The organism is Flavihumibacter sp. CACIAM 22H1, from assembly GCF_001601815.1.
Lineage (GTDB): Bacteria > Bacteroidota > Bacteroidia > Chitinophagales > Chitinophagaceae > Flavihumibacter.
Genome location: NZ_LUKG01000001.1, coordinates 56,239 through 113,909 on the forward strand (window position 1 = coordinate 56,239; position 57,671 = coordinate 113,909).

Annotated in this window: 42 protein-coding genes and 1 pseudogene; 12 read left to right on the forward strand and 31 right to left on the reverse strand. The window is 43.3% G+C overall.

Features of this window, described 5'->3' with window-relative positions; all coding sequences use genetic code 11:
- Both A1D16_RS00230 and A1D16_RS00235 read right to left on the reverse strand, forming a co-directional pair.
- A pseudogene (locus A1D16_RS00230) lies at positions 1–274 on the reverse strand (hypothetical protein); the annotation flags it as partial.
- A 63-nt stretch (positions 275–337) separates the two neighbouring features.
- On the reverse strand, positions 338–928 hold the full coding sequence (locus A1D16_RS00235) for a sigma-70 family RNA polymerase sigma factor (RefSeq protein ID WP_290706544.1): 591 nt from the start codon (positions 926–928) through the stop codon (positions 338–340).
- Positions 929–1,072: 144 nt separating this feature from the next.
- Here A1D16_RS00235 and A1D16_RS00240 point away from each other — a divergent pair, with 144 nt between their 5' ends.
- The gene (locus A1D16_RS00240; RefSeq protein ID WP_290706546.1) at positions 1,073–2,536 is read left to right on the forward strand and encodes an arylsulfatase; all 1,464 of its coding nucleotides are present in this window, start codon (positions 1,073–1,075) and stop codon (positions 2,534–2,536) included.
- 42 nt (positions 2,537–2,578) lie between these two features.
- Here A1D16_RS00240 and A1D16_RS00245 read toward each other — a convergent pair whose 3' ends face one another.
- A complete protein-coding gene (locus A1D16_RS00245) occupies positions 2,579–3,802 on the reverse strand; it encodes an FAD-dependent oxidoreductase (RefSeq protein WP_290706548.1) in 1,224 nt (407 codons plus the stop codon).
- Positions 3,803–3,961: 159 nt separating this feature from the next.
- On the opposite strand from A1D16_RS00245, the gene A1D16_RS00250 reads away from it, so the two are divergent.
- On the forward strand, positions 3,962–4,525 hold the full coding sequence (locus A1D16_RS00250; protein WP_290706550.1) for a Crp/Fnr family transcriptional regulator: 564 nt from the start codon (positions 3,962–3,964) through the stop codon (positions 4,523–4,525).
- A 153-nt stretch (positions 4,526–4,678) separates the two neighbouring features.
- Positions 4,679–5,875, forward strand: coding sequence for an MFS transporter (locus A1D16_RS00255; RefSeq protein ID WP_290706552.1), 1,197 nt, complete (start codon positions 4,679–4,681; stop codon positions 5,873–5,875).
- On the opposite strand, the gene A1D16_RS00260 is transcribed toward A1D16_RS00255, so the two are convergent.
- On the reverse strand, positions 5,865–8,237 hold the full coding sequence (locus tag A1D16_RS00260) for a glycoside hydrolase family 3 N-terminal domain-containing protein (protein WP_290706554.1): 2,373 nt from the start codon (positions 8,235–8,237) through the stop codon (positions 5,865–5,867). The genes A1D16_RS00255 and A1D16_RS00260 overlap by 11 nt on opposite strands.
- A gap of 91 nt (positions 8,238–8,328) precedes the next feature.
- Between A1D16_RS00260 and A1D16_RS00265 the strand changes: the two genes are divergently transcribed.
- Positions 8,329–10,296 (forward strand): glycoside hydrolase family 172 protein, encoded by a 1,968-nt coding sequence (locus A1D16_RS00265; protein ID WP_290706557.1) that lies wholly within the window; start codon positions 8,329–8,331, stop codon positions 10,294–10,296.
- 45 nt (positions 10,297–10,341) lie between these two features.
- On the opposite strand, the gene A1D16_RS00270 is transcribed toward A1D16_RS00265, so the two are convergent.
- The 8 genes from A1D16_RS00270 to rbsK are packed head-to-tail and all read right to left on the reverse strand — an operon-like array spanning position 10,342 to position 22,243.
- Positions 10,342–11,355 (reverse strand): nucleoside hydrolase, encoded by a 1,014-nt coding sequence (locus tag A1D16_RS00270; RefSeq protein WP_290706560.1) that lies wholly within the window; start codon positions 11,353–11,355, stop codon positions 10,342–10,344.
- A 6-nt stretch (positions 11,356–11,361) separates the two neighbouring features.
- Positions 11,362–13,014 carry a DUF4832 domain-containing protein gene (locus tag A1D16_RS00275; RefSeq protein WP_290706562.1) on the reverse strand — a complete coding sequence of 551 codons (1,653 nt, stop codon included), beginning with the start codon at positions 13,012–13,014 and terminating at the stop codon, positions 11,362–11,364.
- Positions 13,011–14,642: a DUF4832 domain-containing protein gene (locus A1D16_RS00280; protein WP_290706564.1), complete on the reverse strand. Its 1,632-nt coding sequence runs from the start codon at positions 14,640–14,642 to the stop codon at positions 13,011–13,013. The genes A1D16_RS00275 and A1D16_RS00280 overlap by 4 nt, the downstream gene beginning before the upstream one ends.
- A gap of 18 nt (positions 14,643–14,660) precedes the next feature.
- Positions 14,661–16,076, reverse strand: coding sequence for a RagB/SusD family nutrient uptake outer membrane protein (locus A1D16_RS00285; protein WP_290706565.1), 1,416 nt, complete (start codon positions 16,074–16,076; stop codon positions 14,661–14,663).
- Positions 16,077–16,086: 10 nt separating this feature from the next.
- The gene (locus tag A1D16_RS00290) at positions 16,087–19,032 is read right to left on the reverse strand and encodes a TonB-dependent receptor (protein WP_290706567.1); all 2,946 of its coding nucleotides are present in this window, start codon (positions 19,030–19,032) and stop codon (positions 16,087–16,089) included.
- 27 nt (positions 19,033–19,059) lie between these two features.
- A complete protein-coding gene (locus A1D16_RS00295) occupies positions 19,060–20,217 on the reverse strand; it encodes a hypothetical protein (RefSeq protein WP_290706569.1) in 1,158 nt (385 codons plus the stop codon).
- Positions 20,218–20,264: 47 nt separating this feature from the next.
- Positions 20,265–21,266 carry a GRP family sugar transporter gene (locus tag A1D16_RS00300; RefSeq protein ID WP_290706571.1) on the reverse strand — a complete coding sequence of 334 codons (1,002 nt, stop codon included), beginning with the start codon at positions 21,264–21,266 and terminating at the stop codon, positions 20,265–20,267.
- 44 nt (positions 21,267–21,310) lie between these two features.
- Positions 21,311–22,243 (reverse strand): ribokinase, encoded by a 933-nt coding sequence (gene rbsK, locus A1D16_RS00305; RefSeq protein ID WP_290706573.1) that lies wholly within the window; start codon positions 22,241–22,243, stop codon positions 21,311–21,313.
- A 197-nt stretch (positions 22,244–22,440) separates the two neighbouring features.
- On the opposite strand from rbsK, the gene A1D16_RS00310 reads away from it, so the two are divergent.
- A complete protein-coding gene (locus A1D16_RS00310; protein ID WP_290706575.1) occupies positions 22,441–23,934 on the forward strand; it encodes a hypothetical protein in 1,494 nt (497 codons plus the stop codon).
- Positions 23,935–24,121: 187 nt separating this feature from the next.
- On the forward strand, positions 24,122–25,000 hold the full coding sequence (locus A1D16_RS00315; protein ID WP_290706577.1) for an AraC family transcriptional regulator: 879 nt from the start codon (positions 24,122–24,124) through the stop codon (positions 24,998–25,000).
- Between the two features lie 33 nt (positions 25,001–25,033).
- On the opposite strand, the gene A1D16_RS00320 is transcribed toward A1D16_RS00315, so the two are convergent.
- From A1D16_RS00320 to A1D16_RS21650, 12 genes are all read right to left on the reverse strand, one after another.
- A complete protein-coding gene (locus A1D16_RS00320; protein ID WP_290706580.1) occupies positions 25,034–27,598 on the reverse strand; it encodes a GH116 family glycosyl-hydrolase in 2,565 nt (854 codons plus the stop codon).
- A gap of 5 nt (positions 27,599–27,603) precedes the next feature.
- A complete protein-coding gene (locus tag A1D16_RS00325) occupies positions 27,604–28,809 on the reverse strand; it encodes a DUF6786 family protein (RefSeq protein ID WP_290706582.1) in 1,206 nt (401 codons plus the stop codon).
- Positions 28,810–28,834: 25 nt separating this feature from the next.
- A complete protein-coding gene (locus tag A1D16_RS00330) occupies positions 28,835–29,230 on the reverse strand; it encodes a hypothetical protein (protein ID WP_290706584.1) in 396 nt (131 codons plus the stop codon).
- Position 29,231: 1 nt separating this feature from the next.
- Positions 29,232–30,308 carry a GTP-binding protein gene (locus tag A1D16_RS00335; RefSeq protein ID WP_290706586.1) on the reverse strand — a complete coding sequence of 359 codons (1,077 nt, stop codon included), beginning with the start codon at positions 30,306–30,308 and terminating at the stop codon, positions 29,232–29,234.
- A gap of 47 nt (positions 30,309–30,355) precedes the next feature.
- Positions 30,356–32,770, reverse strand: coding sequence for a hypothetical protein (locus A1D16_RS00340; RefSeq protein WP_290706587.1), 2,415 nt, complete (start codon positions 32,768–32,770; stop codon positions 30,356–30,358).
- Positions 32,771–32,963: 193 nt separating this feature from the next.
- On the reverse strand, positions 32,964–35,519 hold the full coding sequence (locus tag A1D16_RS00345) for a GH116 family glycosyl-hydrolase (protein WP_290706589.1): 2,556 nt from the start codon (positions 35,517–35,519) through the stop codon (positions 32,964–32,966).
- 10 nt (positions 35,520–35,529) lie between these two features.
- A complete protein-coding gene (gene ppsA / locus A1D16_RS00350; RefSeq protein ID WP_290706591.1) occupies positions 35,530–37,974 on the reverse strand; it encodes a phosphoenolpyruvate synthase in 2,445 nt (814 codons plus the stop codon).
- A 70-nt stretch (positions 37,975–38,044) separates the two neighbouring features.
- Complete coding sequence (locus tag A1D16_RS00355) at positions 38,045–39,739, reverse strand: RagB/SusD family nutrient uptake outer membrane protein (RefSeq protein ID WP_290706593.1); 1,695 nt, start codon at positions 39,737–39,739, stop codon at positions 38,045–38,047.
- A 10-nt stretch (positions 39,740–39,749) separates the two neighbouring features.
- Positions 39,750–43,217, reverse strand: a complete 3,468-nt coding sequence (locus A1D16_RS00360) for a TonB-dependent receptor (RefSeq protein WP_290706596.1) — start codon at positions 43,215–43,217, stop codon at positions 39,750–39,752.
- 96 nt (positions 43,218–43,313) lie between these two features.
- A complete protein-coding gene (locus A1D16_RS00365) occupies positions 43,314–44,465 on the reverse strand; it encodes a FecR family protein (RefSeq protein ID WP_290706598.1) in 1,152 nt (383 codons plus the stop codon).
- Positions 44,466–44,529: 64 nt separating this feature from the next.
- Entirely contained in the window at positions 44,530–45,114 is a 585-nt protein-coding gene (locus tag A1D16_RS00370; RefSeq protein WP_290706600.1) for a sigma-70 family RNA polymerase sigma factor, read from the reverse strand.
- Between the two features lie 361 nt (positions 45,115–45,475).
- The gene (locus A1D16_RS21650; protein ID WP_366206314.1) at positions 45,476–45,778 is read right to left on the reverse strand and encodes a helix-turn-helix transcriptional regulator; all 303 of its coding nucleotides are present in this window, start codon (positions 45,776–45,778) and stop codon (positions 45,476–45,478) included.
- A gap of 514 nt (positions 45,779–46,292) precedes the next feature.
- Between A1D16_RS21650 and A1D16_RS21655 the strand changes: the two genes are divergently transcribed.
- The 4 genes from A1D16_RS21655 (at position 46,293) to A1D16_RS00385 (ending at position 48,787) form a co-directional block, all read left to right on the forward strand.
- Positions 46,293–46,460, forward strand: coding sequence for a chitobiase/beta-hexosaminidase C-terminal domain-containing protein (locus A1D16_RS21655; RefSeq protein ID WP_366206313.1), 168 nt, complete (start codon positions 46,293–46,295; stop codon positions 46,458–46,460).
- A gap of 29 nt (positions 46,461–46,489) precedes the next feature.
- On the forward strand, positions 46,490–46,924 hold the full coding sequence (locus A1D16_RS00375; RefSeq protein ID WP_290706603.1) for a hypothetical protein: 435 nt from the start codon (positions 46,490–46,492) through the stop codon (positions 46,922–46,924).
- Positions 46,925–47,413: 489 nt separating this feature from the next.
- Entirely contained in the window at positions 47,414–48,037 is a 624-nt protein-coding gene (locus A1D16_RS00380) for a response regulator transcription factor (protein WP_290706606.1), read from the forward strand.
- 27 nt (positions 48,038–48,064) lie between these two features.
- Positions 48,065–48,787 (forward strand): hypothetical protein, encoded by a 723-nt coding sequence (locus A1D16_RS00385; RefSeq protein ID WP_290706608.1) that lies wholly within the window; start codon positions 48,065–48,067, stop codon positions 48,785–48,787.
- A gap of 246 nt (positions 48,788–49,033) precedes the next feature.
- On the opposite strand, the gene A1D16_RS00390 is transcribed toward A1D16_RS00385, so the two are convergent.
- The 7 genes from A1D16_RS00390 to A1D16_RS00420 form a co-directional block, all read right to left on the reverse strand.
- Complete coding sequence (locus tag A1D16_RS00390; protein WP_290706610.1) at positions 49,034–49,969, reverse strand: transporter; 936 nt, start codon at positions 49,967–49,969, stop codon at positions 49,034–49,036.
- Positions 49,966–50,586 (reverse strand): DUF2911 domain-containing protein, encoded by a 621-nt coding sequence (locus A1D16_RS00395; protein ID WP_290706612.1) that lies wholly within the window; start codon positions 50,584–50,586, stop codon positions 49,966–49,968. Before A1D16_RS00395 ends, A1D16_RS00390 begins: the two co-directional genes overlap by 4 nt.
- Positions 50,586–51,614 carry a cytochrome c peroxidase gene (locus A1D16_RS00400; RefSeq protein ID WP_290706614.1) on the reverse strand — a complete coding sequence of 343 codons (1,029 nt, stop codon included), beginning with the start codon at positions 51,612–51,614 and terminating at the stop codon, positions 50,586–50,588. Before A1D16_RS00400 ends, A1D16_RS00395 begins: the two co-directional genes overlap by 1 nt.
- A gap of 12 nt (positions 51,615–51,626) precedes the next feature.
- Positions 51,627–52,436, reverse strand: coding sequence for an MbnP family protein (locus A1D16_RS00405; protein WP_290706616.1), 810 nt, complete (start codon positions 52,434–52,436; stop codon positions 51,627–51,629).
- A 5-nt stretch (positions 52,437–52,441) separates the two neighbouring features.
- On the reverse strand, positions 52,442–53,518 hold the full coding sequence (locus A1D16_RS00410; RefSeq protein ID WP_290706618.1) for a cytochrome c peroxidase: 1,077 nt from the start codon (positions 53,516–53,518) through the stop codon (positions 52,442–52,444).
- Between the two features lie 5 nt (positions 53,519–53,523).
- The gene (locus tag A1D16_RS00415; RefSeq protein ID WP_290706620.1) at positions 53,524–54,303 is read right to left on the reverse strand and encodes an MbnP family protein; all 780 of its coding nucleotides are present in this window, start codon (positions 54,301–54,303) and stop codon (positions 53,524–53,526) included.
- Positions 54,304–54,443: 140 nt separating this feature from the next.
- A complete protein-coding gene (locus A1D16_RS00420; protein ID WP_290706622.1) occupies positions 54,444–54,653 on the reverse strand; it encodes a hypothetical protein in 210 nt (69 codons plus the stop codon).
- Between the two features lie 221 nt (positions 54,654–54,874).
- Here A1D16_RS00420 and A1D16_RS00425 point away from each other — a divergent pair, with 221 nt between their 5' ends.
- Entirely contained in the window at positions 54,875–55,654 is a 780-nt protein-coding gene (locus tag A1D16_RS00425) for an MbnP family protein (RefSeq protein WP_290706624.1), read from the forward strand.
- A 965-nt stretch (positions 55,655–56,619) separates the two neighbouring features.
- Positions 56,620–56,883, forward strand: coding sequence for a Fic family protein (locus A1D16_RS00430; RefSeq protein WP_290706739.1), 264 nt, complete (start codon positions 56,620–56,622; stop codon positions 56,881–56,883).
- The last annotated feature ends 788 nt before the right edge of the window (positions 56,884–57,671 follow it).

The following is a 57,671-nucleotide window of genomic DNA, read 5'->3' on the forward strand; positions in this document are numbered from 1 at the left end:
CGGGTGGGCCGGACGATGTTTCGTTGGAAACAGTGGAAGCGGTTCCTTCAATTGCCCGTTTCAGGCGATCCAGTTCCTGGCCCCGCTCTTCTGCCTGCAGGATACCAAACAAAGCCAGCAAAAAGGTTTTGGCTTCTTCAAGTTTGCCGTATTCATCCGGATAAGCAGCAAGATAGTTTGCCCAGTAAGCCTTATCAGCTTCCGTTGGGCGAGTGCAGAAGCGGATAAAATCAGCATCTTCCAGTAATTCCTGCCTGGTCTTTTTTTCCATCATACGGGTGACTTGTACCTGTATGACGGAGTACCCCTGAAAATCTACCTGCTTTTTTTAGAAAAATTACAGTTGCAGTAAAAAGAACTGCAGCAGCAGCAGGGAAATGCCTCCTTTGGCCAGTTGGGGATATTGCTCCAGTGATGCTTTCAGCTGTTTCAGGCCGATCGACAAATAATTGTAAGTACTTTGTGCCGACCAGCCTGTTTCCTGTTGTATAGCAGTGGCTGACAGGCCCTTATAGTACTTTAGAAAAAGAGCTTTTTTGCAACGATCCGGAAGTTGCTGATAGGCTTTCTGCAATAGATCACGGATTTCATTCATCTGTTCTTTATCGATCAGGTTGGATTCTGGTGAGGGCATTAAGGTAAGCGGATGGTTCATCCAGTTATCGTGTAGCGAAAACCGGGCAGACTCCCGATAGAAATCAATAATTTTTCGTTTGTAGGAGGTAACGATGTAGGAGATGGGATTGGTGACCTTATCGAGCGCAATCTTCTTTTCATAAAAGGAAAGAAACAGTTCGTGGATCAGGTCTTTCTGAATGGCTTCATCGAGGCGGCGCATTCTACCTATTCCGAGTAGCTGATCATAGATCTCTTCGAAAATCCGGTAAAGTGGTTCGCAATCGTAGGGTGGCCTGAAATCCTCGTTCATGGCAGTTATTTTTGGTGTCCATCGGGTTATTAGCAGTAACCGTTCTTTGAATATATCAAGAACCTTTTAAAAAGCTTTATGCAATCGTTTGATCTAAAAACTATTGAATTAATCCTTCATTTTAGTAACCGATAAGCTCAGCCAATGAAACCATTTTTGTTTGCCGTAGTATGGCCGGTTGTATTTTTTTCTATGCAGGCCTGTACCACATCCGCCAGCCGGCGTCCGGAGCAGAAGAAGCAGCCATTGCCCAATATTATTTATATCTATGCCGATGATCTGGGCTATGGAGAACTGGGTTGTTATGGCCAGACAAAAATTAAAACGCCGCATCTCGACCAGATGGCAGCTGAAGGCATGCGTTTTACCCAACATTATACATCTACGCCGGTATGCGCTCCTGCGCGGGCCATGTTGTTGACAGGGTTACATGGGGGGCATTCCACCATTCGGGGAAATGTTGAATTAGGTGGATTTCCGGATTCAGCGGAACGCGGACAGGCGCCTTTGCATTCGAAGGCAGTAACGATCGCAGACCTGCTAAAGAAAAAAGGATACGGAACCGGAATTATCGGCAAATGGGGATTGGGTATGGCAAATACGGAGGGCTCGCCCAATTTGCATGGATTCGATTACAGTTATGGCTATCTCGACCAAAAGCAGGCACATAATTACTATCCCACGCATTTGTGGGAAAATGGAAGATGGGATAGTTTGCACCAGCCTTTTATTGATGTGCATCGCAGGCTTGATCCGGCAACGGCAACTGCCGCCGATTTCGATTATTTCAAAGGAACGACATATGCACCGGATAAAATGACGGAGAAAGCGGAGCAGTTTATCCGCAACCGGAAAGAGCAACCCTTTTTTTTATACCTGCCGTATACCATTCCGCATGCTTCCCTGCAGGTTCCGGATGCCTGGGTGGATATGTACCGGGGCCAGTTCAATGAGCAACCCTATTATGGCCAACAGGGCTATGCGGCCAGCAGGTATCCTTTGTCGACGTATGCGGGTATGATTAGTTACCTGGATGCACAGGTGGGAAAGATCATGGCCTTACTAAAGGAACTGGGTCTGGATGAAAACACTCTTTTATTTTTCAGCAGCGATAATGGTGCAACATTTAATGGCGGTGTGGATGCTGCTTTTTTCAATAGTGCGGCCGGTTTAAGGGGATTAAAAATGGATTTATACGAGGGAGGGATCCGGATGCCTTTTCTTGCCCGTTGGCCTGGTAAGATAAAAGCGGGTGAGGTCAGCGGATTGGTATCAGCGCAGTATGACCTAATGGCTACGCTGGCTGAATTGACGGGGGTGGAAGCACCTCCGAATGACGGGGTATCTTTTTTGCCAACCTTACTGGGAAAACCGGAGCGGCAGCCGACACGGGATTTTCTATATTTTGAATATCCGGAAAAAGGCGGGCAGCGGGCGATTCGGATGGGTAACTGGAAGGCGGTTAAAACTGGTTTGAAGAAGGATCCTTCTGCTCCCTGGCAATTATACGATTTATCGGAGGATCCTTATGAGACCAGGGATCTGTCTTTGCGGCACCCGGAAATACTCCGGCAGTTGGATGGAATAGTGGCGAAGGAATTGCGTTAGGTGGTTAGGTGTCAGACAGGTGTTAGAACATGTATCTGACACCTAACCGCTTTTCTTTTTTGACCGGGCTGCCGCGCATTGTTGCAGCCAGCTTTCAGCACCGGCGTCTAATGATCCAAAACGGTCGGGACGAAATACAGCGATCTCCTCCCCAGCCACACTCCCTGACAACAAAGCGGTCATCAATTGCCCTAACCCGCCAGATAAAGCGATCCCGGCCCCGCAATCCCCACCTGCAACGAACAGATTATCCAATCCCGAACAAGCACCTGCCGTAATACATGCATCCGGCGAATAGCCAGAAAACCCTGCCATATAGGACTTGATCCCCACATTGTATATTTCCGGATAAAACGGTTCCAACAAGTGAATTACGTCCGCCAGTTCAGAGAAACCTTTATCGGCACTGTATAAAAAATCATTCATCTGCATGGGCAATTTACCCGGCGCTACGGCTATTGATTGTTGCTCGCGAATTCCAAATAACAAACAATTCCCTTCCGGCCTTAGGTATGCATTGGCAGAGGGGATCAATACAATCGGCGCATCTTGCTGCAGGCCGCGAACTGGTTCTGTTATCCAGAACTGGCTTCGGACAGGAGCATATGGAATTGCTGCACCGAATTGTTCTAAGAGCTGATTGCTCCAGACGCCTGCTGCCAACACCACCTGTTCAGCACGGATGCGATCATCTCCTGTAAGAACTGCAGTTACCCGCCCATTTTTAACCACCAGTTCGGTTACCCGGGTAGACTGCCGGAATGCTACTCCATTTTTCCTTGCAGTCCTGGCAAAAAAACTTCCCAACCGATAGGGATCGCAATAGGCTTCTTCTGGAAAATAGCCGATTTCAAGCGCTGCATCCAGTTTTAGCCAGGGAGTTTTTTCCAGTAATTGATCCGATGTCCATTTTTGGTAGGGTTCATCAAACCGATCGGCTATTTTATACATGCTTTCTAGTGCGTTGAGCGAGGCTGCATCGGTGGCCACCTGTGCCAATCCCACTTTTTTTATATCGAGCGAATCATCGAGTGCTGTTTCAAGTACCGGGATGATCCGGGCTGTTTCTTTTGCTAGGGGGATCAGGGCCTGATTTGATCGCACTTTCGTAAGCAGAGCGGCCGCCCTGCTGGTAGCGCCATTATTCAGTTCGTTTTGTTCAAGCACCAGTACGTTTTGACCGGGATTAGCGGTTGAGTAATAATAGGCAATAGCGCACCCCCAGATTCCTCCACCAATAATTAGTAAATCAATTTTTTGTTCCATCTGCTATGCATTTAGTCGAATACCTTAGGTTGATTCGAAATAGCTACTGTTTACCTTCTTTTTTATGTACTAGTTGGCGATGGCAATGATACGCATTTTTCAGGTGTCAGATAGGTGTTAGAACATGTATCTGACACCTTTCCGTACCTTCCATCCGCCATGGAAAAACTCTTAACCTTTTTAAGAAAGCTGGGGCCATTATCAGCTGAAGCTACCGATGCAATCGCTGCGATCTCCCGCCCGGTAAACATTTCCAGATACAAAAATCTGCAGCAGATCGGACAAACCTGCCAAACTATTTATTTTCTGGAACAAGGTATTGCTCGCATTTATTACTATAAAAACGACATTGATATAACAGAAGGGTTCTATTTTGAGCAGAGTATTATTGTAAGAGCAGAAAGTCTTTTTACCGGAAAGCCAAGTCGTAAAGCAATTCAGGTGCTGGAAGATTCAGTGCTTACTGCCATTGATTCGTCCAAATTCTTTGCCCTGTTTAATACCTATCCGCCCATTGAACGGATCTTTCGAAAGATAATTGAAACTGCTTACGTCGAAACCATTAACCGAATGGAAAGTATCCAGTTTAATACTGCAGAAGAACGATACCAATCACTTATCAAGTCCAACCCGCATCTCCTTAAAAAAGTACCGCTCAAATACATCGCATCTTATCTTGGCATTACGCAGGTAAGCCTGAGCAGAATCCGTGCAAATCAGTAATTATTTATCATAAGATAAATTAAAGCCTGCCATCCCGGCTCATTTTTGCAGGGGATTAGTTCCCTGTTAAAAGATTCTACCCACCGAAGGAAGTCAAGCAGGAACATATCCCTAACAGAGCTCTAACGCTATCCTAACACCTGTCTGACGTCTATGAAGGAAAACTGGAAACAATTTACCCTGCTGGTAATCGTAAATGCCTTTGTTGGTGGGATGATCGGTCTTGAACGCTCCATTCTGCCCGCATTAGCGGAAAATATTTTTCATATTGCTGCAAAAACCGCCATACTTTCCTTTATCCTCGTATTTGGCCTGGTTAAAGCATTTGCTAATTATTTTACCGGTGCACTCGCTAATCAACTTGGTAGAAGAAACCTGTTAATTGCCGGATGGGCTATCGGTCTGCCCGTTCCCTTTCTCCTGATTTATGCACCGAACTGGAACTGGATTATTGCGGCAAATATTTTACTCGGTATCAACCAGGGCTTAACCTGGAGCAGTACCGTTGTGATGAAAATAGATCTGGTCGGTGAGAAAAACCGCGGATTAGCAATGGGTCTTAATGAATTTTCAGGGTATCTCGCCATTGCTCTGGTAGCGTTTCTTACCGGATGGCTTGCCGGAAACTATGGTATCCGTCCGGTTCCGTTTTATACAGGTATTTTCCTGGTCATCGCCGGCTTATTCACCAGTATTTTTCTTATCAGGGAAAGTTCTCCTCATATTCAAAAAGAAGTAGCTACCAGCAGGGTTCCGCTAAGAAAAAACCTTTTCAGGGAAACCACCTGGTCGGATCCTAATCTCGGTGCAGTAACCCAGGCGGGACTAATCAATAATCTTAATGATGGTATGGCATGGGGATTGTTTCCGCTCTTATTGGCTTCCAAAGGATTTGACATGGGTAAAATTGGGTTAATCATGGCCATTTACCCGGCTGTTTGGGGCATTGCACAATTATTTACCGGTTACCTGGCAGATCTGTACAGCAAGAAAAACATTCTTTACGCCGGAATGCTGGTGCAGGCTTTGGCACTATTTCTTTTTCCGTTGGCAGATACCCTGGTGGCGTTTATTGCATTATCTGTTCTATTGGGGCTTGGCACCGCGATGGTATACCCGAGTTTCCTGGCTACTATTGCTGATTATACCCACCCACATGATCGTGCGAAAAGTTTGGGCATATTCCGGTTCTGGCGTGATCTCGGGTATGCGATCGGAGCCCTTCTTACAGGTGTACTGGCTGATCGTTTTAGTATTGCCATTTCTATCTACGCAGTTGCGGGCCTCACCCTTTTTTCGGCATTACTGATCCTCTTCCGGATGACACGTCAGACAGGTGTTAGTACTTAACACCAACACCTGTCTGACGCCTAACATGAAACCTGCCCTTCAGCCGTATATCCGCAGAAGATGCACCAATCTGAACCGCAAAATCACCCGGCTCAACTACGGGCTTCAGGTCTCTGCCAATGATCAACAGGTCTGCTTCTGTAACCCGAAAGCTTATCCTGCGCTGTTCTCCGCCAGCAAGTTTTACCCGCTGAAACTGTTTCAGTTGCTTAATGGGCTGCACCACCGAAGCCAGCTCGTCCCGCAGGTATAGTTGTACAACTTCCTCGCCGGCAATATTGCTGGTGTTCTGGAGACTAAAACTGATTTCGAACAACAACTCGCCTATCGGCTTCACCACCAAATCACTGTATTGAAAATTGCTATAGCTCAACCCATATCCGAAGGAATAAAGCGGCGTTGCTGAAAGTTCTACATAATCATGCCCCCTGGGGTTTTTCTTGTTGTAATACACCGGAATCTGACCCACCTCCCGCGGAACGGAAATAGGCAGTTTGCCAGAGGGGTTTACAGCACCGGTCAGAATATCAGCCAGTGCATTTCCACCTTCCTGTCCCGGGTACCAGGCACAAAGCAGGGCATCTGCCTCAGCAGCGGCCCAATTCATTTCCAGTGGTCTTCCCTGGATATACACCACTACCAGGGGTGTTCCCGTAGCTTTGATGGCTTTCAGCAAATCCAGCTGTTTTCCCAATAACTGAAGCGTGGCACGATCAAACCCTTCTCCACTTTCCATATCCTGCACCGATTTAGTATCTGTAACAGCGGCACCGGTTTCGATATAGGTGGTTTTAAAATCACGGGCACTTGAGCCGCCCACCACCACAATGGCCACTTCTGCGTTTTTTGCAGCCCGCACTGCAGCCGCTAATTCAGTGGTAGTGCTATCACGAATGGCCACTCCTTTTACATAACTTACTTCTGCCTGTGGAAATGCCTGTTTGATTCCCATATAGGGAGTGCTGATCAGTCCATCTTCCTGCGGGGCAGTATAATCGCCTAACTGATTGTAGGGTGTATGCGCATTTGGACCCAATACAGCTATTCGCTTAAGCGTAGCCGGTAGTGGAAGCAACTGCTGTTTATTTTCTAACAGGACAATAGACTGCTGCGCCAGCTCGCGGGCAATAGCCTTGCTTTCGGCAGTTCTTACCTCCGCTTTTGCTTTAGCGGGATCTGCATAAGGCTGTTCAAATAAACCCATTTCAAATTTCAGCCGAAGAATTCTTGCCACCGCATCATCCAGTTGGCGAATACTTATTTTTCCTTCCTGCACCGATTGTTTTAAGGCGGCAAATCCACTTGCTCCCAGGTCCATGTCCACGCCGGCTTTGAGAGCCATTTCGCCCGATTCTTTCCGGTCTTTCGCCACCCGGTGACTTCCACTTAAACCATCAATGCTAAACAGATCAGATACGACAAAACCTTTGAAGCCCCATTGGTTTTTCAATACGTGCTTATAAAGATATTCATTGGCTGTACAGGGAATTCCATCAATAGAATTATATGCTGTCATAATAGAAAGGGCACCCGCTTCCACCGCTTTTTTAAAGGGAGGAAGAAAATTTTCATGCAGCTCACGCTGGCCAATTAAAGTGGTATTTCCGTTATGGCCTCCTTCAGGAATACCGTAGGCAATGAAATGTTTGAGCGTAGAAATCACACTGTAGGGTTTGTTCAGCACACCTCCGCCTCCACCTCTTACAGCTGCAGCACCAATGGCAGCAGTGAGTACAGGATCTTCGCCAAAACTTTCTTCCACTCTCGACCACCGGGGATCGCGCGACAAATCCATGACCGGTCCATAACTGATATGTGCACCCTGAAGGCGTATTTCTTTTGCCATAACACCGGCCGCTTTTTCAACCAGGGCAGGGTTCCAGGTGGATGCCATACCGATACCCGTAGGAAAAACTGTAGTGCCAATAGCCATATGCCCGTGTGGCGACTCTTCCGCCAGGAAAACAGGAATTCCCAGTCGGGTTTTTTCCATCACATATTTTTGCAGGGCATTACCGGCAGCTGCAGCCAGTTCGGGATTAAGCCCCGTTTCCAATGTTTTTTTGGTCCAGGGGTCGGCCCGGTAAACACCCCAGAATGCGCCCACATACTGGCTATCAATAAGTTTTTTGAAAGCGGTTGAATAAGTAACGGAATTGCCTTTTTTTTCCCACATCTCCCAACCCATGGGGCATACTAATTGCCCTACTTTCTCGTCCAGGGTCATTCGTTTCAGCAGATCAGCAGTTCGCTCAGCGGCGCTAAGTTTCGGGTTTTTATAAGCAGGGCTAATCTGTGCAAGGGCTACCGCCTGTGAAAGTGCGATAACGGCAATACCGGAAATAAAATGTTGAATACGCATGATTAAATCCCGAAGTTAGTCTTTATGCGCAATTCCCTACCGGTTTCGCATTATTCTATATATTCATTACCGTTTTACCAAAAGGAGCAGGATGAAAACTTTAGCAGGAAAACTGGCTGTTATCAGCGTCGTATTATTTTTTGCAATATCCGCAGAGGCCCAATACATCCGGGAGCTCATCAATATGAACCGCTTGGATCAACTGGCTGTTTATGCGCCCGGTTCCGTAGCCGGGCAGTTATCGAGTTACGATACAACGGGCGGAAATGATGATGGTTTTTCCGGACGATACTCTTTCAAAGGAATGGAAGACGGCAAACAACGCATCGGTTTTCTGGAGGGGCCGGGTATCATTCAACGCATCTGGACACCCACGCCTACGGAAGACACCATTCAATTCTATTTTGACGGTGAATCTACCCCGCGTATTGAAACCCCTTTCATAGACCTGTTCTCCGGTAAAAAATTCCCGTTTATAAAACCCGTGGTCGGTAATGAAGTAGGTGGCTATTACTGTTATCTCCCGATTCCTTATAAAAAATCCTGCAAGATCTTATTCAAAGGAAAAATGCAGTTTTTCCAGCTCCAATACATTCAAACTGGCCAGGATCGGGTTAACGGGTCTTTCTCTCCTCAATTTACCGCAGCGGAAAAACAGGCACTGGAGCAAGTGGCGGAAAGCTGGGCAAATTTTACCGGAAGTCTCCGGTCTGCGTTGCCGGGTAGGGCGATACCAACAAAACGAATAAACAAACGAATTCTTCTTAAACCAGGCACTACTTCAAGGATCTTTGAGGCCCATACAGGGGGGCGGATCCTGGCCATCCGTTTATCGCCCAAAGCGCTTCTGAATGCAGGGTATAAAGATATCCTGCTGAAAGCCTCCTGGGATGGAGAACAGGTAGCGGCTATAAACTGTCCGCTTATTGATTTTTTTGGGTATGCTTTTGGGCGGCCCTCCATGAAAGCGCTGCCCTTAGGCGTTGATAACGGGCTGCATTACTGTCGGCTGCCGATGCCTTATGACAAATCCGCCACGATTGAACTACAATATTTGATGCAGGAAGGACAGGAGGCGGGAGAAATTCCTTTAGACCTGGAAATTGAGTATGCTGAGAATAAGCGCTTGCCAAATGAAGGCAAATTTTATGCGGTATGGAACCGGGAAAAGGATCCGGCACAGGGTAAACCTTTTCAATTCCTGCAATTCAGGGGAAGGGGTCATTATATCGGCAGCATTTTACAGGCGCAGGGCCTGGATCAGGGAATGACGGTTTTTTTTGAAGGCGATGATCGCACGTATATTGACGGAAATCTGGCCATCCATGGCACGGGGTCAGAAGATTATTTCAACGGGGGCTGGTACGCATTACCCGATCGGTGGGATCAGGCGTTTAGTTTACCTACCCATGGATGCCTGGATTATTCGATTCCTTTGGCAAGGACGGGTGGGTATCGATTTTATATAACCGATAAACTCTCATTTCAGAAGGATTTTCTGATGACGATAGAACATGGACCGGAGAATAATGCTATACCGGTAGATTATGTATCGGTGGCATTATTTTACGCAGATCGTCCGCCGGTATCCAATGCCGCGCCACCTGCAGCCATGTTAAGCCAGCTGGTATCTCCCCGCACCAATGTATATTGGCTGGATTTATTACCCGTGGAGGCCATGAGTACAACGGCCAGTGTTTCTCGGGTATTTGTAAAAGACGAGCTGTCTGGAAATGAGTACAATGTTTATAAACTGGAGGGCGGGGACCATGCATTTGCCAAGTTCAGGCTGGATATTGCCGAAGCCGGGCACTACAAGTTATATGTCTCCTATTTTAAAGGGCCTGGATCCGGAACATTTGATCTGAATCAGCGGCAGGTTCCGGTAAAGCGGGGAATTGATGCCTATGCGCCGGGGCTGCAGTTCGTTGAAAAAGCGTTTATGGGCAACTTATACATTGAAAAAGGGAGCAATACCATTACGTTGGTAATAAAAGATAAACCAGCAGCTGCTGAACGGAATACGGTATTACTGCAAGGTTTTATGCTGGAAAAGTAGACGTCAGACAGGTGTTAGAACAAGGTTCTAACACCTGTCTGACGTCTACAACGGCCGGGTAATTTTTTTAACCATTGAATCCAGCACCTGGTCCTGATTGTTTTTCAATTTGAGGTAGCGGTGTAAGCCGCCTGGTTTTTCCTCAAACAAGGTATTACCCAGCGAGTCTACAGTAATTTTACCGGCAGGAGATTCCTCAAAATAAGCCAGCTCAGGCTCCACCGCATGCAGTACCGAGGTCAGATCCCAGGTAGGCCGGTCATAAGGCATCGGCTGATAAATTTTATAGGACAGCACCAGGGGATTAGTAGCCGCCTGCTCAAAATCAGTATTGATACTGGTAGCCGGGTACAGCAGTTTGGTTCCCACTTCATATCCACTTGCAATGACAGGAACCGGACAGCGCGAAAAAACCAGCTGCGCCGCTTTCAGATCCTGCACAATATTCCATTCCGGAAAATCATATTCCTTAGTATATAAACCACCCATTACTGCCACCGATTTCACTTTTTGTTGAACCAGTTCTACCCCCGGTAAAGAACTGAACTCATCCGGCTTCGATTCCAATAAACGCGCTAAATTGGTTTCAGGCCCTACCACCACCAGCACAACAGAACCATCTTTCTGGGCCGCCAGCAATTTCCGCATCAGCAAATGGCCCTCCGGAATAGAAGCATCCAGTTTACGCTGCGGAACTAAAACCGGTTTCCCATTCACCAGCGTATCAAGTGTAGCCGGAACATAAACATTCGGTTCGGGATTTACCCCATTGTACGCAAAACCCAGCGGAATTCCAGCCCTGTTTTGTTGTCTTGCATATGCATCAATGTATTCCACCACACGAGGGTAGGATTTACTGATCGTTATTCCCAGTAAGTTAATTTTTTGCTCGGCTTCATACTGAAATAAAAGCTGTAAGGCCAGCACATCATCTATATCATTGCCGATATCTGTATCAAAAATTACCGGAACAGGCTCCTGAACCGGCACAACACTATTAGTACAATGAATTGCCGGTATAGCAAGCAACAACAGCAGTAAACTCTTTATTAATGGCATGGTCATTTATTGTTGAATGGTTGAATACATAAGACTGGTATCAGCCTGCAAATCCTGAAACGCTTCCTTCGGTACAGCAAATCTATCCGGTTGCTTATCTACCCCTATTTGTCCCAATATCGTATAACCGCCATTACTATAAGAGCTATTTGCAAACCGAAGTGATGGCTGGTTTCCTGCAGGATCCACCACGGACAGCGCCAGTAAGTACTTACCAGCCGCCAGTTGCTCTACCTTCCAGCTCGATTTAATTTCCACTTCAGGCGCTGCACTACGATATACTGCCTGCGTGGAATCCCAATCGTCTCCGGGCATCCAGTTTCGGATATCAATACCTGTTAGTTGCTGGCTCCACACCGGTTTTTTGGTCTCCGGATCAAGCAGGAATAGCCGTACCGGCCAATTATAATAAAAGGGAGAGGATCCTTTATTAACGACACTGAAACCAATGGTAGCTTGCTTCCCGTTTTCCACTTTAACAGGATAACGGGCATGCCTGATAACAAACCGATAGCCCATTGCCTGTTGCAGGGAATCCGCTACCCGCATAAAGGCTGTATCCTTAAAATTTGCCCAGGTAATACCTCCCAAATGATTGGCATGAAGATTCCTGATCTGGTGCATCGTAAGGGTATACGTTGCAGGATCTTTCACCACTTCCTCAAAGGATTTGAACTTTTGTAAGCTGCCCCAGTTCCAGGTTATTTCACCGCCAATGGGCTGCGTTCTCCAACGATCTTTCAGCTTTCTCATTTCCTCATAGCCCCGTTTTTCTTCTTCTCGCTGCGACCAGGAATCCCAATAAAGTCCAAATTCATAGTCCTTAAATTCATAAGCATACCGAACCATTACTTTTTTGTTCGGGAAAGCTGCTTTAAATGCATCACCCAGAACTTTCTCCAATCCGGGTACCCAGGTTCTATTCACCACATGTTCGGGTTCATCGTGTGGCGGCCAATAGGTAGATAGATCCGGGTCATGGTGTTCTCCCCATTCGCCAACAATGCCCATTTCAACATATGCTACCCGGGCATCCTGGTCCCAGGCTTCGCCCAGTTTTTTAACCAGTTGCTGTACTCTTGCTGGAAAATCGGGATGAAAATAGCCACCGGTTATAGGTGTATTTTTATCAGCCGGGTCTACCATGGCACCCACCGATCCGGGTAGTTGTTTATACGGTCCCTTTTCTTCCGGTATTCCCTTTGGCCAGTGGGTACCACTGAGATCATCCGGGTTATCCGGATTCTTTTTCTTTCCGCCATGCCAGGGTTCTACCCATACCAGGTAAACACGCGGAATAACTTTCATATTCATAGCTTCTACCCCTTTCCAACGATGATTGCTGTAAGCTATGATCTTTTCCACTCCATCTGAAGGGTCATCTTCCAGCATATTCCATTGCATGTATTCTTTAATCATGGATCCATACGGGTAGGGATAGCCGTCTCTTTTTTTATCGACCCCTGGCTGAAAAAATTCCCGGAATCCTTTCATCGGGTTCCGAAAAGCAAATGGATACTCGTCCAACTGCACCAGAACCTCCCCGTTCTTCACCTGGTAATGATCGTCAACCGAATGCCTTTCCTGGCAGGAAACAAGCAATAGCAGGACTACAATCCATACCCCGGGAGCCTGGAAGTTTTTTTGCCTGTTGGTCATTGCTTGCTGTATTTTAAGGTTCGGTCGGTCAGCATGTCTTTAAAGTCTGTTTCCGGTATTTCATAATTCGGTAACTCTTTGCCGATACCAATATACCCCAGCGGATGACGTCCTCCTGTAAAATAGTTAAGCATGGCAAAGCGAAGCGATGGTTGCATACCGGCGGGGTCCAATACCGAAATAGAAAGCACGTATTCCTCTTCGGTAAGGTCCGTATCGAGCGTCAGGGATTCTGAAATACTGTATTCCGGAGCGGGAAGCTGGTAGGCATTGGCTGCTTTGTCCCAATTATCACCCGGCATCCATTCTGAAATTTTCACGCTTGACAGTGTTTTTCCCCATACTTTCTTTTTGGTTCTTTTATTCAACAACGCAATTTCCACCGGCCAGTCGTAATAGAACGGAGAAGACCCATTATTCTTTACTTTAAAAGAAACCGTAAAAGGCTGCCCCTTCCGGATGGAGGCAGGGTAATTAAACTCGGATATGACAAAATTATATCCCATTGTTTTTTGCAGGAGCTCAGCATGCGGACGAAAATCGCGGTTATTAAAATCGGCCCAGGTAATACCACCGAGGTGATTGTTATGAAGATTTCTGATCTGTTCAATCACCACCGACCGGGTGGCATCGTCCTTCACCACTTCTTCAAAGGATTTAAATTTAGATAAGCCACCCCAGTTCCAGGTTATTTCTCCGCCAATAGGTTGTGTTTTCCAACGGTCGCCCAGTTTTTTCATTTCATTGTATCCCCTGTCCTGCTCTTCGGGCTGCGACCAGGAATCCCAGTAAACCCCAAACTCATAGTCGTTGAATTCATAGGCATACCGAACCATCACTTTTTTATTTTTGAATGCACTTGTAAAGGCATCTCCCAGGGTCTTTTCCATACCAGGAATCCAGGTACGGTTGGCAACATGTTCCGGCTCATCGTGCGGATCCCAGTAAGTGGTGATATTAGGATCGTGCTGCTCTCCCCATTCGCCGATGATGCCCATTTCCACATAAGCAACACGGGGATCATTATCCCAGGCTTCTCCCGCTTTCGCAACCAATGCTTTTACCCGATCCTGGAAGGTAGGATGAAAATAGCCCCCTGTTATTGGTTGCGATGGATCAGCAGGCCGTACCTGCCCGGGGATATCGGAAGGCCAATGCCATCCGTTTAAATCATCGGGATGAGAGGTATAGGTATTTTTTGCTACCCCGCCATGCCAGGGTTCCATCCACACGATATAGATCCTTGGAATTACCTTCATATTCATATCCTCCACGCCCTGCCACCGATGATTGGAATAGGCAATAATTTTTTCCACCCCGTCTCCGGCATTATCCTCCAGCATATTCCATTGCATATATTCTTTAATCAGGGAGCCATAAGGATAGGGATATTCGGAGCGCCTGGGATCAATACCTGCACCAATAAACTCACGAAAGCCTTTCATCGGATTTCGAATAGCGCCGGTAAATTCAACCGGCCGCACTTTCACAATACCATCTTCTACACTAAGACTGGGCAGGGTTGAACCCGGCGGAAATTTTTCCGGTCCTAATTTGCTGCAGCCCAGGATTAAGCTGGCATGTGTTATAACTGCGAAAACTGTTTTCACCCGGTTATACAAATTCATACAGATAATTTTAATTGATTAATACCCTGGATTATTTTCAGTAATGGCATCATTGGCATCCAGGGCATTTTGCGGAATAGGATACAGAGCATGGTGGTCCTGAATGGTAATTCCCATCCGGTCGGCGAGGTAAGTTTTAAGTTTTCCAAACCGGATCAGATCAAAGCGACGCAGGTGTTCAAAACATAGTTCATGTAACCGCTCCTGTAAAACCCGTTCTGCAAACTGCTCCTGCGACAGGTTTTCGCCGGCAAGAATTTCGGGTATGCCGGCCCTTCTTCGAACCTGGTTCAGCGCCTCGTATTTGGCATTTCCCTGATCGCCCGTAGCATTAAGCGCTTCTGCTTTCATCAATAATACATCGGCATACCGCATCAGGATAAAGTTCAGGTTATCATCTTCAATCACATTCCCGTGTTCCGGATCCCAAAATTTATTATTGGTAGCAGGCGATTGTGTTACGCCCATATATTCAGGAAGGAAAAAAGCCTGCTTTCTTTTATCTCCTGCTTCGTAGCTGTTATACACATAATTTGTTGGACCAAAACCGCCCCATCCGCCAAAATTAGTGGGGCCGCCCACACCGCGTGGCCCCCAGTAACTGTGTTGAATACTACCTTCCAGTCCCCAGGAACCGGAATGCCTGAACTGAACTTCAAAAATATTCTCGTATTCAGCATTCTTGTTTTTAGGGTGGAATATGTCTTTCAGATTCGCATAGAGTTGAAATTTGCCATCCAGCTTATTAAGATAGTCCAGCGCCTGCTGCGGTTTCTTCCACTGTAGGTAAATACGTCCTAAAAAAGCCTGTGCCGCATATTTTGTAGCGCGGCCTTTGTCGGCTGCGTTGGTCCAGGTTTCAGGAAGTACTACTTCGGCATCTTTCATATCCTGGGTAATTACTTCATATACCTGGTCCATTGTTGCGCGGGGTTTCATAATTTCTTCATCAATCGATGATTTTACCCAAAGTGGCACACCACCGTACATTCTGACCAGGTCAAAATAATAAATAGCCCGGAGAAATTTGGCCTGTGCAATCATCAGCTGCCGGGTAGCTTCGTTTACAACTCCTTCCGGCATATCTATAACTGCATTGCTACGTTTTACCCCTTCGTAGCAAACCCTGTAATGGTCCTGGAAAAAAGGATGCTGGGCATTAAAGGTGTACATTTTTAGTTCGGAATAAGCTGCCCAACCCAAGTCATAGGGTTCTACTTCATCGGTACCAAATTCACCCAGGGTAATAGTATATTTTCCTACAAATACCCGTTGCATGGCGGCATAGGCAGCGTTCAGCGTTTTCTGCCATTCTTCGGGTGTGGTGTAGGCATTTTCAGGTGTTTGAATACTTCTTGGATGTTCAGTCAGGAATTTTTCACAACCCGTCAGTAACAAGGTTGATAAACAAAGAAGAACAGTTATTTTTTTCATGACTTCTTAATTAAAAATTGATAGATAAACCGGCAATAAAACTGCGGGCATTCGGATAGGGATTGGTGTTATCGCTTGATTCCACGTCGAACCCGGTAAAACGGGTCCAGGTTACCGCATTTTGAACAGATGCGTATACCCGCATTCCGCTGGAGCTGATTTTGCGAACAAAACTACTGGCCGGAAACTGGTAGGCCAGTTCAATATTCCGCAGGCGCAGGTAATCGCCTTTTTGAAAATTAGCATTCGTACCATCGCCATTGCTATAGGGGCTGCCTATGCGCGGAGCCGGGTAGCGGTTACTCGGACGAGCGGGTGTCCAATACCCATTATAATATTCCTCGCTCATATTTCCCCAGGTATTAAAAGAGTTCAGGTACCGGTTTAATGAATTGTTGATGAGGTGCCCGCCTGCGTAGGTGAAAAAGGCAATCAGTTCAACTCCCTTGTACCGGAAGGTATTGGTGAAGCTGCCATAATACTTAGGCACGCTGATACCGGAAAATGCCCGGTCATCACCATTGATTACGCCATCATTGTTCAGGTCTTTTACTTTCCTATCGCCTGGCTGTGCGTTGTAAACAGCCGCTTTTGCCAGTTCATCTGCCTGCCATATTCCATCTGCCTGCAGGGTATAATAGGTGCTCATATGCCGCCCTACAAAAAGAGCCTTATTAACATCTGTTTTTCCATTGTAGAGCTCGGCAATTTTATTGTCGTTGAAAGAAAAGTTACCCGAGGTTCTCCAGGAAAAATGCTTCGTATTTATATTAATAGTGGTGAGGCTGAATTCAATGCCTTTATTATTGATCTGCCCGATATTGGTTAATGAATTATCAAACCCCGATTCGGTGGGCAATGGAACCAGCCATAACAGATCGGTTGTTTTTTTATAATAAACATCTATTGTACCAGCGATCCGGTTTTTGAGCATGCCGAAATCCAATCCAAGATCCAGCTGGTTCGCTTTTTCCCAGGTCAGGTTCGGATTGCTGATGGTATTCTGAACAGAACCGGTGGCGAGGTTTCCGCCAAATACATAATCAGACCACTCCCCTCCCTGGCTGATGGTTGCGGCATAGGCATAGTCTCCGATATTCTGATTTCCCAAGCGGCCAATGCTGGCGCGCAGTTTCAGCTCACTGAATAAATCCTGTTCTTCCATAAATGCTTCCTTACTGATTCTCCAGGCAATGGCAGCAGAGGGAAAAAATCCCCATTGTTTACCCGGCGCAAAACGAGAGGATCCGTCCTGCCGCATGGTAACCGTAAAAAGATAACGATCGTCCAAATTATAATTCAACCGGCCATAAAAGGAAGTAAGCGTTGACGCAGAAGCATAGGAGCCATTGGGGCCATGATTTTGAGCACCACCCAGGTTATCGTATCCTAATACGGGAGAAAGATTTTTGGAATCGGCGGTGGTGCTTTCGTAGGTATACTTGGATGCAGAGAATCCGCCTAAGATCGTAAACCGGTGAATACTATTCACATCAAACATATAGGTGGCGGTATTTTCCGATTGCATATACCTTTTTTTACCATTGAATTTTACGGCATGTCCCCCATCGGGATAGTGTTGCCCCATCCGCCCGTCTTCATAAGAATTCACATTAAAGAACTCGAGTTCACCGCCGTTATCTGACCGGATTTTCAAACCTTTTACCGGTTCAATTTCGAAGTAAACAGAGCCCACTGCCCGGCTTTTTTTAGTTACTTTATCGAGCAGGTCTACGATGGCCACCGGGTTAGCCTTGGTGTTCAGGAAACCGTCAAAATAATCGCCGTTATCGAGGTAAACGGGAGCGGTCGGTTGTGAACTGATTGCACTGAACATGGTACCATAACCGGAATCATCTTCTTCGTTGATGTTTTTTAATGCAGACTCTATAATATTAAAACGCAATCCTGTTTTAAGCCAGCTATTCGTTTGTGCATCCATGTTGTACCGGAGGGTAAGTTTCCGGAAAGAAGAGTTTTTAATTGTACCCTGTTGATCGTAGAAATCTGCTCCCAGGAAATGTTTTACCGTTTCGCTACCGCCTGAAATACCCAGGTTATAATTGGAATATTTACCGTCCTGCGTAATAGCATCCTGCCAGTCGGTAGACAGGCCACGGCTGAGGTAACGAAGTTCTTCTGAGGTCCAGCTATAATCAGGAATAGCCCTTGATGCAAGTTGATAATATTGCTGGGCATTCATCAGTTTTTGTTTGTTCATCATTTTCTGGAAACCGCCGTTCAGGTTAAGGGTGATACGACTTTTTCCTTTAGACCCCTGTCGCGTAGTAACCAGGATAACCCCATTAGAGCCGCGAGAGCCATAAATAGCGGCGGAAGAAGCGTCCTTTAATACTTCAATAGATTGTATATCACCGGGTGAGAGATCCTGCAAACCACCTTCTACCGGAATTCCATCCACTACATAAAGCGGGCTATTTCCGGCACGCAACGAACCAGAGCCCCGGATCACTACAGAAGCATCGCCCCCGGGTTTAACAGAGCCGGTTGTTACAAAAACACCGGCCGCCAGGCCTTGTAATGCGCTGGTAGCAGTACCCACTTTGGCATTTTTTAATTCATCGGCCTTAATGGTGGCTACAGACCCCGTAAGATCAGATTTTTTTGTAGCACCGTATCCTACCACCACCACATCATCCAGGTTAACAGCCGATGGTTGCAATGCAATGCTCAGGCTGGTTTCTGCTGCTATGGTAATAGTGCGGCTGATCATACCGGTATAACTAACCTGTATAACCTCACCACGGTTTAGAGTGACCGAAAACCTGCCGGAAGAGTCGGTGGTAGTAAGCGCCTGGCCATTTTTTAATGAAATGGTAGCCCCTGCCAACGGCAAAAGACTGGCATCTGTAACAAGTCCGCTGATCCTGTTCTGTGCCCATATGGCCGCTGAGAATAGCAAAGCCAGGACAAGCATCGTTAGTTGTTTGTACATTTTATAGAATTAATGAGATGGGAAAACTTAGAAATAGCGAACCGGGCGAATACCAATTTTCCAGCCTTCTTTATCAACAAAGCCCGAGACAATATTTACCGGTTCATAAAAATTGACATAAAAGGCCGACCAGCCGGCGGCATCGCCATCGCCTTCACTGGACGACCAATAATTATTAGCGGGCAGGCCGGCTCCTTTTGACCACAGCATATCTTTTACTTTGAACAACTCAATCAGTTCTTCCTGGGAGGGAAGAAACCAGTCTGCATAGGAATCATTTCCTGCACCCACCGTTAATTCATCGCATAACTCAAAAGCTGCTTTTTTTGTGTTCCAGCTATTATTATTCTGCCGGAATGCGGCCATTTTGGTAACCAGTTTGGCAGTATTTGATTTACCGGAACCCATGGACCTGGAAGTACCTACCGCGCCGGAAAGCGCCAGCCCCGGACCAAACGATTCAGTTGCTGTACCCAGGTTTTCTTTGTGCACGATATAACCGTGGATTTTATTCGATTCAACATAATACACAATTCCCCCGCCTATTTCTGCGCCCACAGTTACTTCAATACCGATAGTGCCCAGTGTGGATCTTCGCTGGCCGCGAACAATAGTAACGGTATTTTGTCCGTATGCAGCTGTCGGCAGTAAAAATTCCATCCCATTGTCGGTTAGGGTAACTGGTACAGAAATAATTTTTCCTGCGGGATAAAAGGGCGCTGTTAACTGTATTTCATCGCCCTGCTGAAAACCCGCTCCGCCGATGGCAATAACCGAACCGGCCGGGGAGGTACCGGCGGGCATAACCAGGTCATCAATAACCACTACCAGGGGAACCAGCAATTCTCCGTCCAGGGTGGTTTGCAGCTCATGGCGTTCAACTGTTACCGTATAGGCTCCACCTGCTTCTTCGGGAACGAGGAAGCGGATTTCCTGGTTATTTACAGAAGTTACCTGCACTTCTGTCATAGCTGTTTCATTTTCCAGGAAAAGCCGATCGCCCTGATCAAATCCCTTGCCCCGAATACTTGCTTCGCGACCCGGCATTACATCATTGATCCCGGGAAAAACAATTTCCTTAAGAATGGGAGCAATTGGTACAGGTGTGGGGGCATCGTCTTTTTGGCAGCCCCAGAGAAAGAACAGGCAGCAATAAAGCAGCCCGCAGTAGGAAAGCATACGCATGGTCAATCGTTTTATATGGTTGTATATAGGTTGGTTCAGCCGTTAGATCAACGCCCGGCTGCTATTACAAGAGCTAATCCCGCTATAAAGCAGAGGAACATAGCGGAGATAAGTTTTTTTACAAAAGGAGGACTACCGGAAAATTCTTTCCAGATATAAACGCCCCAGATAGCTGCCACCAGTGTTGCGCCCTGTCCAAGTCCATAGGAAATGGCGGCGCCTGCCTTACCGGCAGCAACCAGGTTAAAGAGGTTGCCCAGTGCCCAGATAGCACCCCCGGCTAAACCAATCAGGTGAATAGAAAAGCGGCCGCTGAAATAATCTCTGTACGAAAGAGGAGTTCCGCTCAAGGGCTTTTTCATCAGGTAAGAATTGAAGAACAGATTACTCAGTACAATACCCAGTGCAAAAACCACCGAAGCAGAATAGGGGGTCATTTTTTCCGCCGCAGGTTGCTGAAAATTTTCCAGGTCCATACTGGCGGCAATGAATTTGTAGAAAAAGGACATTAGCAAGCCGGCTATCACAGAAAGTATAATTCCTTTTGTAGCGGGCTTTTGTGAATTGGTAGATTTTTTTCCATACGCCACCGCATTCAGTACAATAGCGAATGCAACCAGGGCTACCCCTGAGAAAAGCAGCAATGGATCACCACTCTCTGTTCCGCTATAATTTACAACTACTCCAATGATCAGCGCCAGTCCGATTCCGACTGGAAATGCAACCGACATTCCAGCTATGGCAATTGCCGCTGTAAGCAGCATATTGGCAAGATTAAACAGGGCGCCGCCTGTAAGCGCACTCAGGAAATTAGCCGTGGATACCTGTTGAATATCCTGTAGAAAAGGTCTTCCCTCCGTTCCGATACTACCCATAGTGAAGGCCGCCAGCAGGGAGAAGGCAAGTATGCCAAGTACATAATCCCAATAAAATAATTCAAACGGCCATTTTCCGGCAGATAGTTTTTGGGTGTTGGCCCAGGATCCCCAGCAGAGCATGGTGATGAAGCAAAACAGGATAGCGAGCGGGTAACTTTGAATAATAAACATAAGCAGCAAATCGATGGATGAACAAACAATAGATTTCAGTTTCCTCAGGCACCTGCCAGTTCTAACTGGGATGCTATCAACTCATTCCGGTAAGGGATGGACGATTGTGCACCGAGCCGGGTTACTGAAATGGAGGCAGCATCGCAGGCGAAGGCCACTGCTTCTTTAAGCGTTTTTCCTTCTGCGAGGGCAACAGCCAGTGCGCCGTTAAATACATCGCCTGCAGCGGTAGAATCAACCGTTTCCACTTTGCGGACAGACTGTACCGACAATTCGCCTTCTTCGCAAATGACAGCGCCCAGGCTGCCCATGGTTACCACTACATTTTTTACACCTTTTCCGCAAATGATACGGGCTGCTGCGGAGGCTGTTTCCAGGTTGCTGACTTCTATACCGGCAAGCATACCTGCTTCTGTTTTATTGGGGGTAAGAATATCTATCCGGGCCAGTAATTCTGCACCAAGCACCTGCGCTGGTGCAGGGTTAAGAATAACCCGTACACGGCGGTCGGCGGCATAGGCAGCCACATAAGAAACGGTGTCTATCGGGATTTCGAGTTGAAGCAACAGAATTCCGGCGCCATCGATTGCAGGCAATGCACCTTCCAGGTCTTTATTGTGCAGGTTGGCATTGGCACCAGAAGCAACAACAATGCTGTTTTCACCGGCTTTATCAACGGTAATAAGGGCTACACCGGAGGGCAGGCTTTCATCATACTGGATAAGCCGGGTATCGATGCCTTCATGGTTGAAAAGCTGGGAAAACTGTTTGCCGAAGAGGTCGTTGCCCAGTTTGGAAATAAAAACTACTTCGCCGCCCAGGCGGGCAACGGCAACGGCCTGGTTGGCTCCTTTGCCGCCGGCATTCATAAAAAAAGAGCCGGATAATACGGTTTCACCGGGCACGGGTATATGGTCGGTTTTTACAACCATATCCATATTGGAACTGCCAATTACTACTATTTTCTTTGAGTTCATACGATTTTATATGGATGAGAGAACTGCGATCGTTGTTTCCAAATGTACCTATGGATACAGGTAATGCAGCAGCCAATTAATTGATATTTCGATGTTTGTTAATTAGTTTTAATGATCCGAAACAAACACATTATATTGTTTTTCAATTATTTGTATTTTTATTTTTTGCATTATTTCGTAATTTATTAATATGTATCATGTCGCTCAGGTCAGTACAGCAATTAATCAATTCCATGTCGGGTGCGGAAAAGCGTTACTTCAAACAGCGTGCAGGATCGGGCCATGCAGAGCGGGATTACCTGCAGATGTTTGAGCTGCTTTGTGAAGAGGGGAAGCCGGATGCCGAGCTTTGGAAGAAAGTAGAAGAGGTATTTGATCCGATGGCATTGGACAGTGTATCCCGGTACCTGATGGAGCAGTTAACGGATTGCCTCATCCGGTTAAAGATCAACAAGGACCCGGTTTTCCAGCTTTACCAGGGTATTATGCAGGTAAAGGTATTACAGGAACGATCCTTGCAGGCGGAAAGTGATAAAAAACTGGCAAAGCTTCGCCAGAAAGCCAGCGAGCTGGAACAGCCTTCGATCCAGTATATCGCGTACCGGTTACAACTAGACAGGTGGAATGCCAGTGGTTTTGCCCGGATCTCTGACCAGGAATTGGTGGAGCAGCAAATGAAAGCGCGCGAGTTATTAAAAGGCATGAATTATATCCAGGATCATTATTCGCTGTTTGAAATGATGAAATACCGCCTATTGCAAGGCGGGCAGATACTGGCTGAGTCGGATAAAAAAAAGCTCAATGACCTGATGCTGAGCGAGCTTGTACTAATGGCCGGAAAGCACCAGAATAATTTCACTACGCAGAAATTACACTTGTTGTTTCAGTCTTATTTCCTGACCACGATCGGCGATTTTGAATCGGCCATTTCAACCTATTATGCATTAAATAAAGTGTTTGAAGATCATCTTCATTTACTGGATCATCCGCCGCTGGATTATTTGGCGGCACTGGATGGCATTTTGAATAGTTTGCGCCGGGTAGGCAAGTGGCATGATATGGATTATTACCTGGGAAAATTAACCCAGCTGGACCAAGCTATATACCCCGAATATTTTCGTTTCCAGGTTCGAAAATCGATAGCGATCTATACACTGAATAAACAGGTTGCCGAGGGAGATTTTACCGGGAGTTTAGAATTGATCAGCCAGCTCGACAGGGATGTTATCAGTTCCTACTACCGACTGAATGAGGAGAAGCAGTGGGAGTTGTATTTTTTTATCAGTGTGGTGTATTACCGGAGCGGGTTACTTAAGAAAGCACATGGGTATCTTGCTGCGGCTTTACAAAGGCATACCTTACAGGCAAACTGGCTGGTGTGCAAGGCTGCGCGTCTATTGGATATGATCATCTATTACGAGCAGGGTGATACGGCTTACCTGGAATACGAAATCCGTTCCTATAATCGATTTTTCAAAAAGGAGAAACGGACGCTGTTGAAGTCGGAGGAGCTGGTACTACGGTTGTTTCAATATAAGCCCTCTATTATGCGTAAAGCGATTCCGCAGGTGCAGGCCAACAAACTCAGGCGTTTACTAGAGGATATCCAGGCAGACAAATACGAGCAGCAATTGCTGGCTTATTTTGATTTTCGGGAGTGGGTAACCCTTCAGGTGTCAGACAGGTGTTAGAACATGGTTCTAACACCTGTCTGACACTTCACCATTAATTGTTCAATTTTACCCTTCTGCTAAAAAGGGAGTTTTTTTTGCTAATTTTAATCTGTCAGAACACTTCGATACTTCCTGTTTTTTCCCCTTCATTTCACCCTTAGAACGCACTTGTTATAAGCTAACTAGTATTTCCATTTCTAACTGTATGGCTTACAAAATTGAAAAAACAAGCATAACGCCAAGAACCAATAGCATGGCTTGTTTAATAACAAGAAATCAATCCTTCTTTGAATCCGTTTTTCATACACATCCCGAATTAGAATTGGTTTATATTTTAGAAAGTAGCGGTAAAAGAATAATCGGTAACACTATTGAAACCTTTGAACCAGGCGATATGGTTTTTATTGGAGCTAATACTCCTCACCTGTGGACAAACAACGAAGAGTATCTTGTAGGCAACACCGCACTCAGAGCAAAGGCAATGGTAGTATATTTCAATCCAGCATTATTACATGAACACTTCTACCAGCAACAGGAAAATATATCACTTTCCATATTAATGGCAAATTCGGTGAAAGGTCTTAAGATTACAGGACCGACGAAAGAAATAATTGCGCAAAAGCTTGTAGGCCTGGAAGGCAAAACCGGCATAGAGGTTTTAGTAGGAATAATAGACATACTAGCTCTGTTATCCACCAGTAAAGACACAATACCCATCAACAAAGAACTAATTCAGAAAACTATTAAAAACCATATAAACGATCGCATTCCTGAGATCCTGAATTATGTAACAAATAATTACATGAATGATCTGAGTCTTGAAACAATGGCACAACAAATAAATATGACCAGACAATCATTCTGTAGATTCTTTAAAACCAAAATGAAACAAAATTTTCTGGATTATGTAAATGAAGTTCGTATCCAAAACGCTTGCCGACTCTTGATGGAAACAGATCTTGCCATATTTGAAATTGCCTACGAATGCGGATATAAGACCGTGTCTAATTTCAATAAAGTATTTAAAGAATTAAAAGAAATAACTCCTGTAAAATTCAGACAGCAAACTCAGATCAAAATCTGACAGGAGTTAGTCTCTTCTTCCCTCCAATGCCAATCAATTCACCCTTAGCTCGATTTTTTCATCCTGGCGCAAGACCTGTTTAGGGTATTTAATCTTTTTCTCTCCTACTACAAATTCTTGGATATTGATTGATCCAAATAAACAGGCCACTTTCAACTGTTCATTTTCTAAAGAATAAGTTCCCCACGCGTATCCATTGCTCCAAAAAAAAGTGCCTTGCCTATTGTTTATTCGAAACATCTTTTTATATCCATTATAATCAAATCCGGTTAAGGAAGGAATCAATGACCAACTAGCCATCGCACGTGCATAGTGATGCCCACATTCGGGTTCATTATACGGGTTCCTTTTTTCTCCATCAAATCTTGAACGAATATTTCGCACTGCCGATAAGCCATTTTCCAGCTCCTGCTCATAAATCAATCCTATAGCCGCAGTATACTCAAATCCACTCATGGATTCGGCAAAATAAGGAAAAGGAACCTCTAATCTTCCTTTTGGCCAACTGGCCATTATCAAGCCAGGCTCCTTATCCATTACATAGGAGCGCATATTATTAAACACTGTATCAAATCGAAGTACCGAATTGTATTTTACAATACTCTGTAAGGCTGTTCGAATATGCTGTGGTTCAGCCAGGTAACCCAAACCACATAAATGCGCCATGTATTGCCCCGCCAACTGATCAACCAGGCATCCCTTTCCAAGTTGAAAAGGGGGCACCAGCACTGTTGTATCTGAAAGGTTCAAAAATTTCTTAGTAGTAGGATCCGTTATCCAATGTTCATAATATTCTCCATTAAACAGATTCTTATCAACCCAGGCACTACCTTTTGAAAGTATTTTCATGCAGGAATCGGCAAATTTCTTTTCACCCAAATAGCTGGCTATTTCGGCCCCTGCTTTTAAGGCCCCAAAATACCAAAACTGCATTTGGGGATTTGGACCGTAATAGTCAACATCCATCGTATTATGTTGTTTGCCTTCCTGAATGCCATCTGCATCCTGATCCCAGCTATCTAGCAACCACGCATACCGGATAGCGCTTTTTACAACAGGCCAGTGTTTTTTTAACCAATTGATATCACCTGCATGCTTCCATTCTCTGTAAAACCGCATAATTGAACCCATTTGGCCATCTGCTGCTGCAACATGGTCAATGGCAAAATTTGATTCCAATGGAATATTTACCCGATTCATCATTTTCCCGGTAGACTTGGTGCCATATACCAATTCAACCTCCCGCATAGATCTTGCTAAATCACCAAACAAAAAACTGGTTGCCGATTCATAATTCCAAACATGGGTACAATTTCCGTAACAGGAACCTGTTTCATTCATGATTCCTTCCCATCCCATTAAATGCCCAGACGGCAGTCGAAAAACGGTCTGCGATCGCAACGTGGAGAGGTTGAAGAGGGCTGCTTCCTTAACTTCTGCCGGCAGGTCGGCAGCCATAAATGCATTCACAAACTGAATGCTGGATTGTTCCCACTCCGGCAATTTAGGCAGCACCTTATCTGCAGCGTCTTTTGCATTTTTATACACTCGTGTATAATAATTACCTACAATTTTTCCTTTGTTGCCGAAGGTCCAGGAATTATTCCAATCCAACCTATTAGGAAAATGCCAGCTTATAAAAAACTCAAACACCTTTGTTTCACCGGGGTTTATGGCTGTTGCAGAAGCCAGGGAAGCCATCGGATTATCATCTACCAGTTCATTCCTATCTGTTAGCATTCCATCTGCTGAAAAATCGTCCCAAAAATTCAACAATGCATTTTCCCAATCGTTTCGTATAGAGCTACGCCGGTAACTTGTGTAGTACTTATTTGTGGTGCCAAGTAAAATAGTACCCCAGGCAGCATCAGAAGAATCTACTCCCTTGCTGGTCATATAAATTCCCTTGTACCCAGGTTCTTCGATGAATGTATTTTTGTTTTTATTTGCCCCTTCATATACAATATCCCCTTTCCAGTTTTTTGCCTGCCTACTCCCATCTATTCCAATGAAATTTCGCATGGTACCACAAATAGCCACCTCAACTTTCTTACTGGAGCTGTTTGTAACCTCGTACCGCAAAATAGCAATGGGTGTACTGCTCGCTTCCGTATTAGATGGCACAAATGGATTAAATCCGGTAAGCTGAACTTTTACCGGCATAGTACTATCAGAAAGGTGCACCCTCCCAAATGGATAGCTTGCTTCAAAACTGGCGGTTGAAAATCTTGGCAATCCATGATGATTAACCGGACGACCTTCATAGTGCTGGTATTCGCTGGCATGCAATGGCCCCAACAATGCCCTTGATTTAGCCGGTTTATCAGTTTCTTTAACATATATCGCAAAGAAGGGTGCCTGATTACCGGTTGTTATCGTACTAAACCCCTTGCCTGGCTTGTTCATTATTTCCCAATCCCTTAATTCTCCGCGCCCCCCCAGCGAAACAGTACCTGTACCTATTCCGCCAATTGGTAAAGCAATATTATACAAATGCTGTTGATCATATTTCTTTAGAAATTTAATATTCTGCGCATTACAAATGGCTGTTAAAAAAATAGCCATTACAGTCATTCTATATACTAATCTCGTATTCATAACTTTTAGTTGAGCGGTGTACCTAATAATTTTATTGCTATCGTATTCAATTGTTCTTTGGTACCAGAAACATGAATAGTCGTATGCCTATGCGTAATTGCTTCTTCTTTTTTTAACAATGCTGCAGGTGAAGATGTTTCCAGCTCATAAAAATCACCTAATTGTTTCCCTTTCACCGGCCCATCATTATACGCATTCACAACATCGCCCGAAAATGGTTGCTGCTGAATTTCCCATAAAGAATTCACATAGGGCAAAGGATCGGAGGGCAGGTTATAATGTACAAGGGTAAGCAATTCATTCTCTTCATCATAACTTCCTATCCAGGATTTGGCTACAGACTGGCTGATGCCAATTTTTGCCCGGTATTTCCCATCTGCCTTTAACTGTAGCGAAACGGAATCGATTGTTAATCGTTCAGGGGGTATTTCTCCAAAATAATTGGTAGTTATACCTTTTCCCGGGCTTGCCCCTTGCTGCAGCGGAACTATAATCCTGGTATTTTCAGCAGCTTTCATCATTCCTAAAATCCAGATAGATAATGCACCGGTAGACCTGGTCCAATCTTCCTTACCAGCATTCCAAATCGTATTTACGGATGTAAAGCCAACCATCTGTACACCGTCCAACGGTAGCCCGATCATTTGCGTCATATCCAAATTGGAAAGCACCTTCACTGTTCTGTCTACTCGTACCGTCAGTTCCTTTCCACTATAATTCGTTAGCTGAATTGTTTTTTCAAACTGAACCTCATGAGCCGTTTTTCTGACAACAATAAAAGGTTCTGTGTCCAGTGCAAGGGAAACCTGCCAATTTTCAAATACAAAGGGCGCATCTTGCTTAAAATAGACGGAGAACTGTCCTCCTTCGGGGCCAAGCCAGAAGCGATCTTCACCACCAACGGCTGTAATATGTGGCTCAGGCTTCTTTTGCGCGATAACATGATGGTTTATCCAGCCCAAAGAAATTCCCTCATCTCCCGCAATTGTACTAGTCATAACCCGACCCTGGTATTCCGGAGCAACTAAAATCTTCTGGTGCAGGCTATCATCACCGTACAACAGAATCATTTCCGGAAGATGCGTTTGAAGAAATGCCTTATCATAGCCAAAATCTCCCGGCTTAGATGATTCGTCCTGCTTCTTTTTCACAGCAGGATCACAGGATAGCAATGCCAACATTGCCCAACTAACTAAGAATTTTATGTTCATACTTGCTTATTTTAACGTTTACCATCTATTCTTCCACTTCAATCAACCCAATTTCAATATCAAGAGAACGGCCAGCCAGTGGATGATTAAAATCTACAAGGGCAACATTCCTAAGCAATTGTAATACCATTCCAACCCTTCCACCTTTTACCCAAACCCAGTCTCCAATTGAAAATTTATACTGATTAATGTCATTATAATCAACCAGCATACAATTCGCTGTTTCATACTCCCCATACAGATCCGCCGGACCTAATAAGAACCTGCTCCACTGGCCTTTTTTCATAAGATGCAGCTGTTGTTCGATCGCTGGCAGTAAACAACCCGATTCGACCATCAAAAACAACGGCTCGCCACCAATATTCGTATCCAGCATCCTTGCTTCCACATCCCGTATAATATATTGAATACCCAGTCGCATACTAGCTCACATAATTTTCAGCCTTGTAAACCTGGCAAAGAAATTCAGGGCCGTTCTCCCTGGCAGGGAGCGCAGTTATTACTACCTCCAGCGATGTTTCAATCTTCGATAATATACGTTCGATTATTCGACCAAGGCTATTCGCCACCCCATTATTCCTGCTATTTATTAACACTTTAACGGATTGCATGCCACTAGTAAAACGGGGAAATGAGATAGGAATATCTCCCCATGAAAAGCTGATTTTCTCAACGGTGTTGCCTGTGTACACTAAAACCTTGGTATGCTCTGTAACAAATTCTTTTCGTATTACCCTTCGGTTAAATCGTTGTATAAACAATCGAACAGCCCTGCCTGCTTCCGGGCCATTAAATTCAAATCCAGCTTCATACCAGCCAGCACTCCTGTCCTCGCCAAGTAATAAATAATTTTCACTAAAGACATCGGAATTTTGTTCTGTATCCCTTCTATTGATAGCATTTAACCAATCACAGATATCTGATTCAATATGTGAATTCTGGAGCAATACCTGGTTTTCAGGAAATTGTTGTGCCAACAGATACTGCAATCGATTCAACTGCCCTGTTGTCAACAAATCTTTTTTGGTTAAAACTATATACCGGTGTCTGTTTAGATGGCTCAAACTTTCTACCGCTCTTTTCAGCTTCAGAATATAGGTTCCCTTATTAAGTTGTTCATATACCGACCTTGCGTCCTGGAACTGAAATGCGCCAATGGATAAGCCGGGAAATCGTTTCAATAAGGGCTGTATTACACCAATTTGTATATCCTTGCAGCATTGCTCTATTTCCACCAACACAAAATCATACTGCTGCTGTTGCAGAACCGCTGTCAACAGATCTGCAAAACCTGTGATAGCGCAGCTGATACAGGCATGCGGGTAGCTGCTAACATCTAATTCCTGTTGCTGGAAATAGGTATAATCTACCGAATACCCACTTTTCCTATTTATCAATATCTTAAATAATTTCCTTTCTTTAAACAAAACAGACGCTACCCTTGCAATAGCTGTAGTTTTTCCTGCACCTGTGCCACCGTATAAAAAAACAAGCTTCATACACAAAACAACTATTAGTAATAAGGGAAGTACCCGCAGAGTTTGAATTAAAGTTTTACCTGAACAGTTTTATTTTCCGTATCAAACTGAATTTTTTGAACGGTTTCCTTTTTTGTTAGTTTTTCCCGGATCGAAATAGAGCGTTTCATTTGCCAGGGATAACTTAAGTAGGGAAGCTCTAATCCGTTTGACACGACCAGTATATGTTTATTCTTCCGATTGGCCGGGATCTTGAACCGCACCTCTTCTGTTGGAATAATCCAATTTCTTTCACGGTCTATATAAAGGCTGCCCAACGATCGGTAAATCTCTGACAACCCGGTATAAACCGCACTTGCTTCGCCCCATAAGGGATGTGTACGCATAGGGCATTGTGGGGTTGCTTCGTGATCTATATTCTCTGGCGCCATACCTACAGGGTAAAACTTAGGGTAAGGAAAAATATCATTCTTTTGGTGACTTGGCTGAACGATCAGCTTTACACCTGCTTTTCCGGCTGCTACACCACGTTCAATATAATCAGCTCTACCTGTTGTTTTGCCCAAATAGATAAAAGGTTGCGCTAATTCTGCCTGGCGCTGATCCAGGAATACAGAATTATCACTATTATCCGTACCCATTCCACCGAAGACATTGGCTGTAAATACAAAATGAGGTTTCCACACGCATTGGGTAAAACTCAGGTAATCGGCGCATTTTGCAGCCCAATACAAGCATTCCTGATCCATGGTTGCCTGATGCAAGGCAACATACGCATTCAGAGCCCAGATGGTTACCAGACTACCTCTATACCATTGCTTCTGTAAACTGTCTTTTATATAGGTAAAAGGTTTAGCACCGCAAGAATTGTATTGTTCTGCATCAATCCATTTAGCCGATGGTATAATTTCTTTACTTAAATAATCACCTATTTTACGAGCCGCCAAAATATAGTCATTTTTGCCGGTGGCTCGTCCGTATAAAGCCAGAAACCACATTGATGCTGCTGCGTGGGCACTTTCTTTTAACAGGGGTGATGGTTCCATGGACAAAGAAACAAAACTGGGCAGGTTGCCATCATCCTCTACAGCTGATACCAACCAATTTGCATATGGCTCCAGGTAGTTAAGGATGCGTTCATCCTGTTGAGCCCGCAGGTAAAAATCTGTAAGGTGTGCTGCTGTTTTTGATAAAGCAGGAATTTCATAGGATGCCGCATCGCGTAAGAATAATACGGATTTTCCATTGGGTGGATCTGTCCACCCAACTCCCCATTTTTTATCTTTAGCGCTATATACGGTATGAAAAAGGCCATAACTATTTCGGGGAGCAGACAAGCACCAGTTTATTATTTTTCCAGCTGCGGTTAATAAAGTATCATTCCCGGTTTCTTTACCCCAATAATAAAGTCCAATAGCATCGCGCGCCTGGTTCCAGTAGGGCGAATTGTTAATAACATCATTCCAGAAAGGGGCAGAGCACCTAAAACCTCCCCGCTGCTCTCCGTTTTCCGTCCATTCGAGCCAGGAACCCTGATCTTTATAACCTGGAACAGGAATATCTAATATTCCGCCGGAAATTTCTACTGGTTTATTATCAGCTGTTTTAACAGGATTAAATATGGCGCTGGTAGTTGATTTAACATATTCGATAAAAGGCATGGAAAGACCACTACTATCATAAAAATTGGAACGCCCAAATTTCTGCCATTGCATTTCCGCTACAATCGAATACGACATAGGAGCCGCCTGTGCACTTAGTAATAGGGTAAATCCGTATACAGCCCGGTTAGCCAATACTGTTTTAATTAATGCAGGATCAGCTTCGTCTCGTATATACCTGGTATGGAAACCAATTTTTGTATCCATCAGTCCAAAGGACATGACCGGTTTCGAAGTAAATCCTGCGTCAGTAGTATAATCCAGTGCAGTGGGCATAGTACGCAAATATTCCTTCATAGGAATATTAAACGGGCCATTGGTCGAATAAAAATAATCTTTCCTTGCATCCATGGTTCGGACCTGAAATTGATTAATAAGGTTTAAATCTGGAACCAGCGCTATAAAATCTGTTTTTTCCTGGTATATTATAGCTGGTGCGGCAAAGCTGCGATCTCCAAAAACCTGCTTCTCCGCCAAACCACTTCTGGGGTCATAAAACTTAACACCGGGTGTATGAATAAAATCCGGCATTCCACTCACATTCATCTCAAAACCTGAAAGCACATAATCCAATTTCACCGGCTCTTTTTTCCAATGAACCTCCACCCGATGTTCAAAGCCTGTGGTATTAGCTGAAATCCAAATCGTTTCAACAATTGAATCCGTTCCTTTTGAATAAAAAACTTGAATACTATCTTTCCAGCTATTAATAAGATTACAATGCAGATCGCTCAGGAGATAGCGAAAATCATTTAGCTCCTTATTATATAAAGGATGAACTGGTTGTCTTCCGGATTTTGTAACCGGCGTTGAAGAAACCAATAGCTTCCATTTACCATGAGTATCTTTACTATAATAAGATTTACGAAGAACACCTTCCTCCTTGTCCCAATGAAGCGTAAGTTTAACCTTATCATTAACTAGCTGATATTCGTTTGCTTCTGTTGCGGAAAGGGTTTTTATAGTTCCCCAAAAATTACCAATAACAAGCAGAGAGGCAGGTATTGCTTCCTTTTCATAATATTTTCTTATAGTGTAAATTCTGTTTTTCCCCTTCCTTTAATTCCATCCCTTCCTTTAATATTCTGCTGACAGCACCCACATTAATACGTTTCAACCTAAGTTTTCCTTCGGTCACCTGTATACCAATTTTTAATCTTCCGTTCCTGTTTTCGACCTGGTAAGTACCGTAAGCATATCCATTTGACCAGAAATAATTACCCGCTCTTTGTTTAACCGTAAACTCCTGCTCAATTGCAGAATATGAAAAACCCGTCCAGCCGAGTACAGCTGCCCAGGCAGCCATTGCTCTTGCGTACCGGTGACCATATTCACCTTCATTAAATGGATTCCGGTTTTTTCCATTATAACGGCTTCTGACTTGTTGAATCAGCTCAACACCTTCCTTATCCATTCCCTCATACAACATATGGCTGGCGGTACTGTATTCGAATCCAGTCATCACTTCCGTATAATAAGGAAAGGGCTCTTCTAACAATCCACCACGGGGATAAGAGGCCATTATTAAGCCGCTCTCTTTTCCCAAAGCAAAACTTCTGAATGTATTAATATGGTTATTAAAATCGGTAACCTGGTTAAATCGATAGATGCTTCTTAAAGTGGTCAGTTGTTGTTTTCTATCCAGTATATACCCTAAGCCCGCCGTGTGGGCTAGGTATTGCCCGACCAGTTGATCCACCAAACACCCCTTGCCGAGCTGTGCTCTTTGGGGTTTTCCTGCCGGGATCTGTTGCTCATAATATTGACCGTTGAACAAATTCAGTTCCACCCATGTGCGTCCCTGCCTGTACAAAGCTGCGCATTCTTTTTCAAAGGCAGTATCCTTCAAATAAGCAGCCATTTGCCTGCCAGATTCCAGGGCTGCTAAATACCATCCTGCCATTTGAGGATTGGGTCCATAATATTCAATATCCATTGTATTATGCTGCGGACCTTCCATTACGCCATCCTTGTTCTTGTCCCAGGGGCCGGTCCATGAAAAAGCCAGCGCTTTTTTTATAGAAGGCCACATTTTGACCAATGCGGCCGTGTTCCCGGATAATTTCCAGTCTCTGTACATCTTTACGATGGTGCCCATTTGTCCATCAGCTGCCCATTGTTGTACCGATTTTCCCTTGTCTTTGAGAGGAAGTCCTATGCGATAGCTCATGCCCCCGCTTTCATTTACGGCATATAAAAACTCCACTTCTCTAAACAGGAGGGAAAGTTCACCAAACAGAAATGGTACGGTTGATTCATAGTTCCACACATGCGTACAGCTACCAAATCCCCACCCCGAACTTTTTTCACCCCCCAGTATACTTCCCTGAACACTGCCCGTACCTTCAAATCCAAATGGATAGCCATCCGCAGTCAGAAAAACAGTCTGCGAGCGCAGGTTAACCACGTTGAATAATGCTGCTTCCTTAATAGCAGCAGGAAGATCTGATTGGCAGAAAGCTCTTAAAAATTGCAGGGTTCGTTTTTCCAACCCAACCAGGCTATCGGCAAACTGTTGTAATACCGACCAGGCATCCGCATGTCGGGTTGTATATAAATTTCCCAGTATTTCTGTGTCATGCGGGTTCCAGCCCCGCCGGTTCGGAAAATGCCAACCAAGAAAAAAAACAAATGATTTTGATTCACCCGGCGCCAGGGTTTGTTTTATGGACAGCGTGGCTGGCGGCGTACTTAGTATATTGTCATTACTTACTTCATTCAGTTCTCCATCATCTCCAAAATCATCCAGGAATTGACGGAATGTCCAATTCCAGGGATAAGCTTTCCAGGTAGTACGATAGCTGACTTTTCCTTTGGTATTGGTAGCCAATGCCATGGTACCCCAATTTACATGCTGCTTATCCAGGCTGTCTGATTGCATAAAGATTCCCTGAAGCCCCTGCTCCGACCGAAATATATTCCGGTTATGGCGGAAGCTACCGGTCCAGCCATCCTTACCTATATAATTCGGCACCATGCCACAAATAGCTACGTCTATTTCTTTATTCGTGGTATTTTTTACCACATACCGCAACGTAGCTACCGGCCAGCTACTATTTTTCAGATCGCCTGGAATTAAGGGATTAAATGCTTCCAGGCGAATCTGTAAAGGATAATTCTTTCTTTGAAATAATACTTGAGCGGTCGGATAGGCAGTATGGAAGTGGACGCTATCAAAGCGTGGGAACCCGGCATTTAAAACATCTGCGCCCCAATCGCCTTCTAAATTTCCCTGTACCGGCCCTTCCAGCAACCGAATATCCGTTTTTGAATTACCGGCTACTTTTGCATACACAGCGAAAAAAGGACCATTTGCAATGGTCGGTTCCACTAGTTTCACTGCCGGAGTCCAACCCAATGCACCGCGGTTCATGATTTCCCAATCACGCAGATCGCCTCTTCCTCCAACTGAGACAGTACCGGTTCCAATACCACCCAATGGTAGCGCAATTCTTTCAAGTTGACCTGCCTGGTAACTTTTCAGTACAGGCCATTGTGTATTCAATGTTTGCGCCAATACAGGTTCAGAAAATAAAAGAAACAGGAGTAGGAATTGTATAGGATTGCGCATGATTATTGGATTAGGCATGAAGAAGAAGTGAATTAGACTGTTTAGCTTCTATTTGTCGAACCGTTTGTGTGGTTCTGAATAATGCGTCGGGTGTCACAGAAATACTATCTATTCCCAGGTCTACGAGAAACGCGGAGAAATCAGCAAAATCAGAAGGACCTTGTCCGCAAATACCTACTTTAACCCCTTTTGATTTAGCAATGTTTATTAAATGCCGGATACTTGCTTTTACCGCCGGGTTACGTTCATCATACAAATGAGCAACCAAACCGGAATCTCTGTCAAGGCCAAGAGTGAGTTGGGTAAGATCATTGGAACCGATTGAAAACCCATCAATTAATGCAGCAAAATCTTCGGCCAGCCATATATTGGAAGGCAATTCAGCCATTACATAAATTTCAAGCTCCTTTTCACCTCTTTCCAAGCCATGTTCCTTCATAATCTCCAGTACTTTTTGCAATTCCTGCGGAGTTCTGCAAAAAGGCACCATTACTTTAATATTGGTAAAGCCCATCTCTTCTCTTACAAAACGGATGGCTTCACATTCCAGTCCAAAAGCCGCCCTGAATTCCGAAGAATAATACCTTGATGCGCCTCGCCAACCCATCATTGGATTTTCTTCCTTCGGTTCAAAATTGGCACCACCTACCAAATTCGCGTACTCGTTTGATTTGAAATCACTAAACCTTAGAATCACTGGCCGGGGATAAAATGCACAGGCTATTTTGCCGATCCCAAATCTCAATTTCTGCACAAAGTAATCGCTGCCTGATTGAAAGCCTTGTGTAAGCTCTTCCATCTGTTTGCGCGTACCTGCATCTGTCACAACCGTTTCATTCAACAATGCCAGTGGATGAATTTTCACATAATTATTCACGATGAACTCCTGCCTGGCTAATCCAACCCCCATTGAGGGCAACTGCGCATAAGATAAACATGTTTCAGGCGAAGCAATATTCAACAGCAGCTGGGTTTTCAGGCCTTCAATGGATTCGAATGAATAAGATTCTTCCAGGAAATCGACTGTACCTTCATACACTATACCTGTTTCTCCTTCGCAACAGCTTACAGTTACTTCCTGCCCCTGGCTTAGTAGATCGGTGGCAATTTTACAACCAACCACTGCAGGCACACCTAATTCTCGGGCAACTATGGCTGCATGACAGGTTCGACCGCCTTTATTGGTTATGATAGCCGCCGCTTTTTTCATAATAGGTTCCCAATCGGGATCTGTCATATCTGTAACCAAAACATCGCCTTCGTTAAATTCATGCACGTCCAATCCATGTTTATTCATGGAATAAAAAATATTCACTTTACCCGCACCCTGGTTATTTCCTACCGCTATTCCTTTAAGCAAACAAACCAGCTCCTCTTCTTTAGTTAATCGCTTATAAGTCGTAACTGTTTTTTCTTTTTTGTTGGAGTGTACTGTTTCTGGTCTGGCCTGAACAATATATAATTGATTATTTGTTCCATCCAGGGCCCATTCAACATCTACCGGTGTCCATCTTTTATGAAGAGAGGAATAGTATTGTTCAATTTTCCTAACCCAGGCTGCTAATTCGATTACCTGCTCATCGGTGAGGCAAAATTTATGCTGGCTGAGTTTATCGATAGGAATAATTTTTACCCGTTCATCCGATCGTTCGCTGTAGACCATCATTTTGTCTTTCTGACCAAGCTTTTTTTCGACTATCGGATAAAAGCCCCTATCAAGTGCCTGTTTACTCACTAAAAACTCATCAGGTGCTATAGCTCCCTGAACGATTAGTTCTCCCAGTCCATAAGCGCCGCTTATAAGAATTGTATCTGCAAACCCTGATTCGGTATCTAAACTAAAAGAAACACCTGCTGCCCCAAGATCACTTCGTACCATTTTCTGAATACAGATACTTAAACCCACTGCGCATTGATCATAGTTGAAGCGATTCCGGTATGAAATTGCCCGATCCGTAAATAAGGAGGCAAAGCAATTTCTAACAGCATCCATTAATAATGCCGGACCACGAACGTTTAAGAATGTTTCTTGTTGGCCGGCAAAAGACGCATCGGGTAAATCCTCGGCTGTTGCGGAAGATCGCACTGCTACATCGGTAAATTGCTCGCCAAACTCACCCGATAATGATTCATAAGCAGTAATTATATGATCGCTTAATGCTTTAGGAAATCGGCCATTGTTTACCAATAATCGAATCTGGCTACCTGCTCGGCGCAATGAATCCAGGTCTTCGTGATCTATTTGGTCAATAATATGCTGAATGGTGGTTTGTAAACCATTAAACCGGAGAAAATCAAAATACCCATCAATGGTGATAGCAAAACCACTTGGAATCTGTACGCCTAATTGTTCCAGATTCCCATACATTTCTCCCAGGGAGGCATTTTTACCCCCTACTTTACCGATATCCTGTAATCGCACAGAAGATAATGGTACTATATAATTTGTTGCCATTTAACTATGGTGAATGGATTCTTCCGGAAACTGACAGCTGTCAGTTTCCGGAAGAAAAAAGATGAATTGATTACCAGCCCGGGTTTTGCTCTAAAGAAGGGTTTAACAGAATTTGCCGGATGGGTAATGGCCTAAGATAATGGCGCGGTAAAAACTGCCGTTGAGAGGCTGCTTCCAGCACTATAAAGCCATCTGCATCGAGCTGAAAAACAAGGTTACTCCAAGGCAGACGTTGTTCAAATTCCGTTCCTTTCCATTTAATTCCACGTACTGCTTTCGGCATTTCAGTTTCTGCAGTTTTCCATCTTCTCAAATCATCGAACCGGAAATTTTCCACATACAGTTCAATGCTTCTTTCACGCCTGATCTCTTCCCGCATGTCTAACCCATTGGTTGCAACAAATGCATTGTTAAGGGAGGGCATTCCAACTCTTGTTCGAAGTTTATTTATCGATTGATCCAATTGTACATCTGTTATAGCTCCATTTTTCTCAAAGAGAGCTTCAGCCAGTATTAAATAAATTTCTGCCAACCGAAATACGGGGTAATCATTTCCATGCGGACCGCCAATTTCCTGCTGCATTTTAAAGGTTGAGTAACCAGTTTGTGTAAGTATTCCGAAGGCTATATCATAAATAATTCCACCTGCACCCGGATTATCCCAATTTTTATGATAAGCCGGTTGCGTAAATAGCCAGTATTTCTGAAATGGAGTGATCAGCCAATTCTTCATCCTTGGATCCCTGTTCCTGTATTCACTCAAAATTTCAGCATACCCTTCAAAAAGGGGCGATTTTTCGATGGGAAGGCCATCTTTACTAAGGAACATATCCACCAGTTTCCGGGTTGGACTTAAAACACCCTGTCCTATATTTAACGCGGGTGAAGGAGAGATATCGCGATCATGGCGCCGGGCAAGAATGGTTTCACGTTGCGCAGCTTTTGTTAAGCCAGCTGCGTTGGTTTTTCGGGTACCCTCCAGCAAAAAATAGTACCGGTAAGAGCTATCGCCTAAAACATCGCGCCGGTCGAATAATTCAAACAAATTACTGTTTAGGATTTCGGTAGATGCACTTATAGCCTGATCCAGCATTTCAGCAGAATTATTGCCATTTTCGTGGAATTTACGCCAGGTTCCTTCAAATAGTGCCACTCTTGCTTTTAGAGCTAATGCGGCCCATTTGCTAAGCCTGCCATTATCCGTTCCAGGCCCGCTAGCGGGTAGGTCTGGTATGGCCTTATCTAATTCAGCCAATATAAATGCAGCCACCTCTGCCCTGGTATTCCGAGGTCCATAAAGAATATCATCAGAGCTAATCCCAAGTCTTTTGTCAACAATCGGAACACCGCCAAAGTTTTTCAACAAATCGAAATGCGCAAATGCTCTGAAAAACCGGGCTTCTGCAGTATACCGGGCAATGGCTGTTTTAATATCAGCTGGTGCTTCCCCTGCCTTTTCAATAAGATAAGAGGACTGCCAGATAGAACGATAATTGTTATCCCAGATAGAGCTGGTTTCTGCCGGTGCATAAGACCCATTGCTAATGGCCGACCGGTTCGTAGCCATGCTAAGATCGGCATTATCGTCTCCACTGCCCAAATCCGGAAGCGTTAGGTAAAACTGGTTGGCAAAGGTCTCAAAATCCTTTTCAGTTTTGAAATAAGTAGCCTCACTTAATGCATCAAGTGGCTTTAAATCCAGGTTTTTTTCACATCCGCTTAAAAACAGTGCGGAGAAAACAAATAAATATATAAAGAGTTTCATGATTTTGCTTTTAGAGGGTAATGTTTAATCCGAAAGAATAGGATCGCGGGTAAGGCGTATTCACAATTGAAAACGGCTTTTCGGGATCAAAACCGCTGGGAATTTTCGACCATTCCATCAAATCGCTTCCACTAAAAAATACCTGAACTGATTTAAGCTTTGCTTTGGACAGTAAGGATGCAGGAAGATTATACCCAAGTTGCAGGTTTTTCAACCGCATATACGCTGCATTATGAAACTTAAATGGCGCATTGGAAGTCTGGTAGTTGTAATTATTAATATTGTCGTTTTGCGACATTTTAGGATAGGTTGCATCTACCCGGTCAATCGACCATGTTTGATGATAATGATAGGCTTGTGGATTACGGAAAAATGGAGCAGCTGCAATATTACCATCCATCACTTCCCATTTTCCAACTCCCTGGAATATTGCACTCAGGTTTATACCCTTCCAGTTAACTCCCAGGTTTACACTATAGCTATAGCGAGTATTGGAATTACCGATATATACCATATCTCCACCTGTGGTTGGATCTTTTGGATTATAGAGCATGGGCGTTAGTTTTCCATCCCCGTTCAAGTCCTTAAACATTACATCACCTGTACGGATATTTGTAGGAACACCGCTTGTAATGGAAGCTTTATAGGCATTAAGCTGGGCTTCATCCTGGATTAAACCATCGTATTGGTAGGTAAAATAGGAACCGAAAGAATAACCCTGGATAAATGAATTCTGTCCATAGCGGGGAATCGGAGAATCTGCCAGCTCAATTACTTTATTCTTGTTATCGCTGAGAACAAATCCAAAAAAATAATCAAGGTTTTTATTAATACGATCGCGCCATTGCAAAGCCAGTTCCCAACCTTTGGTCTCCATTCTTGCACCGTTAATCTGTGGTGGGGTTATGCCTAAAATAGTTGGAAACTCCTTTGAATAAAACATATTCTTATTGGTCTTCACAAAATAGTCAAAGCTTCCTGACAATCTGCGTTGAAAAAAGCCAATATCCACTCCTATATTTTTTACTTCCAGGTTTTCCCAAGATCTATCCGGACTAGCCAAACCAGGCACATTGGTACTTAATGTTCTAAGTGGACTATTTACCGGACCAAAAGGATATTGCCCTCCAAAAGCAATAGCCTGTATATAGTCATATAACCCTATACCCGACTGGTTACCTAACTGCCCATAGGATGCTCTTAATTTTAGCATATCCAGGAATGGATTGAACTTATTCATGAATTTTTCGTTGGAGATCATCCAACCAACAGATCCGCCATAAAAAGGAGCGCCTCTATATCCGGGAGCAAATTTAGATGAGGCATCGTAGCGGAAATTACCTTCAAAAAAATAGGTTTGTTTGTAGTCGTACGATATTCTGGAAAAAGCAGAGCGGAGGGCGGAGTGCGACCTGGCTTCACTGTTGAATTGTTCAGTTACAGCCCCATTACCCAGAAATGAAAGTTCATTACTCAATAAAAAGGGATCTCCATTTCGATAGGCGCTGAAAGACCTGTTTTCAAATTCTTCGTGCGATGCACCAGCCAGTACACTAAAATTATGCTCTCCGAAATTCCAGCGATAATTTGCGAACAGGTTACTGACGAGTTGATTGGTTTTGGCATATCCGGCTGTCACCTGATCACGTCCTCCCCAATAGAGATTTGAATTGAAAATCACTTCATCGTCATAGGTATAGCTTAAAAATCCTTTGCGCAGAGAAAACTCATCGAACAAATCTCTGTTAATTGCCAATTGATAGGTGATATCCAGATTTTTTACAGGTGTTAATACGGCTTCTACCTGTGACCGAATCTGTGTATTCCTGGCTTCCCGGTCTCCACCTTCTTTTGCCCAACCGATGGTACTCAGGTAGCCGCCAAATCCATAATATTTTCCAGTGGGCGTATATTTTGCTTTGCCTGCAAAACTATTCGAGATAATATCCTCTATGGTATTGTAATCGGTGGGTTCTACCAGTTTCTGTGATTGCAGAGAAACATTGGTCCGTATTTTCAGGTAATCGGTTACATTGAAATCATACTTAAGCCGGGTATTATATTTCCGGTTGTAATTGGTTCCATATTGCAACATTGAATTCTGATCGATAACGCCCACTGATACCCAGTAACTGGAGCGGTCGGATTTACCCGAAACGGAGAGGGTATGCTGTTGCTGTGTAGCGGAACCCCACATTATATCCATCCAGTCATTGTTACTAAGGGTAATATCTTTCGTATCAGGAAAAGGCCCTTTAGCTACCGTAATTTCATTAAGGTTGATATCCTGGGTTAAAAAAGGCTTAAGGTGACTATAAAAATTGGTTTGTACCCCGTCGTTTTCATAGGACTCATTCCACATTTCAATAGCCTGCAAAATATTGGCTTGTTTTCTGACAATTCCGGGTTTATTAATCGTAAGGTTACTGTTCACAGATACCGTTGGACGGGCAGTTTTCCCCATTTTAGTGGTAACGAGGATAACTCCACCTGCTGCCCGGGAACCGTAAATAGCAGCCTGGGCATCTTTTAAAACCGTAACACTTTCAACATCTTCGGGGTTAAGGTTATTTAATGCGAAAGCAGAACTGGAAGGCTGAGGAATACCATCTACTATAATTAGTACTCCAGGGTTTGATCTTGAAGAAATACCCCGTATTTCAATTCCAATATTATCTGCCTCACGGCCAACGCGCCCGATATTACCCCTATTGATTACCAGTCCGGGTACCAGTCCCTGTAGAGAGGTAATAACATTTGGCGTAGGGCGATTAGCCAATTGTTCTTTCCCAACTACAGATACGGCACCTGTTAAAGTGGCTTTGGTTTTTGTACCATATCCTACTACTACCACTTCGTTCATCGACTGGTTAATTGGTTGCATTTCGATGTTCAGTAAGGTCTTTTTCCCTACTGCAACTTCCTGCACCTGCATGTTTACGTAAGTAAAAATGAGCACTGCTTTTTCATCCGGCACATTAATAGAAAAATTTCCCTTTTCATCAGTAGTTGAGATCAAAGAAGTGCCTTTTACCTGAATTGATACGCCAGCCAGTGGTTCTTTATTGATATCTCTTACCGTTCCGGTAATACCAATCTCCAGGTCGGCTTCGTTTTTATTTAACAGAATAACTGTTTTGTTTGGAAGTATTTTCCAGGATAAATCAGTAGCGTTCAGAATGGCTTTTACAATTTCTTCTACGCTAAGTTCGTTAGCCGAAAATGTGACTGGAGTATTAGTTCTGATTTTATCCGTACTGTAAATAAACCGGTAAGAGGATTTCGCCTCAATTTCTCGGAGAACAGATTCCAATCGTTCATTTTTAAAAGAAACTGACAGTCGTTCCTGGGAATAGGAACGTGCAGATACCTGCAGGCAGGTAGCCAGTAGCAGCGCAATCATACATTTCATAAGCAGCAGGGTTTTTAGCTTTCTCCGGTGGCCCCAGGAAGCTCCAAAATCTTTCGATTTTTTCATATATTTGTTTTGGTTTTATACAGCCGCAGTTTCCAACGCCAATCGAACACTGATGCTGTATTTGTTAACTAATAGAAAGGGGAGTTTGCTTCCCTTTCATTTTTTTGAAATCCTCACAACTTTGTCATTGATTGAAAATTTGAATGTATTGGTTAATTGTAACGCTTCCAATGCTTCTTCAATGGTTTCTTCCTGGAATTTGGCACGGAATCGCATGGCACTGACTTCCTCATCCAGCAGTTCTATTTTTACATTGTACCAGTGTTCCATTTTTTCACGAAACTGGTAAAAGCTTTCATCCGGAATTTCCAATACTTTCCTGGTCCAAAAGGTTTCGAGTATAGTTGTTCCATCGGAAGATACCGTTATTGGAATGCGTAAAATTTCTGGCCTGCCTTCCAGGTTATTTTTTATGCTATCAGTGGATAAAACCGGCAATAGTTGCCGGTGAACGACTAATTTTTCGTGGGGTTTCAGTAAAATGCCTTTGGGAGCATTGTTCATAACAACTTCCACAGATCCTCTAAGCAAGGCAGTTTCCGCAACAGAGTCCCCGGGATATGCGCGCACGTTAAATGCCGTGCCATGTACTTTTACATCGTATTCGTTTACATGTACTACGAAAGGATTTTTTTTATCATGTACTACATCAAAATAACCCTCTCCGGCAAGATATACCTCACGATTGGTACCACTGAAATTTTCTTTAAGGTGGAGAGATGAGTTTTTATTTAGGATAACCAAGCTACCATCCGGCAATCGGATAGTCTTTTTACCCGCGGCATCAGTGGCTATAATCTTTACCTGGTCTGCAGCTGTAATAACCTGCAACGGCCCTATGGAATCCTGCTTTTTTTCTGCATTCAGCTGGCTGGAAGCGGTTTTGCCTTCCCAGTACTGCAAGCCCAGGAAATAAACCATAAAAGGGAGCAGCACGGCTGCTGCTGCCAGGATCCATTTTCCGGTCCGAGCGTTTGCTTTCAGCCACTTGCCGGGTTGGCTTCCAGAATTTCCGGCCCCCTGAAGCACAGCCCGGAGTCGCTCCAGGTCTTCTTTTTTCTGCTCTTGCAGTAATACTTCCTGTAATGCGGAGAGTAATAGTTTCGCCTCCTCGAGGTTCTGCCACTCTTCGGGGTATTGCAGCAAATAAGCCTTCCACCATTGCTCCAGCTCTGGTGTAGGATTTTTGCAATAGGCAATCAATTCGGCATTTGTAAGTAATTCCTCTTTTGAAAACCGAGGCAACATGGCAGCATCTTTCTAAATAGACGGGAACCAATAAAAAACCTACCAAGTTTTTTTCAACTATTTTTTAAAAAATAGTCAGCACCAGGAAGGCAATAGAAATACCCCGGATCAATTGAGCTGCGGAGGGTTGAAAAAGCTTTTTCAGTAATTTCAGACCGGTTGAAAGATTATTGTAGACACTCTGGTGTGACCAGCCGGTAACCTGCTGAATCTGCTCCATTGTCATATTACAATAAAATTTATAGTAGATTATTTTTTTACAACGATTAGGTAGTTTTCTGAAGTTTTGAGCTATTAGCAGCTCAGCTTCCCTCCTTTTTTCCATCTCCATTTTGGTTGTTTCATAGGAAGGAATGATGGTAAGTGGAAAATCTCGATCGGGAAATTCGATGAAACGGTCAGCCCGATCTCTAAAATGATCGATAATTTTGCGCTTATAAGCCGTAATAATATAAGAAGTAGGATTGGTTAGCCGCTCAAAATCAACTTCTTTATTATAAAAACTGACAAAAAGTTCGTGTATAAGTTCTCGTTGCAGAGGTTCCTCTAACTTATGCACCTTCCCTATATGAAGGAGCCGTTCATACATTTCATTGAAATATCTGAACAGCAGCGTACTGTCATAAATTAGCTGTTTACTGGCAGGCATGAGCAGGTTCTATGAATGGTCTGTTTTAAAAGTAATCAAAATAAACTGCTGCAGAACGGAATGGTAATTTTCTAATATATATTGTTAATTTTACAGAAATCGGTCGCTCAGGCTTGAATTAATCGCTTTACTTCACAGAAGGGGTGATCGTTAAGTGCGTTTGCCGGCCTATTTTACAATTCGTCTAATCCACCTGACGCCCGCCAGTCCCATGTTACCAACAAGTGGGCGTAATAAGCCGCATACACATTCTTTCAGAAACAACTGTATGGCGGCTGTAGAACGTATATAGCACTACTGTGCAATCAAAAAACCAAAGGGTTATAACGCATATCTGGAAATTTTCAGAAAAGCTATTAACTTATGTAAAAGAATCCTTCAGAGTGTGCAAATCCAGAAATTCAGATGGTGTCATTTTTTTTATCTCCCGGAAGATCCTATTGAAATTAGAAATATTATTAAACCCCGACTCATAACAAATAGAACCGATATTCTGGTTGTTTTCTATTAATAACTTACAGGCATACCCAATCCGTATCTGATTTAAAAATTTCGTAAATGTCTTCTTGTGATAGTTAGAAAAATACCTGCTGAACGAAGAAGGATTCATATTCGCCAGCTCAGCTACTATATCTAACGGGATATCTTTTTTAAAATTTTTCATCACATAATGAAATGCCAAAACTTGCAATGTCCGGCTTTATTGAAATGGCATTCATTTCCCGAATAGCCTGAATAGCCTGAATAGCCGTTTCCAAATTGACCCCAAAATGAATTACAACAGCCTCCGCTCGCAACGCTGCATCCTTCTCAAAATAGGCAGTATCATTTTGCCACAGATGGGGCAGCTCTTTTCCTCGTTCCTTTTTTGACTATACCAAGTTCATATTCTGGATGATAATGAAGAACATTTAAAATATTACTGGAGGAATAGTTCTGAACCGATACCAACCTGTTAATGTCAATAAATCGTTCAAGCAGCGTAGCCTTTGTATGTAGATGATGGTAATTGTTAAAGCTGTACTGACTAGAAATTTACACTACTTATTACTGTTAACACAATTATTGCAAATAAAATATGAGTAGCGGAAAACAACTGATAGGAACAGGGTAGGTGGGAGAAGGCATTTTTAGCCAAAGCATTCAACGCTATTTACAGCATACTCTTCTAATAAATAATGCACCAGCAGTTAAACAATAAAATACAGGTAGCCATACAGACGGAATTTCCCGATGTGGATATTTATTACACCTTAAACGGTACAGAGCCAACACCCGCTTCTTTAAAATATACGGAGCCATTCCGGCTTTCCAAAACAGCAGAGGTAAAACAAGGTCCTTCATAAATAAAAAGCCGGTGGGCTATACGGCACACATGAACTTTCCGATTCATAAAGCTGCCAATGCCTTGGCAACGGTACAGGACAGCACTCAACTACTTACCAAACTTACAGATCTTGAATATGCCCAACCAGACAATACAGATCCCAGGTGGCAGAGATTGCCTTCTAACACTACACTGAACCTACAATTTAACCGCCTGACAAAGATCAGCGAATTGCAGTTGACGGCACTGCGTTATACCATTAGTAGCTACTACCCCCCGGCAGAGGTGGAAGTCCTGGGATCTATCAAAAAAGCAGCCGCATTCATACAGGGAAGAAATAAAATCAGCTACAAAATCAGCTTCCCGCCCACCAATATTACCCAATTGAGGATTAAGCTTAGTGGGGTTGACCCGATACCAGCAGGTCATTTCGCTGCGGGGGGTAAAAGTTGGCTATTACTGGATGAACTGGTCATAAATTAGTGTCGTCCATGTGTCAATGGGGTTTCATCCATGCATCATTCAATTGTTTGTCAATAGGTTAGCTATTTTTAAGCACTTGGTTGGTACATGGATGACACATGCTTTACGCGGTGGAGGTACATGAGCAGGGTTTCGGAAAAACAGTTGCTACCAGCGTCCGTTCTAACCAACCTCTACATCAGGTTCTTTTAGTAGCAATCCATCACTTTCCCCGATTTCAAACAAGATATATCATAGAGCTTCACGACTTAACTGTCCAAGCAGATAGTCAGCCCCGAAATCAATAATAGCAGTAAGGGAAAGCGTATATAAATATGGGATGATATCGGCCTTACCAGTTATACCTGCCTTCGGAGAATAAGTTATACCCCTCCAAAAAGCTGAATAATATATGTTAAAGGATGTCATTCTTACACAAAAGTGTAAGAACAAAATGCCTGCAGTTAGCTAGTTTTATTATTATAAATATACTTAGTAATAACTATCAGCATGGCACTCTCCCCTACCACAATATTGATAGTGGATGACCATCAGTTAATTAGAGAAACATGGGCGCATATTTTAAGCAATGAAAGTCACCTGAAAGTGGTTGGCAAAGCAGCTAATGGAGAAGAATGTATAGAATTGGTTAATACCCTTAATCCGGATATCATCCTAATGGATATTGATATGAAACCAATCAATGGAATTAAGGCAACCCGTGAAGTACGAAAGATATCCAACCCTATAAAAGTTATCGGAATTTCGATGCATTCTCACCCACATTATGTGAACAGGATGCTGGAAGAGGGAGCAAGGGGTTATATCACTAAAAACGTTTCAAAACCTGTGCTTCTGGAAGCCATAGAGGAAGTTAGTAAAGGGAACAGGTATTTATCGCCAGATGTTAAAGTGACACTGGTAGAGTACGTATTAACCCAGGAAAAAAATAAAAAAAGAATATCGGAACGGGAATATGAAATTGTAGAGTTGATCTGCCAGGGCTTGACATCTTTTGAAATAAGCCAAAAGCTACAGATCAAAAAAACGACCGTGGAAGTACACAGACACAATATTCTACGAAAACTAAACCTTAAAAATACAGCCGAACTGGTTAATCAGTTTTATTGCTAGCGTCCTAAAAATAAAAATCCAAGTAGTATGAAATATCTAATTTTTCTTATGTTCTCTATCATTTACGTGCATAGCTATGCACAAAATGTAGGCATCAATACCAATTCGCCGCAAGGCACCTTGGATGTAAATGGAACTCCTGCAAATACCGGCGCTTCAGATGGAATTATTCCACCCCGGATAACAAGGGCACAACTGATAGCAAAAACCGGTTATGGAGCCAATCATGCCGGCTCAGTAGTTTATATAACCGATTTAAGTGGAACCGTAAATAATATTACCCGGCATGTACAACATATTGGACTATACGTATTTGATGGAACAAAATGGAATCCACTTCAGAATAAAATGCTCGGTTTTTCAGCGGTTAGAACCACTTCATTTACAATACCTGCCATAACATTTACCACGCTGGTTTATCCTGAAAAGGATTACGATACAAACAACTGGTATAATACATCTACTGGCGTATTTCAACCAACTCAGCCAGGTTATTATAATGTGAACGCTTCTGCTACGATCTATGACACAAAAGAATATCTACGAATAATATCAATTTATAAAAATGGGGCGCTTTTTACAAGCGGTAGTGCTCACTATTCAAATGGAGTTTGTATATCGGTTTCTTCATTAGTTTATTTTAATGGCACAACGGACTATATAAATATAACCCTCTATTGCAACCAGGCTCTTTCAGTAACACCTGCCCGTCGTGAAACCTTTTTCCAGGCCTACTTTGTGGGTAATTAATTATTAGTCAATAATTCAATACGTATGAATCATTGTTTTATTCAAACCTTAGTAAAAGTTAGTACAACTGGTAGTTCGCTCCCTCCACAAAATAGGCTGAGCAATAATGGGAGTCGACTTAAAGTTGGAACTCCACCCACACTATTCGTAAATGGAGAATTTAGCAACGTTAGCAAAGTAAAGGAGATAGCGACTAATAGACCGGAAAACACCAATACTGTTACTACAAGTTTACCACTCTTTCCTTTAGAATTTATAGGCTACATGAGCCATCCATCTATTGCCGGCACGTGCAAATCCATTCGCCAATTCCTGGCTTAAGGGCGTCTGGAAATAACCGCCCATTGCCCATCTTTTGGCTGCCAGCATTTCCGCTCCAATTGACCCCATCAATAACCTTCCTCCCGATACATCCAGTTTATAACCAGCATCGCGATCCAACCTGGCATATTCCAGGCTTGCCCCTAAATTTGGACTCACACTGGACTTTGGACCCACCTTAAACTTGTGATAAACCTGTGTATTGATAGTAGCTTTATTTCCATACCGATAGGAGTCTCTATTTTCTGTGTTTATTTTATAACTCGCATTTACATTTATGCCCAGGTCCTGAACCCTCAAATCATACGCAGCATTTAACAAAAAATCAATACTGCCCGTTCCTAATTGAAAAGTATTAATCGATGGTCCGCTTACATCCCTACCATTCTGATCATATTGGCCAAAAGGAAGCTTTACGCCTCCTCCTACCCATAAAATCTGATGAACCATTTTGGGATGATCTCCCTCCAGCATACTCATCTTTTTATATACCTGGTAAAACCCATTCACGGTTGCATCTCCCAATCCCATCCTTGACTCCCTTGAACCAGCGTTTTCCTTGCTGATTACCTGAAAGGGTACTGTTGCCATCAACCGGAACTTAGGTGCAAGGTGCCAGGCGCCCCACCACTCCATTGTATGGAATCGTTCTTTGGTGGTTAGATAACTGGTACTTCCACCGGCACCTATATGCGTAATCAGTTGGTTATATCGATACCGCAACCCCATCAGGCGCTTATTGAATTCCGGTAAGATGCCTACGTAATATGTCCCAACACCGCAGCCGCAGATATCACAAGCTAACGAGTCTTTATTCCCGATAAGAAAAATCAATAATATACTCAGTGTTATCTTCTTCATGGTTTGGTCTCATTTGCTATTTCCAACTGGACTTGTTTTCGCTCCCATTCAAAAGTCAGTACGGCTGTTTGCTTATCTTTTTTGGTCAATTTATATCGGAGTCTTTCTACCGGTTTTTCAAGTTGTACGGGTGTTACCTGTCCCCGCCATACATCTTCTGATTCCTGGTATTCATCTGCCAAATGCTGATCGTATCGCTTATTCAGGATAACTGTCCAGCTACTGCTGTCAGGTATCGTAAACAGGGCATACATGCCTTCCGGAATCTGCTTTCCCTGAATTACTACGGGACTGGTAAATGAGATAGTGGTTGCCTTATGTGCTCCTGTCACCCATACCTGTTGATAAGGAACCAGTCCGCCCCAAACCACCCTGTTTTTTACTCCGGGTGAACTGTAAGCAAGGTGAATATGTTGTTGCTCGAGATTTACCATGGTAACCCGAAGCGGACTACCTTTCAATGTATCTTTTGTAATTAGCCCCTTTTCTAAGCTGTCTATATAGGATTCAGCTCCAAGGGATTCAATTTTATGGCCGGCATGTAGATTTCCTTCTTCATTACCTGTGGCACAGGCGAAGAGAAACGCACATCCTGTTAAAATGAATAGTTGTTTCATTATTCTGCAAATAGAGGATTCTTTATAAATGCGGTATCATTCAATGTCAGTAAAAATGCTTTCAGCTGACTTCGCTCTTCCGAAGTCAAAGGTATTCCAGGTTGATTTCCATTTTTAAGTAATGGATCCAGATTGGGGGTCGCTTTCATATTTTCGGCATAGTGATCCAATGCAGCATCCAGTGTACGCATTCTTCCATCGTGCATATAGGGCGCTGTAAAAGAAAGATTACGCAGCGTAGGCACTTTAAATTTAAACCGGTCTGACGGTTGTAAACTAATTGCCACTCTTCCCGAATCCTGATTAGGGCCAATTCCAATTCCATTGTCCCGGAAGCTATTATCAGTAAATAGTGGTTCGGCATGACAACTGTTGCAATGTGTCTGAAAAAGCGCATAACCACGTTGCTCCGTCGCTGAAAAGCTTGCTTGGCCCCGCTTAACCTGATCGTATCTGGATTGATCGCTTACCAGCATCACCATAAATTGAGACAAGGCTTTCATTACCCTTCCGGTATTGATTTCTTCTGTTCCAAATGCCTTTTTGAACAATCTCGGATACTCCGGATGCGATTTAAGTTTTAAAATAATATTGGCTACCGACTCATCCATCTCAACCGGATTGGTAATGGGTGATATCGGGAAAAGATCCAGATCAAAAATGCCGCCATCCCAGTTAAAGGAACTATACCAGGCCAAATTAGCGAGAGAAGGTGAATTTCTATGGCCCAGCCGATCATCTATACCATGACTAACATCATGTCCATGGTGTGTAAAGCCGGCACTTTGAATATGACAGGAACCACAGCTAATGGTATTGTTTCTGGAGAACCTGGGCTCATAGAATAATCGTCTGCCCAATTCAAATCCTTCTTCAGTAACCGGATTGGCTCCCAACCTATATACAACCGGCGGAAACTCCCGTGGGGCACTAAAGCCCTGGAAAACGGAACTAACCTGCTTTTCACAAGCAACCAGCAGAAACATCGTTCCTGCCAAAACTCCACTAATCCATTTTATCTGATGCATGGGATGCTTCATTTAATTTTCCGTATGATCATGCACAAACATGTATTGATAATTATTTGCCACCAGGCGACTGTATTCACTAAACATTACACTTGGATGCGTTGCCAGAGACACGGTAGTTGTACCATTAAATACTTTTGCGATATCAACGAGAAGATGAATGTTGGCAGCTCTTCCTGTTCTGACTTTGGCAACTCCTCCCGCCTGAAGGTCAATATCAATCACTTTAATATTATTGATGTTTTGAACATTGTACCCGCCAAATCCTCCAATATGATACCTGAATTTTCGTTGTCCGGACGGATCAACAGGCACACTGGCAGATGTTCCCTCCATTTTCAAAAAGATATACCCCGAATTCCAACCCCAATACATTCCTGACTCCATGCCTCCTGACGGATCAAGTACTCCTTTTCTTTTATCAATACCCAGGGTACTGCGCACACTATCCACTCCTAATGTGAACCGAACCGATTTATAATCTCCTACGGGTACTTTCATATTGGCAAACCGATCAGCAGCCTGGCCCTCCCGGATTAGAAAATAAGAACTGTCCTGGGGAACCGTATATACCGTTCCGTCTGCTTTAGTGAATGAAACATTGCTGATAAAGTATTGCAACAAATCAACCGTATATTCTTCTCCGGCATCGTTTTTATACACACCAGTTCCTAGTTGTAGATTATATCCACCCACTATATTGTCAAATTCTATACTTAGTGGCGCGAGGGTTGAACTGTCCATAGGTGTTTCAGTAGTCTTCTCACAACCAAGAAAAACGAGGGAAACAATCAAACCAGTTAAACTTTTTATGGTACTCATTTTTTTTAATTAAAAGGATTCTGAAAAGAAGGGTTGCGGAGTAAGCTGCTATCTGTAAGTGTTTTAAGGAAAGCCAGCAACTGACTTTTTTCTTGTACTGATAATGGAATACCAGCTGTTCCATTCTTTTTCATGACAGCAGTATCCAGTGTTGGAGAGTGCTTTACGTTATTGATATAATGATCCAGTACCTGCTCCAGTGTTGAAAATCTGCCGTCATGCATATAGGGGCCGGTAATAGCAATATTGCGCAGGGTAGGCGTTTTAAATTTGCCAAGATCAGCCGGATTAAAACTTATTCTGAATCTTCCCATATAGATACGTTCATGCGCATCGTTAGAGAAATCAGCATCAAGCCCGTTATTGTGATATAAATTATCTGTAAAAAGTGGAGCCGTATGACAGGAATTACAGAATTGGGAAAACAATTCCAATCCGGCTTTTTCATCAGCTGAAAAATTTACGCCTGAACCAGCTACATAGCTATCGTACTTTGATTTCGTACTGATCAGGGTCCTTTGAAATTGAGCAAGTGCCCGTACGATATAGGCAGACCGGATCGTATCAGCAAAGGCTCGCCTGAACTCCTGCACATAAAGCGGGTCAGCTTTTACTTCTTCCAGCAATTCAACTAAATTCTGATCCATTTCATCATGCGCGGCAAGCGGTGCAAAGGCCTGAGACTCCAGATTGGTACTGCCACCATCCCAAAAAAGGCCATTCGTAATCCAGGCACTGTTCACCAGGGTTGGAGAATGCCGGAGCAATACCGTTCCGGAAACTCCGGCCGTACTTAATGCAATTCCATCGGTAAATGCTTTTTCTGGTGCGTGACAGGTAGCACAGGATATTTTATTGTTGGCCGAAAGCCTTGGATCAAAGAACAAACGGCGGCCCAAAGCCACACCTTCCTCTGTTAACGGATTATCAGAGGAAGGTGGGATAGGCGGAAAATGGGCAGGCAGTTCAGGCTGCATTGGTACCGGACCCGGCACAACTGTTTCATTGGCAGAACACGCAGTTAATAATAGCGCACTACCGAAAAGGATCAGTTTGCTTATACCTGCTATTTTCCGTTTCAAATACACTATTGTGCAGTTTTAACACTGAAAACTTTAGTTGCATAATTAGTGGCAACCTGTTGCATAATGGTAGCCTGCCCGGCTCCGATAGAAGGAGTTGTAAGCAGATCTATTCCATCAAAAACCTTGTCGACACTAACAGCCAGGTCAATTGCTGTTTCTTTTTTGGAACTGATTTCGATTACTGCTGGCAATTGCAAGGATAGAGATTCATAATTGTCATTTAAACCAGTTTCCACCTGAATGGATTTGGTGGTTGATCCTTCCTTCACAGAACCTTTTAAAGCACTGAAAATATAGGTGGTATGCCACATCCAGGAAACATTGGTCATTCCGTTGAGCTGTGATAATTCACCAGCCTGTAAACTGAGGTTATCATTGTACTTGGAGTCAACCCCAATAGAAAATTTAACAGTCTTGTATTCTCCCTTTGGAACATTGCTGATAATGACAGTCTCACGTTTCTTAGCCGGATAGGTAAAGGAACCATCCTGAACATCAACTGCTCCGGTTTCTTCCAACAGATAATAGGAATTGGGGATCTTCACTTCTAAACCATCTGCTTTTACCAAAATAACGTTGCTTACCCAATAACGAAACTGATCAAATTTGTACGTCTTATTTTGAATAGTATACTCTTTATTTAATGCCAGGTCTTCCGATCCAACTCTTGCATCAAAACTAAGGTTCAATGTCCCATCTCCTTCTTCGGTAACAACTTTTTCTTTTGTACAGGATCCCAGGATAATTGCAAGGGTGCTAAACAGTATAATAACTTTTTTCATTGTAATAATAGTTGAATAAATAAAGCATGGCAGCACAAGTCCTTTGCCAGTCAAAAAAATTCTTTCTGACAGGACATAACTCTTCTGACAGGGATTTACATCCCAAAAAACAGGAAAAACATCAGCTTATTATATTGGCATTAAACTGCCGGGGGATGGAAAATATCCACCAAAAAAATACTGTGGAATTCTTCCTTGTTGCGAATGAAATGTTGGATATTTGTTGACGCGAAAGACCTCTCTATAGTATAAGTTGGAAGGTCTTCAACAAACTCAACGGAAAGTGTAACGGCTGTTTTTTGTTCTTTTCCGGAATCCGGTGTTTCAGCAGCTTTTTTGAGCTTCTGCATCAGCAAGCATTTTCCTTCACAATTCAAACTGGTATTAAACCTGTTTTCACAAAGGTATTTGCTGATATAGTCTTTATTCGAATTATAATCAAGCAGAATAATATATGAGGCAAGCATCTTTCCGGTAAGAATTAGCACCAGAAATAGCACACTAATATATCGTCCTAGTTTATACATCTGGGGCAAAGTTAGGACAAGAATTTAGTTACAAAGAAAAAAATATGAATAATATATTTAGAAGCGCCATTTACTTCAACATATTACTGGTATTAGCCGGACTATCATCCTGTCAAAAGGAAAATAGCATTGAATTAGGCAATGCGCCTGAATTTGGAAGGATTGTCCTGTACTGGCAACCTGTATTTAAAAATGACTCATTTGAATTCAATCTACCCTATCAAAATGGATCCGGTGAAACCTTTACAGTGCAGAAGTTCATGTATTATATCCATAGCATAGCCCTCCAAACAACAGATGGCCGCTGGAGAACTGTATCTGCAAAAGAACATTTCCTCGTAGATTTCCGAAATGCATCCAGTAAACTGCAGGAATTTCCTGTACAGGTTGGAGCGTACAAACAACTTCGATTCGCTATTGGAGTGGATAGCAGCAGAAATTTTAGTGGGGCACAAACAGGTCCTCTTGACCCTTTAAACGGTATGTTCTGGGCCTGGTCTTCAGGATATGTATTCGCCAAACTGGAGGGGTTATCTCCGGATAGCCGAGGACCCCGGCAGGAATTTACGTACCATATTGGCGGCTATAAACCACCCTATGTGGCATTTCGAATCATTACCCTGGATCTTACCGGCAGCGGAATGCTTTCCATTCAAAAAGGAGCAACCAGGCATCTAAAAGTTACCGCAGATGTATCCAAATGGTTCGACAATCAACACACTATTAAGATTGCCACTCAATATGCATCGCATTCACCGGGGTCGTTTGCTGTTTTGGTAGCTGACAATTATGCGGGAATGTTTACTGTAAGAAGTATAGAATAATTATTTCGATCTTCAGTTCTTTTTATACCGTATTTAGCGAAACAGAGCTTTCAACTATTATAGCATCAATTGAACTTACTTTCAAAAAACAGGTAGGAAAAATATGTTATTTTAAACTCGATAAGATCAATAATCTGCCGCCTTTAAATACTTCATTCTATTATCATTACCGGGCTCCATGCCAAAGTAATTAACTTTATCATATAATTTAAACATGTGGCTTTATAGATGAGGCGCGGAAGATACCTTTGTTTCAAATAATTTATTTTTGGAGGAGCTTATTGTACTGTACCCCTCCCCAAAAATCATATAATTGAAATTAGACAGCAATGTATAAGCGCAACGACTATAGAAAACAAAGAAGGATATTACCGGAACTACAAAAATAGAGCGCATTTATGGAAAAGTGGATTTATGTAATTGACGCTGGAAAAAATTCGTATTCCCAAAATAACTTAAAGACCGCTTGCGATACCTGATACAAAAATGAAACTTCCAGCATGGGCCTTGTTGAGAATTGACTGGAAAATGGCAGTAAATGCAGATCTCCAAATATTTTGAATGATTTTAATCGGGAAGTACAGGCGATGAAAGAGTCTTACTCTCTTTCTGCAGAACCTGTTATATAAGTATTGATCAAATTTTTTGAATGGCATGTTAAACCTAGAAGATTACGCTCTTTCAATGGAGTTGAATTTAATGCGCAAAAAACCCACGAGTTCTTTTGAAAAGATAAAATTGATCATAGCCATATCCTAAAAATAAAACACATGCAGAATTGAACTACTATCCATCCGGCAACGGAAGAAACATATTAATAGATGGAAGATTACAATAACAATCACCCACATGAAAGCCTTAGCGATAAAGCACCGACAGAATTTAAGTAAATCATTTTTAGTAATTCTAGGGAAACGGATTAAATTGTCTTACGCTCTGTAGGAAAAAAGGGGTGGGTACACATCCTGCTTCAAGCCAGAAAAACAGAAAATCCCGGCGAGTTCAAGGATAAAAATAATCGTGCGGGCACCACTGAGTTCGTAGATAATGAACTGGTAGCCGGTACGCTTAAAAAAGGATTTGACTGGTACTCACTACTACAACATCCTTTTGCCAAAGCTGCTTACATGATGTTTATGATCAGTGAAGTCCATCCATTCCTCGATGGCAATGGAAGAATGGCGCGGGTAATGATGAATGCGGAACTAAGTGTAAAAAAAAATGGCTAAAATCATCATACCGACTGTTTACCGAAAAGATTATATAGGCACATTAAAAAACTGACCAAACAGCGAGATGCAGATGCATATATAAAGATGTTGCAGCGGGCATGGGACTTCAGCAGTTATATCTATAATGAAGACCTTGATGCCATGTAGGAATATCTTGTTTCCCGTAGTGCATTCGGCACGCACAAGGAAGGATATCTAAAAATAACATAAATTAAATAAGGCTTGTTCATTTAAAAACTTGCATAATAGCCAGGAAAAATATAAGTTTATACATCTTTCCTTTGTCCCCAAATGGGACTTAGGTGGCGAAGCATTAAGGCAGATTAAACAGTTGAAAGAAAAACAATACGCATAACCGAAAACCCCATACCAAATTGCATTGGTGCAACTACAACCTGACAAAACGCTAAGAACACAATTGAAAATAAAGGGGTTATTTTTTATACAGACAAGGCTAATTGCGTAAATAAACGCGTTAGCTGCTACCATATTGAACATTCGGAAAACAAACAATAACAAATGGACATACCTATTTTCAACTTATCAACACTTAAAAAATACTTTTACAACTTTATTGCTACCAGTATCATGATAACAGCAATAAGTATCGGAGTATATTTTTGGATAAGCACAAGAAACATAAGATTACCGTTTGAATCAATAAATTCCATGTATGTGATTGGAAGTATTTTCGTGGGCACTTATATTTTTAATCAATTAAGTAAAAAAGAGTTAAACAGAATAATTGAAACCGTGGACTATCAAGAAAAGTTTAGAAAATATGA

Bases quoted from the DNA above. Each gene is read 5' to 3' on its own strand.
- A1D16_RS00300 (WP_290706571.1), bottom strand. From the start codon at position 21,266: ATGTTTATTATTCAAAGTTACCCGCTCGCTATCCTGTTTTGCTTCATC.
- A1D16_RS00400 (WP_290706614.1), bottom strand. From the start codon at position 51,614: ATGCATCAGATAAAATGGATTAGTGGAGTTTTGGCAGGAACGATGTTT.
- A1D16_RS00310 (WP_290706575.1), top strand. From the start codon at position 22,441: ATGTCGCTCAGGTCAGTACAGCAATTAATCAATTCCATGTCGGGTGCG.
- A1D16_RS00280 (WP_290706564.1), bottom strand. From the start codon at position 14,642: ATGAATTTGTATAACCGGGTGAAAACAGTTTTCGCAGTTATAACACAT.
- A1D16_RS00375 (WP_290706603.1), top strand. From the start codon at position 46,490: ATGAACTTTCCGATTCATAAAGCTGCCAATGCCTTGGCAACGGTACAG.
- A1D16_RS00385 (WP_290706608.1), top strand. From the start codon at position 48,065: ATGAAATATCTAATTTTTCTTATGTTCTCTATCATTTACGTGCATAGC.
- A1D16_RS00245 (WP_290706548.1), bottom strand. From the start codon at position 3,802: ATGGAACAAAAAATTGATTTACTAATTATTGGTGGAGGAATCTGGGGG.
- A1D16_RS00355 (WP_290706593.1), bottom strand. From the start codon at position 39,739: ATGAAACTCTTTATATATTTATTTGTTTTCTCCGCACTGTTTTTAAGC.
- A1D16_RS00330 (WP_290706584.1), bottom strand. From the start codon at position 29,230: ATGCGACTGGGTATTCAATATATTATACGGGATGTGGAAGCAAGGATG.
- A1D16_RS21650 (WP_366206314.1), bottom strand. From the start codon at position 45,778: ATGAAAAATTTTAAAAAAGATATCCCGTTAGATATAGTAGCTGAGCTG.
- A1D16_RS00260 (WP_290706554.1), bottom strand. From the start codon at position 8,237: ATGCGTATTCAACATTTTATTTCCGGTATTGCCGTTATCGCACTTTCA.
- A1D16_RS00335 (WP_290706586.1), bottom strand. From the start codon at position 30,308: ATGAAGCTTGTTTTTTTATACGGTGGCACAGGTGCAGGAAAAACTACA.
- A1D16_RS00345 (WP_290706589.1), bottom strand. From the start codon at position 35,519: ATGCGCAATCCTATACAATTCCTACTCCTGTTTCTTTTATTTTCTGAA.
- A1D16_RS00365 (WP_290706598.1), bottom strand. From the start codon at position 44,465: ATGTTGCCTCGGTTTTCAAAAGAGGAATTACTTACAAATGCCGAATTG.
- A1D16_RS00270 (WP_290706560.1), bottom strand. From the start codon at position 11,355: ATGCCATTAATAAAGAGTTTACTGCTGTTGTTGCTTGCTATACCGGCA.
- A1D16_RS00425 (WP_290706624.1), top strand. From the start codon at position 54,875: ATGAATAATATATTTAGAAGCGCCATTTACTTCAACATATTACTGGTA.
- rbsK (WP_290706573.1), bottom strand. From the start codon at position 22,243: ATGAACTCAAAGAAAATAGTAGTAATTGGCAGTTCCAATATGGATATG.
- A1D16_RS00275 (WP_290706562.1), bottom strand. From the start codon at position 13,014: ATGACCAACAGGCAAAAAAACTTCCAGGCTCCCGGGGTATGGATTGTA.
- A1D16_RS00390 (WP_290706610.1), bottom strand. From the start codon at position 49,969: ATGAAGAAGATAACACTGAGTATATTATTGATTTTTCTTATCGGGAAT.
- A1D16_RS00240 (WP_290706546.1), top strand. From the start codon at position 1,073: ATGAAACCATTTTTGTTTGCCGTAGTATGGCCGGTTGTATTTTTTTCT.
- A1D16_RS00235 (WP_290706544.1), bottom strand. From the start codon at position 928: ATGAACGAGGATTTCAGGCCACCCTACGATTGCGAACCACTTTACCGG.
- A1D16_RS00380 (WP_290706606.1), top strand. From the start codon at position 47,414: ATGGCACTCTCCCCTACCACAATATTGATAGTGGATGACCATCAGTTA.
- A1D16_RS00405 (WP_290706616.1), bottom strand. From the start codon at position 52,436: ATGAGTACCATAAAAAGTTTAACTGGTTTGATTGTTTCCCTCGTTTTT.
- A1D16_RS00395 (WP_290706612.1), bottom strand. From the start codon at position 50,586: ATGAAACAACTATTCATTTTAACAGGATGTGCGTTTCTCTTCGCCTGT.
- A1D16_RS00290 (WP_290706567.1), bottom strand. From the start codon at position 19,032: ATGTACAAACAACTAACGATGCTTGTCCTGGCTTTGCTATTCTCAGCG.
- ppsA (WP_290706591.1), bottom strand. From the start codon at position 37,974: ATGGCAACAAATTATATAGTACCATTATCTTCTGTGCGATTACAGGAT.
- A1D16_RS00320 (WP_290706580.1), bottom strand. From the start codon at position 27,598: ATGAATACGAGATTAGTATATAGAATGACTGTAATGGCTATTTTTTTA.
- A1D16_RS00415 (WP_290706620.1), bottom strand. From the start codon at position 54,303: ATGAAAAAAGTTATTATACTGTTTAGCACCCTTGCAATTATCCTGGGA.
- A1D16_RS21655 (WP_366206313.1), top strand. From the start codon at position 46,293: ATGCACCAGCAGTTAAACAATAAAATACAGGTAGCCATACAGACGGAA.
- A1D16_RS00285 (WP_290706565.1), bottom strand. From the start codon at position 16,076: ATGAAAAAAATAACTGTTCTTCTTTGTTTATCAACCTTGTTACTGACG.
- A1D16_RS00315 (WP_290706577.1), top strand. From the start codon at position 24,122: ATGGCTTACAAAATTGAAAAAACAAGCATAACGCCAAGAACCAATAGC.
- A1D16_RS00255 (WP_290706552.1), top strand. From the start codon at position 4,679: ATGAAGGAAAACTGGAAACAATTTACCCTGCTGGTAATCGTAAATGCC.
- A1D16_RS00325 (WP_290706582.1), bottom strand. From the start codon at position 28,809: ATGAACATAAAATTCTTAGTTAGTTGGGCAATGTTGGCATTGCTATCC.
- A1D16_RS00370 (WP_290706600.1), bottom strand. From the start codon at position 45,114: ATGCCTGCCAGTAAACAGCTAATTTATGACAGTACGCTGCTGTTCAGA.
- A1D16_RS00295 (WP_290706569.1), bottom strand. From the start codon at position 20,217: ATGCGTATGCTTTCCTACTGCGGGCTGCTTTATTGCTGCCTGTTCTTT.
- A1D16_RS00420 (WP_290706622.1), bottom strand. From the start codon at position 54,653: ATGCAGAAGCTCAAAAAAGCTGCTGAAACACCGGATTCCGGAAAAGAA.
- A1D16_RS00265 (WP_290706557.1), top strand. From the start codon at position 8,329: ATGAAAACTTTAGCAGGAAAACTGGCTGTTATCAGCGTCGTATTATTT.
- A1D16_RS00360 (WP_290706596.1), bottom strand. From the start codon at position 43,217: ATGAAAAAATCGAAAGATTTTGGAGCTTCCTGGGGCCACCGGAGAAAG.
- A1D16_RS00250 (WP_290706550.1), top strand. From the start codon at position 3,962: ATGGAAAAACTCTTAACCTTTTTAAGAAAGCTGGGGCCATTATCAGCT.